Origin of the sequence: Vibrio sp. PID23_8, assembly GCF_003584965.1 — a bacterium.
In the GTDB taxonomy this organism is placed as follows: Bacteria; Pseudomonadota; Gammaproteobacteria; order Enterobacterales; family Vibrionaceae; genus Vibrio.
Genome location: NZ_LIXE01000020.1, coordinates 1 through 42158 on the forward strand (window position 1 = coordinate 1; position 42158 = coordinate 42158).

The window sequence follows — 42158 nt, forward strand, 5'->3', positions numbered from 1 at the left end:
GTAACAACCAAGTTTGACCTTTTGTTTTCACATCAATTGGAACTGGATTTGCTGGCATAGTTATCTCCTTAAAAATCTAGACGACAACTATGCTGACACAGGGGGGAAATGACTGATCGGAATGCTCCGAAATATGCAATAATTAGACATTGATACCCTCCCAACTCTGCTGGGGAGACTAGATTGGTTTGCCATACCCCTGATAATTCGTCAAAGCTAAATTAGCACAGCTAAATTAGCAAAGCCACTGACAAGGTTTTGCCCCTTTCTGTGGTAGCGTCGAACCCAATACACATTCTGCCAATGTGCGTTTGCCTTACTAAAATTTATCCGACGAAGTCTGAATGTTAGACTTTCTAAAATTATGTGCCATTTTGCAGTCTAATCTTCCATACTTCTAGCTAACGTGCTGATTATCAATTGAACTACGATAAGAAACACCGCATTATAGAACGATAAAAGACGGCTAAAAGCCGTATAGAAAGCGTTAGCTGGTAAGTGGAATATTCATCAGAAAAAGGATTGTCTATGTTTAAAGAACCGATAAAGTCATCATTTGCAACGGTACAAATAGGTGTGGCAAAGGCGGACGGTAAGCTGTCGTTGACGGATACAGAGGTTGTTTTTGTCCCATTTAACGAGCAGCTTGGCCTCGGTCCCTACCATATCAAGCGTGATGAAATAAAGTCAGTGATTCAAGATGTGGGTAAGGGTGGTGGAATCATTCCGATCACAACTGATGCAATTCGAATCACTTTATCAAATGATTCAACGTTTGTTTTTATCACGGCTAATCCGAAACAGTGGGTCGAAATTTTCAGTGAAATTACCAGCTAACAAACGACTAAGGTTTCAAGATACTTTTTCTTATCTGAAATGATGCTACTAAGTCATTTGAGCAAAGAAGCTTTTGTCCAAAAGTGAGTTTAAAATGCCGTCTTGCAGTTGCCGTCTTGCAGTTGTCTTGTGGCAATAAGAATAGGCTATGTGTGAAAGTGTAAGCAACAACCATCACCTATAGTGAAAATACAGCCAGCTACCACAATAAGTCAATATAAGTGGTTGGAGATTTTTTGTCGTCCCTGATACCTGTTCGAAACCTCGATACTCCTTATCGAGGTTCTAGGCTATCGGAAAGTTATTAATTATTTTGAGCTTTTTGAACTATATGCTTGGCGAGGTGTTTTGGGTGATTGTGGAAACGCTAGTTCTAGTTCGCCATCCTCTACCATCGTTTTCAAATAGTTTTGTCTGATGTTTTGGTTTGTTCTACCGAGTAAGGTAGCTAACTGAGCGATTTCTATAAAGTGGTCACGACATATATTGGTAATAATTGCTTTCATCTTCTCTTTTGATGTTCTAGGACTTTCTTTTATCGGAGCTGCTATTTTTTTTAATTGGTTGTGAAAGTCTGGTTGTAATAGTTCTAAATTATCAATAATAGGTTTAGATAGATGAGCAGACAGTAAACGACCGTACTGATCTCTGGGTACAGCACTCTTGCTATGCGTTATGTTGTTGTCGTTATGCGTTATGTTGTTGTCGTTATGCGTTATGTTGTTGTCGTTATGCGTTATGTTTGAATCTGTATGACTCAAGAGTTGCTCTGGCAGTGTAGAAGCAACAAAAACGTTATCTGGTGTAGGAATATTATTTACACCGGGTAAGGTGTAATATTTGTGTTTTCCTTCACCTGCGGCAATTAAAAAGTTTTTGCTTACAAGTCTAGGTAAGAGGAGCGTTACTTCGCGGGTGTGCTTTTCTGTAAGTTCACAAGCACGCTCATGATTAATCCACCCTTCTATAGCGGCACTAACCACTATTTTTGTCTCCAGTTCATCTAAATTGTAAAACTCGTCACCAAAAATAGAGTGTAGCCGTTCCATCGTTTCTTGTGGGATAAGACCAGCTGTACTGAGCTCTAATATGGTTTGATCTGGGGACTGTCTTTCAGTGAACTTGGGTTTTCTCCACTTAGCGTCATTCCAGCCACTATAGATTTTAGGTATTCCAGAGCCAGCTCGTTCACTTAAGCCAATTAATAGGAACATTTTCTGTAATGTCTGGTTACGGCAATCACTGAGACCACCAGCAATAACATCTTCTAGTGGTACTCGCATTAGTCCGGGATTACGAAAGCCAAACAGGTCAGGGCGTTTAACAACAAGAATCGGTAAACGGTCAGAGAAGTCTGCATGTACAAGACTATTAATCAAAGCCTCACGCAGGGCGATATGAACAGGGGTGTTGTTTTTTCTTTGTCCACCTTCGAGCTTAAAAGGAACCTTTAAATCCGCAGTTAACTTCTGATAAACCTTACGGTAGAAATCGAATAAATTTCCAGACCAAGTACCATCGTAGTGGATGCGGTCTACCCATCGAAGCTCTGTTTTTGCTTCAGGTCTTTCTTGGTAATCAACAAAGTAATTTGGACGTGCTGAGGTGATGGCGTCCCATGTGCCAAACATCAATACTCCAGCTAGGGTAATCCCTTGCTTACCCGTCTCTTTATCTTTGCGCCACCCGCCTATTTGCTTAAAGAAGCCAAATAGGTCAGAAGCTAGAAAAGGGTGGTCGGGGTTGTGGGATGCTAAAAGGTTTCGATAAGCATTAAGGGTAGTAAAATCGATATCCTCATCAAAAGTATAATGCTCAGATAGCACTTCATTGTCGCGAGAGTCATGAAGTTGCTCAGCGAGCATTCGCTTAACGGTTTCTTCATCACAAACTCTGTCACCTTCGTGAAGTCGAATATAGGCTTTGCCACCTAAAGGGTTCTTACCTAGATAAACAGGTTTTTGCTTACGGGTTGCTGGTGGAATATGAATAGCGAGAACTTCTTTACCTTCCATCGTGACAGTTTGAACGTCTTGCTCTGATAATAGGTTTACACTGACTTTGTCACGATCACTTAGTTGGTTAAACAGGTCGGTGCGTACTTTTTCAATATCAGTAACACCAACAGGCGTAAATTGGCGGTCTTGTTCTTTCACTCCAAGTATTACCCAACCACCACGACCATTCGCCATTGCAGAGTAGGTAGACCAGAAATCCTTCGGCAATTGACCTTTACCATTTTTACCCGCAGCAAGTTTAAATTCAATCTCCGAGGATTCAGCTAGTGTCTGTAGATCGATAATATCTTGAATGGTAAAGATCATTTTATTCCTTAAATCACGTTGGAGCTTATAGGGTTCTCTAATCTTTGATTGTATCTGAGATTGCTCAGTCAACAACAGTTAAAGGTAACATTGCCATTAATTGAGAGGTGGCCCCCAATTTTCGGACATGACTTTAAGTGATTGATCTGTTTGTATAGTACCTAAAAATACTGGAACAGATTATGACTAGAAAACGTAGAAACCACTCTCCCGAATTTAAAGCTAAGGTTGCCCTTGATGCTGCTAGAGGTGATAAAACTGTCGCTGAGTTAGCTCAGAAATACAACCTTCACGCTAACCAAATCTCTACATGGAAAAAAGAACTGCTCGAAAATGCAGCCATGATTTTTGCCTCTGAAAGCCAGTCAGGCAAAGACAGCTCTGAAGAAGTGGACAAACTGCACGCCAAGATTGATCAATTGACCATGGAAAATGATTTTTTGGCCAAAGTGCTCGGTCGTTAGACCGAGCCCAGCGAAAGAGCTCGCTGGTTAAATCCACCCAATTGCCAATAAAGCGCCAGTGTGAGCTTCTCAGTATTGCTCGTTCTACTGCTTACTATCAACCCATAGGACTCTCTGCTGAAGAGATTGAACTACGCCGCATGATTGACGAAATTCACCTTCAGTATCCGTTCATGGGGAGCAGACGCATTCGAAATGAGTTGGCTAAAAAAGGCCATAACGTTAATCGTAAACGTGTCGTTCGGCTCATGCGAGACATGGGTATTGGGGCTATTTACCCCAAGCCTCGAACAACTCTGGCGAACAAAGCACACAAGGTTTATCCCTACCTTTTGCGTGATATCGAAGTCACTTACCCGAACCAAGCTTGGGCGATTGACATAACGTATATCCCGATGGCTAAGGGATTCCTGTATTTAGTCGCCATTATCGACTGGTATAGCCGAAAGGTGCTGTCTTGGCGGCTATCCAACACGATGGACACGAGCTTTTGTATTGAAGCCCTTGAAGACGCGCTTAAACATTATGGGCCGCCAGATATCTTCAACTCAGATCAAGGCAGTCAGTTTACCAGCACCTAATTCACACAGAAGCTAATCGACCATGGAGTCAGGATAAGTATGGATGGGAAAGGACGCTGGGTCGACAATGTTTTCATCGAGCGATTATGGAGAAGCCTGAAATATGAGGAGGTTTACTTAAAAGCTTACACCACGCCCCGAGAAGCAGAGCTTGAAATCGGCCACTACATGGTGTTTTATAATGAGGAGCGTAACCATCAGGGACTCAATGACCTCACCCCTGATGAAGCCTACTTTGGTAGGCAGAGATATGCTGCATGAGCTGGATCAACCACTTAAGAAGTTAGCTTATGTGTCCAACCATTGGGGTCCACTTCTTTGTGGCGAAGCATCCACGTATCAGCAGTATAGTTTGTACAGTTAAAAAGTATCGAGATGCTACAAAGCACATCATTATTTTCAGTGCTCGATCTTGGCTTATAAGGCAAAGTTGTGGCATCTCTGATCCTTTATACTTGAGAATTACCTCTTGTAGCCACGCAATTAGCATCATATCAGCGGCTTGAGATACTTGTGGAACCTCTATACCTAATACCATGCTCTTTTTAATCCGAATTATCAGTACCTTTACTCCGATATTCTTTTTAATCTTTTCTCCAATTTTCGCATCTCTCTTCCAACAAAGTCTTTCTTATGCAGCCACTGATCTGCATATGTCGTCTGAGCTTTACTTTGATGTCTGTAATATTGTGGCGAGCTAATCAGAGGGTAGTAAACATGAAATCCTATGTGCGATGAATTTGTATCTTGATAGTAATGGTCTAAAGCCCCTTGAATGGTAATAAACATTTGAGTTCCGTGGATCTGTAGAATGGCATACTTCATCACTTCCAGAGCAACCTGGTGTTTCGCCACTAGCTGGTTTATTGCAGAGGAGTCTTGCTGGTGGCGTATTAGCTTATGACAGCAAAGTGTTGCTTCATCAAATAAAGGGTTATCGAGCCACTGCATTTTAAAAGGAGTCCAAAACCAATCCGGAACGCTTTGTCTGGCATTTAAACTCGAAGCTTTCTTTCCTTTAGCTGTTTTTGCTCCGGTAGATTTACCTCCATGCAGTTTGCAGCGCCCATTGTGCTTGTTTCCTTTCCGTTTACATGTGCCACCAGAGCGAGTTTTTGCTCCGCATAGTGGCAGTGTGTCTAAATTAAATCGTTTTGTTGTCATGTTGCTTCTTATTAATCATGTATGAGTGGTTAATGGATCAATGGATCACTATTTCCGGTAAATTGCGCAATTATGTAGCAGAAAGGTTAATAAACGGCTGATTTTGCGCAGTTTGAACCGAAAACATCCCAACCTTTTCTTCGCTTCATGGGCTTCATTTCAACAAATTTATCAATGAGCACGGATATACTCTCTTCATGACTTACAAGAGAATATGAGATGGGGGCCCATGTAACCTATTGTATTTATGAGATCTTGTTTTTAAAGGGTGAGTGGTTTGCTCAATAAGTGTACAAAAATACTTCCGGTTCGTGTGCAAAAGTGATCACTTTTCTATGTGAAATGCGCAGTTTTCCGAGCTATGGAGCCCTCGCAACCGAAGGAAAGAGCCATTTCTTTATCGGTTCATGGGGTTTGTTTATCAAAACTGCGCAGCTTTGGTGATCACAAATCTCGGTTGTGCGCGGTAAAGTTGGTTTGGTTAAAACCATTGTCGGCTCTGAGGCGCGACAAGTAAGTTCCAGCTCTGCGGTTAACCATTCTTCACCTAAATCCGCAAGGCTAGTCACGCAGTGCTCAGGGTTCCACGTTGAAGCTTTCGATGGTTTATGTTGACTAGAACCAAAATATCGAACGCCTTTAACAGTGTTTTTTCCGGCATTTTTCGCAAGATAGCTGAGTCGAAAAATGATGCGTTGGCGCTGCATCATATCTCGTGTATCTAGGTTGTAGTATGGATGAGGAATTTTAGGAACATTACCATTGGTTAACTTTGACCAAATAGTCTTTATCCATCCTAGTATTTTCGATGGATTGTTAAAAAGATGGCCGTCTAAGATCAGTGCGCAATGGTAGTGTTGTGCTTTGCTTGATAGTTGTTCTCTTGCCCAAATCAGTGCTTTACGCTTTTTAGCCGAGATGTAGTTTCTTGACCTTGAGCTAATGCTTTGGTCTATGTATTCAAAGAGTCTATCTCGTAGGTCACTGATATGGGTGTTTAACTCACTGTACTTTGGTAAGTGCAAATCAAATCGAAGAACAAATAACTTATTGGTTTGTTCTGACAGAGCGTGAAGAGTAGTGAAAATCTTATCAAGGTAAGCATTGTTTAGACCACCAGCACAATCATAAACATTCCAGAGAGTATTGAGATAACAATACTGCTGGGTGCTTTTATGTCTGAGTGCGGAGGTCATAGTATTAGTTATTACCTGTAAGTTTGGTGGTGTGATTTATGGCGAATACCGTTACTTCACCGTTGTTTGTTGTCGGCTTTGGCTTCCGGTAATTAACTTGAATTAAGTCATTACTAATAAAAAAGCGGCATTTTGCCGCTAGTGATTAGGTAAGATTGGTTTGTTTAAGCCAATCTTCATAGTCATCCCTTCTCCAGCCGAGAATGCGGTTCTTTTGAATGTGAGGGGCAGGGAAGCGTCCTTGCTTTACCCATGCCATTAACGTTCGTTTCTTTTTCGAAACTAGTAATTCCATTTCAGTTACAGGAATTAAGTCTGTTGGCGGTCTCTTACTGAATAAAAAGCGTAAAGGGTCTTTTGCTGGAGTTATCGGTTTTACAACACGATTTGAGCATGAAGAGCAGACTAAGCCTTTTGGTGACGAACTGTTTTTCATTGTCGGCTTTCTATCCATGCTACGAGCTCTGATAATTTCCATGCAATTGATCTTTGTGACAGGCGTACTGGAGCTGGAAACTTGCCTTGTTTAGATAGCTTGTAACACTGTGATCTTGAGATTTGTGTAAGGTGCGCGCGTTCGCGTTCTTTAACTAATCGATCTTGAAATGGTTGTTGATTCATAGTTCCTCTTGGTTTTGTTGGTTTCCTGAGGTGAGGAACTATATTTAGGGTGGTTTAGATAAGCTATGAGAGATAAGAAATGTTATTTCTCATGTTTAATTAGTGAGCGCATCGAGTAGGGTGGATGACATTAAGCTTTTGTCTTTTTTGATGTTTATGCTGACTTGTTGAAACCAGTTTTTGTCGAATAGTTTTTTTGAATAAAAATCACGCCGCCATGTGCTAACAGTTGTAGTATCGATATGCTCATCATGGTCACAGCTGATGGTGTTTAAAGCAGAGGCAATATCACCAAGGGATATGACCTCGTTAATAGATGCTAAATCACTAAGTTGATGTTTCTGGATAGCCCAAATTAGAATGTCGAGATAATCGATAGCACGGTACTTCTTGATGCTGCGAATAGCACCTATCATTTGGGTTCTTTGAGCTTCAAGTGTCGGCTCAGATATTGCTAATTGAGCCCTTATCTTTGGTAGGTTGTAAGTAAGATCCTGAATGATTTGGGCATCGGTTAGAGTTGATAATGGTAAATAAACAACCGCCCCCATTTCACCATTGAGCGTTTCAATGACAAACTCATCTTGTCGATGCCTATGAGCCAAGTTCGCCTCCATTTCAAGAAGCTCCCTCAATCCTGCCTTGTATTGAAGTTGGCAATGCTCACCGATAACAACGCTTTGGCTGAATTTTGGCAAATCTATCAAGTCTCTTTCATTCAGCTGTTTCCATTGGATTCGATTAGAAATTCGTCCCGAGTTGTTTAATGCGTGCTCAATAAATTCAAGGCGTATTTCAAGCTGCTCAAGTAATGTTGCAACAGTCCATTGTTGTTTGTGTTCTGATGAGTAAATGGTTGAGTAATCTTTGTTACTTACCCATTCGATTAGCTCTAGATTTTGTTTTTTATTTTTTGTCATTTCAGTGCCTTATCGATTGTTTTTAGTGCTGTTATTGATGTGGCAGGTGCTTACAAGTATGCGCCAATCAAATCGGAGAGTTGGTTCAACGCTTCTCTGCGCTCATCCAAATAACTATGGCGGTCATAAATACCCACCAGCCCTTGTACTTTGTGGTTTAAGCAACGTTCTGCGATGTGTTCTGGTGTTCCTAATTCTGCCAACAGGCTCCGGCATGTTCTGCGCAGGTCATGAACGGTAAAAGGTTCTATTTCGCTCAACATATTAGGGTAAGGCTTTTTGTTGCTATCGACTTTCATGCCAAACATTTTTGCTAACGCATGGTTTAGAGTGTCGTCCGAAATATAGGGTCTGCGCTTACTCTGTCTACGTGATGGGAATAAGTAGTCTGACCCCGCAGCACGAACTTTTAGCTCTTCAAGCCAGCTTATGACTAGTGGTGATAAGGGAATATCAACAGGCTCAGTTGATTGAGTCGATTTACGCTTGTTGGGGATGCAACTCCAAATGGCTCCTTCAAAGTCGAAGTGCTCCCATTTAGCTGAAATTAGCTCGCCTTTACGGCATCCAAGGCATAGTAATAAGCAGCAAGCCAAGTAGTTATCTCTGGTGAAAATATGGTGCTGTTCCCTGAAAGTTTTAAAAGCATACTCGATATCACTTAGTGACAGAGCTCGTGTTCGGCTACGTTCAGAGCCACCAGCATCTTTCGGTGTAAAAGCTTGAGCTGGGTTATAAGAGGTCAGGTTGAGCTTGATGGCATGGTTAAACATCTGTTTTGCGTAAAGTAGGGTCTTATTTGCAATGCTTAACCGATCAGAAGCAACAATATCATCAACGATTCTTCTTATATGTTGGGGGGTGACGTCTTTGATGGTCATCACTCCAATATGGCGTTTCATTTCCTTGTGATAGTAGCGAGCTGGAATTTGGGGGTTCTTGAAATGCTTTACTAGATAAGACTGATGCCAGTCTTCAAAAAGCTGATCGACGGTGCGAATTTCTGCTAACTCTGCTTTCTTACGTTCGGATTTTGGGTCGATACCTAGCTTGGCATTCTCTACGATCTCCAATGCTGCTCGTTTAGCATCTCGAATAGTCATTCTAGGGTAGGCTTTTGGCAAAGCTATCTGGGAGCGCTTACCTGCGATTGTGTACCTCACCACCCATGAAGGCGTTTTGCTCGCAATACGGAAATACAGCCCACCGCCCAATGCTTCTCTTACATCATTTCCAGCTCGGATTAGTGCGTCTAACTGTTTATTGTTCATATTCGAAATGGTCTTCTGCCTGTATCAATGGTTTTTGTCACCAATTTTCTCGCATTTGGTGACAAGGTGATTTTTGTCACCGATTTTGTCACCACTTGGAATGATACTATAGGAAACAAGGAAGAACATTAAAAAAACAATAAAGCCCCATTAAACGGGGCTTTATAGTCATCTCAAAATCTAGTGGAAACTATAGAAAACCTTATTCTATGTTCTGGATCTGTTCACGCATCTGTTCGATCAGAACCTTGAGTTCCACGCCAGAAGCCGTGATGTCGGTGCTGATTGATTTCGACGCCAGTGTGTTGGATTCTCGGTTGAACTCTTGCATCATGAAATCGAGACGGCGGCCTACTGAGCCTCCGTTCTTCAGAATGTTGGTGGTTTCTTTCACGTGAGAATCCAAGCGGTCGAGCTCTTCTGCTACGTCCGATTTCTGGGCTAACAGAATCAGTTCTTGTTCTACGCGAGATGGGTCCAGTTCAACTTTTGCATCTTCAAACTTAGAGAACAGGCGCTCACGCTGCCATTCTAGGATTTCAGGCATGCGAGCACGCACTTTCACGACTTCTGCCGTGATCGCTTCTAGACGTTGTTCGATCAACGCTTTCATGTTGTCGCCTTCACGACCACGCGCTTCAATGAACTCGTTGATGGCTTCATCAAACGCGCCTAAGAGGGCTTTGTTGACCGTATCCATGTCTTGCTCAGGGGTTTCCATCACGCCTGGCCATTGCATAACTTGGAATGGGTTAATGCGGCTGAGTTCACCAGTCATGTGCATGACTTGCTCAGCGGCTTTGATCACTTGCTTGGCTAACGTCTCGTTGATGCTGAGTTCTGCTTTTGCCGCTGGGTTGGCTTCAAAGCGCAGGCTGCACTCTACTTTACCGCGAGCGAGACGTTTACGGAAACGCTCGCGCAAAACGGGCTCTAGAGCGCGGAATTGCTCTGGCATACGAAAGTAGGTTTCTAGGTAACGCTGGTTAACACTGCGGATTTCCCACACTGCTGAGCCCCAATCGCCTTTTACTTCTTTGCGTGCATACGCTGTCATACTGTAAATCATCGAATTTTCCTGTCTTTAATTTTGCTGAAAATTACTCCGCAATAGTAGCACAGCAAGATGAGGGAGGCTTCGTCAATCTGTAACCCAATAGCTTTATTTAAACGATTCCGCTATAATCTACGCCCAATCAAATCGTCTTCTTCCCATTGTTAAAGGTAGATGCCCATGCGTCCAAACGATCGCAAGGCGGACCAAGTTCGCCCAATCAAAATTACTCGTAACTACACTGCTTACGCTGAAGGTTCAGTGTTGGTTGAGTTCGGCAACACAAAAGTTTTGTGTAATGCGACCGTAGAAGAATCTGTGCCTCGCTGGCTAAAAGGCCAAGGTAAAGGCTGGGTAACGGCAGAATACGGCATGCTACCGCGTGCGACTCACTCACGCACTCGTCGTGAAGCGGCGAACGGTAAGCAAGGTGGTCGTACGATGGAAATCCAACGCCTTATCGCGCGCAGCCTACGTGCTGTTGTGGATCTAAAGGCAATGGGTGAGTTTATGATCACGGTTGACTGTGACGTAATCCAAGCCGATGGTGGTACACGCACGGCATCTATTAGTGGCGCAAGCGTTGCACTGGCCGATGCATTTCAGCACCTAATTGATAGCGGCAAGCTAAAAGCAAACCCAATGAAAGGCCATGTTGCAGCGGTTTCGGTTGGTTTGCTCGGTGACGAAGTGCTATGTGATCTTGAATACGTAGAAGATTCAGCTGCAGACACCGACATGAACGTGGTTATGACGGAAGAAGGCAAGATGATTGAAGTTCAAGGCACCGCAGAAGGTGAACCGTTCAGTCAAGAACAGCTGATGGCCTTGCTCGAGTCGGCGAAAATCGGCATCAGCGAAATCGTCGCAGCGCAGAAGGCGGCGTTAGCCCATTAATTTTTAGATAGCTTCCCCACAAAGGAAGCTATTTTTTTACATATTGCTAGGTCCTCGGACCTAGGATTTAGAAAAAGATAATACCCACACGGAAAATTGAGAGAAAATAATGAAAGCATACCAGCGTGAATTTATTGAGTTTGCACTTGAGAAACAAGTTCTTAAGTTTGGTGAGTTTACTTTGAAATCAGGCCGTAAGAGCCCGTACTTCTTTAACGCTGGTCTTTTCAATACAGGCCGAGACCTTGCTCGCCTTGGCCGTTTTTACGCAGCTGCATTAGCAGACTCTGGCATCGAGTTTGATGTGCTATTTGGCCCTGCGTACAAAGGCATTCCAATTGCGACAACCACAGCAGTAGCACTGGCAGACCACCACGACATCGACACGCCTTACTGCTTCAACCGTAAAGAAGCAAAAGATCACGGTGAAGGTGGTAACCTTGTAGGATCTGCGCTAGAGGGGCGTATCATGCTGGTGGATGACGTAATCACGGCGGGCACAGCGATTCGTGAGTCGATGGAAATCATCCAAGCAAATGGTGCAGACCTTGCTGGTGTGTTGGTTGCTATCGACCGTCAAGAGAAAGGCAAAGGTGCGCTATCAGCGATTCAAGAAGTGGAGCGCGACTTTGGTTGTGCGGTGATTTCTATCGTAAGTCTCTCTGATTTGATCACGTACCTAGAAGAGAAAGGTGACGCAACAGAGCACCTTGATGCGGTGAAAGCATACCGCGCGGAATACGGGATTTAAGGAAAAGGTAGGTCCTAGGTTCAAAAGATGGGTCTAGGATCTAGGACCTAAAATATTGGATTACGGATTACGCACAATCGCTGTCTTTGAGTGATAAGGAAAATACTTGTCATTCTGAACCGTGAGGGACGAACGTGATTCAGGATCTACTAGTCGAACGCTCAATGGTTGACGTGGGCGTTTTGACCACGCGCTGGTTGATATTAGATTCCTAGTCTCGCTTGGGCTCGCTGGAATGACGGCTTTGATTTAGGTGAAGCCTTCAGTATTCCGTACGCGAAGCGCTCCGTATTCGGTATTCAAATGGCTTTCTCAAGAAGCAATGAAATGCACAAATTTCTAGTGCGCTTCACCTAGGATCCTAGGCCTACAACCTAGGACCTATGCTGCTCATTTATATCGAATCCCTTTTGGTGCACTTTCATCGGCCATGGTCTTATAACGCTTGTGTAGCCACATCCATTGTGCCGGCGCGCGCAGTATCACCTCTTCCACGTACTTGTTCATGTAAGCAGCGGCTGCCACTTCGTCTTTTTTCGGGTAATTTGCGTCAATGCATTTATCAGCAATGATCTCGTACTTTCCGTCATCATTGCGAAAGCCCGATCCAGGGATGATGGCGCACTTAGACGTGTAAGCCAGAATGCTGGTTCCGGTCGTGGTGCACGCATCTTCTACCGCGAAGAAAGGCACGAAGACCGATTTGTTACGTCCATAGTCGTGGTCTGGTAGGTAAAACAAGCGCTCACCACTGCGAAGGACGCGAATCATCTGCTTCACATCTTTACGATCAATCAGCTTATTGCCATCGTGGGTGCGGCCCCAGTATTGAATAAAGTTGTAGGCTGGGTTGTTGTGTGGACGATATGCGCCATAGCCAGCGACACCAAGCACCGCAAAAGCACGTGCAGTGATTTCTAAATTCAGAGCGTGCACGCAGCAAAGCAGTACCCCTTTGCCTTCCGCCGCTTTTTCACGCACCGCCATAAGGTCTTTCTCGACCAACAACGTTTTGAAGCGCCATGTTGGCCAGAACCATGTGATGCCGGTTTCAATGAGTGCCATACCGGTGTTTTTGAAGTTTTCTTCAACGATATGCTGAATCTCTTCTGCGGTTTTGTCAGGGAAAGCCAATTCAAGGTTACGTGTGGCGATATGAACTCGCTTTTTGCCGTAACGCATACCCAAATGGCCGAACGTACGGCCGAGTGGTAATAGCAAGCGATAAGGGAGGAGGTTGACCACGATGGCCAAAAGGCCAAACCCGAGCCAAACACCCCAGTTACGAGGGTGGAGAAGGGAAAGAGAAAACTCGGGTTGCGTGTATTTTTCTTTACTCATAATCTCTACTTTATTTGTGCACTGAGAAGTGCCCAGTACTCGTCAAAGTTCGCAGTTGGCTGATACTTAAAGTCACTGCGGACAAAGCGGTTTAGGCTACCTTCAACTTGTCCAAGAATTTGAGCGGCTAAGATACGTTCTTCAACTGGGAAAGATTTGCCTTCTCGGATCTTACGTTCACGCAAGATCTGGCGCAATTGAGTTTCAATGCGTTCAAACAGTTGGTTGATACGCTCACGTAGGCGCTCGTTTTCAAACATTAAAGCATGACCAGACAGGATGCGTGTCAGGCCAGGGTTACGCTCTGAGAATGCCAAAATCAGATGGATCACCATACGGATGCGCTCAAGGGTATCTTTTTCATCATCCAGAATGCGGTTGATGCGTGTCATGAGCGCTTCTTCAATAAATTCGATTAAGCCTTCAAACATGCGTGCTTTGCTTGGGAAATGACGATAAAGCGCGGCTTCCGATACGCCGACCTGCTTTGCCAGTTTTGCCGTAGTAATGCGTGAAGCGCCTTCCGTTGATTCAAGCATTTGTGCTAATGCTTGCAAGATCTCTTCACGACGATTGGATTTTCTACTGCCGGCCATTAATTACTTCCTTACAAAATACAAAGTTGGGCGGGGGGGGGAATTATAAGATGCTATTTGGCATCAAACTAGACTACGGAGGGTGGAATGGGAGCTTTAACACCCTCAGTTGTCATGTTTATCGCAATTTTTGGTCAAATTTTGATAAAAATGGAACGGCGATTACTTCTGTGCGAGCATGAGGGTGTGCATTTTTTCTAGGATCTTGAAGCTTAATGCTTCTTTTGATTCAAGAGTGAGTGCAAGTTCACCTTGTGGCCAAAACAGCGTAATCGCGTTGTCATTACTGTTGAAACCTTGACCGGTAACTGAGACATCATTAGCACAAATCATGTCGAGGTTCTTTTTCAAAAGCTTACCGCGAGCATAGGTTTCGACGTCATTGGTCTCAGCAGCAAAGCCTACCGTAAACGGGCGCTGCTTTGGCATTGCCGCTACCGCCGCCACAATGTCAGGGTTTTTCACCATGGTGATGGTCATTTGATCACTGTCATCGGTTTTCTTCAGCTTTTGAGTGGCCACTTCTTCTGGACGATAGTCTGCAACCGCCGCACAGCTGATGAAAGCATCGTGAGTGGCGGCGTGCGCCATGACCGCGTCGTGCATCTCTTGTGCACTAGACACGTTAATGCGCTCTACGCCTGTTGGCGTGTTCAAGTTAACAGGGCCGCTAACGAGGGTGACTTTCGCTCCCATTTGCGTTGCCGCATTCGCCAACGCATACCCCATCTTGCCCGAGCTGTGGTTGGTGATGTAACGCACCGGGTCGAGCGCCTCACGCGTTGGACCTGCCGTGATCAAAATAGATTGACCAGCCAGCACTTTTGGCTGAAAAAACTGCTCACACAAGTGCACTAGTTGCATCGGTTCTAACATTCGGCCAGGCCCCACGTCACCACACGCTTGTTCACCTGCAGCAGGTCCCCAAATGTGCATACCACGGCGTGTTAATGTCGCGATGTTCTCTTGAGTAGCCACATTGCGATACATCTGTTGGTTCATGGCAGGAGACACCGCGACTGGCGAATCGGTTGCCAGTACTAACGTACTGAGCAAATCGTTGCCCATACCCGCAGATATGCGAGCAATCAAATCGGCTGTTGCTGGAGCAAGAAGAACCAAATCGGCCCATTTCGCTAATTCAATGTGGCCCATTGACGCTTCTGCCGCTGGATCTAACAAGCTGTCAGAGACCGGGCGACCAGAAACGGCTTGCATGGTTAAAGGCGTAATGAACTCTTTCGCCGCCTTTGTCATCACAACTTGAACTTGCGCCCCTCTTTCTATGAGGCGACGGGTTAGCTCCGCACATTTATATGCGGCAATACCGCCACTGATGCCGAGTAGAATTTTCTTTCCTGCTAGTGTTTGCATGTGAGCTCTCCAATTTTTCTGGCGAGGATTCTAGCACAACTCAAACGCTTATCGCCTGCGCAAATCGGATGGGACATGCATCTACATCAAACAAAGTGTGACGAATGCTTACAATTTTTATTTCTCGCAGAGGCAAAAAGATTTGCCTAGCGTTCGGGCTAATTTGATCGAAATTCCTACCTCTTGATGATCCACACAATTACATAGAAACGCCGTTGGGAGCTAGGAAAGCGACATTGATACTCGACTTTTATTGGGGGTTTTGTGGAATAGGGATTCATTTATTGAGTGAGAAGCCTGATGCCCCTTAAAGCCCTACCTAATGACTCTATGCCGAGAGAGAAGTTACTCCAGCGAGGACCACAAGCCCTGACCGATGCCGAGCTACTGGCGATATTCTTGCGCACGGGCACACAAGGTATGAACGTCATCGAGCTGGCTGATTTCCTCATTCAAGACTTTGGGACGCTTAGGCAGTTGTTTTCTGCGTCTGAAAAATCCTTTTGCCAACACAAAGGCTTGGGGCAGGCTAAATATGTGCAATTACAGGCTGTTCTTGAGATGGCGCAGCGCTATCTTGCTGAAACGTTAAAGCGGGGGGATGCATTAACCAACCCTGAGCAGACCAAATTATATCTCTCTTCTATTTTAAGAGATCGCCAAAGAGAGGCGTTTTACATTCTTTTCCTAGATAACCAGCATCGAGTAATAAAAGATGAGATCCTATTTGAAGGTACGTTGGATACGGCGTCAGTTTATCCGAGAGAAGTGGTTAAGCGCGCTCTACACCATAACGCGGCAGCTTTGATTCTAGCACACAATCATCCATCCGGAGTGGCAGAGCCGAGTCAAGCGGATCGACGAATTACGCGCCGTTTAATTGATGCATTAGCATTGGTGGATATTCGTGTTTTGGACCATTTTGTCATTGGTGATGGAGAAAGTGTTTCTTTCGCAGAAAGAGGGTGGATATAACTGTGCATTTTTTAGGTTGTTAGTTGCTAAAAATCTGCTATCATCCTCGCCACTAAATTTTTAACTGAATTCAGCTTGAACTGCTAGAAAAACCCGCTGTTTAAAAAAAGATCACGAAAACCTGTAAAAAGGATCTGTTCGGGTCTTGAGCAATGCATATCAAGTTAGTATAATGCGCGACCTTTGATAGCCTTGTATGGATTTTCCATAGCGGTTCTTAACCTCAAACTTCTTTTCGAGAAATAGAGAGGTTCGGCCACCAAGGTTGATATCGAGCTGAAACGATTTTGGAGAAGACATTCATGTCACGAGTATGCCAAGTAACTGGTAAGCGTCCAGTAACGGGTAACAACCGTTCACACGCACGAAATGCTACTAAGCGTCGTTTTCTGCCGAACCTACAAACTCATCGTTTCTGGGTAGAGAGCGAAAAACGTTTTGTTAAACTACGCCTTACTGCAAAAGGTATGCGCATCATCGACAAGAAAGGTATTGATACCGTTCTTGCAGATATCCGTGCACGTGGCGAAAACGTTTAAGAGGAAATAGGCAATGGCAAAGAAAGGCGTTCGTGAGAAAATCCGTCTAGTATCTTCAGCAGGTACAGGCCACTTCTACACAACTGATAAGAACAAGCGTAACATGCCAGGCAAATTTGAGATCAAGAAATTTGATCCAGTTGTACGCCAGCACGTTATGTACAAAGAAGCTAAAATCAAGTAATTGGTTTTGTCTCTTTGACGATTTGAAAAACCCAACTCTCGAGTTGGGTTTTTTATTATCTGAAATTTGTCCCATCACTTCCTCCCTACCTTCACCACGTTTGCATACGGATGTTCTAGTCAAGATGGATGAGCTTTGATAGTTTGTCTCTAATCACATGAGATTAGGAACCACTATGCGCATTAGTCCGGCTCGTCGCCGTCGTTGGAACAACATTCTTATCTTGGGCATTATCGCCTTCATGGTGATCTTAAATGCGCCGACTTGGATCAAAACTTATCTACTTACTGAGGATGCGGATCCTTATCCTAATCTTCTGCGCTCAGATTACGAAGTGAGTGCGCTGTACTTCAGTGGCTGGGAGATGGAAAAGCAAAACGGTCAATGGCAATCGAACATTAAAGCCAATATTCCCGTACAAGAGATCATCACTCGTTGGCAATCTTTGGAAGGGACTGAACTTACCCCTGAGCAATATAGTCATCTTAAGCCAAGGCTGACCGCACCTGAAAGCATCGAGATTTGGTACCAGGGGTTAGATGAACCGCAGCGTGTCACTTTCTTTCGAATGGATGACTTTTGGCTGTTTCGTAATTGGCAAGATAAATGGATTGCCATCTCTGTCGATGGTAATTACATCATGCCCAAGTAAACGTCTTAGAGGAAAAACCTATGCCAGAGTTACCAGAAGTTGAAGTCAGCCGTATGGGCATCAGCCCACATCTGGTTGGGCAAACGATCAAGGCCTTTGTGTTCCGTACCCCTAAGTTGCGTTGGGAGATCCCCCAAGAGTTAAAGCAATTAGAAGGACAGGTTATCCGCCATATTCGCCGTCGAGCTAAGTATTTGCTGATTGAAACTGAGCAAGGCACGGCGATTGTTCATTTGGGCATGTCGGGATCGCTTCGTGTGTTGGATGCAGACTTCCCAGCAGCAAAGCACGATCATGTGGATCTCAAACTGACGAATGGCAAAGTGCTACGTTATAACGATCCGCGCCGCTTTGGTGCATGGCTTTGGTGCGCGCCAAATGAATCTCACGCAGTGTTAGCGCATATGGGACCAGAGCCTTTAACGGAAGAGTTCAATGCGGACTACGTCGCGGAGAAAGCCAAAGGTAAGCGCGTTGCGGTTAAGCAATTCATCATGGACAACAAAATCGTCGTCGGAGTCGGGAACATCTACGCCAACGAATCTTTGTTTAAATCACGGATTCATCCCACTCGTCCGGCAGGTAAGCTGACTAGGAAAGAATGGCAACTTTTGGTCGAGAACATTAAGGCCACGTTAGAAATTGCTATTCAACAAGGTGGCACGACGTTGAAAGACTTTGCCCAAGCGGATGGAAAACCAGGGTACTTTGCACAAGAGTTATTGGTATACGGAAAAGCCGGAGAGCCATGCCCTGAATGTGGCGAAACTCTCCAAGAGCAGAAGATCGGTCAGCGAAATACGTTTTTTTGTGATAAGTGCCAGAGTTAGTCATCAGATAAATGCACACGTATGCATTAATATCAGCGGTTGTAATCTAGCCGCTTTCCCTCAATAATTCATTCAATCTTGAATAATCTTGTAAATCTTATGAAAGTTATTTACCCAGGGACTTTTGATCCAGTGACTAATGGTCACTTAAATTTAATTGAACGTACACATGAATTGTTTGATGAAGTCGTTATCGGTGTGGCAGCGAGCCCATCCAAAAATACGATGTTCACATTGGAAGAGCGAGTGACACTGATGGAAGACGTTGTTGCTCACCTCCCGGGGGTAACGGTAAAGGGTTTTTCTGGATTATTAGTCGATTTTGCGAGAGAGGAACAAGCTAAAGTCTTGATTCGAGGTTTGAGAACGACCGTTGATTTTGAGTATGAATTTGGTTTAACCAATATGTACAGGAAGTTACTGCCAGGCCTTGAGAGTGTATTTTTGACACCGGAGGAAGAGTTTGCATTTCTCTCATCAACGATTGTTCGTGAAGTGGCCATTCATGGTGGTTGTATTGAACAATTTGTGCCAAGTGTCGTGGCCAACGCTATCGAGATAAAAGTGAATGAAAGACAGTAAATTTCCGTATTACTTTTTTAATGCTTTGTCTATTCTTCTTCCTCGTTTTATTTACAGAGCACAAGCTAAGCAGTTGCTGTCGACACTGACAGAATCTGAAAGGGCGAACTGTCTAGATCGAGTTAATTACTACAATAAGTGTGGTGCCCCGTTTCAGGTGGATAGTAACGAGCAAAGTTACGCGACGATCAGTGGGTATAAAAAGACAAAAGGGTGGACTTACTTTTTTGATATACGCCAAGTGGTGCGCTACTTTCCCTCTCGCTTCGCTTTTAACTATATTAATGGTGATGTTACCCATATTCCCAATGTGCCAAGTTTTATTAAGAGTCGGCCAATTGCGGGACAAAACCAAAATTCCGTTGTTTTAAAGCTTAACCAGATCCGTCATTTTAAATTTATTGATGATCCCGTTCGTTATCAAGATAAGAAAAACATGGTGGCATGGCGTGGCGTTGGTTTTCAACCACACCGTACAAAAGTGATTCATGCTTTTTACGATCATCCGCAATGCAACATTGGTCAGACTCGTCCTGTTGAGGGGCAGCCTTGGGAAAAAGGCTTTATGAGTATAGAGGAACAGCTTCAGTATAAGTTTTTACTGTGTATTGAAGGCAATGATGTTGCGACTAACTTGAAGTGGGCAATGTCTTCAAACTCGTTGGTTATCATGTCTAAACCAAAATACGAAACATGGTTTATGGAGGGGAAACTCCAAGCGGGCGTTCATTATGTGGAAGTGAATGATGACTATTCAGATCTACCTGAAAAGATGAATTATTATCTAGAGAACGAAGAAGAGGCACTAGCCATTATTGATAATGCACACCAATGGGTTGAGCAATTTAAAAATGATAAGCGTGAACGCTTAATTTCACTCATGGTGGCGGATAAGTACTTTACGCTATCAGGCCAGAAATAAAGAAAAGGGGCATCAGGGCCCTTTTCTTTATTCTCATGTTTCGTTGTTGCCTAGTCATCGATAAATTGGTTTACACCATTTTCACAACGCTTGAGTTTGTGATTAATGGTGTTTTCCAAAATCTCATCATTTTGGCCAAGTGACGCACGCGAGTTTTCTACGTGGTAAAGGTGGTAACCGACACCAGCGAACTTCAGGTAAAGGCGAGACTTTCCTGAGTTAAGCATGCGGTGAACAAATTCGCTGTCTTCTCGTCCCCAGCCAACAAAGTCTTGGTTGAAGCCATTAACTTCGACAACATCACTTTTCCAAAACGCCATATTACAGCCTCGGGTTGCTTTATCATTGTTGCGCTCGTAAGAGAACCACTTAGATAATAATGAGTTGGTAATACAGTTTTTACGGTTACGGATCCCTTTGCTAAATACAGAAGGAACCAATCCATTTTCCATGATTTCACGGCTGCATGCTTCATCAGTCAGAACTCGCCCACCTTGAACAAACCAATTTGGTTTTGCCACGCGCTTATGGGACTCGATAAAGTTTTGAGACAGTACCATGTCGCCATCTATCATGATCAGGTAGTCACCAGATGCTTTAGCAATTGCACGGTTACGGCTCATAGAAAGCTGGAAACCATTATCTTCATGCCAACTATGCAGTAATGGAACAGGAAACCCCTCTCGCATTTGGTCAATCATAGTTTTGGTGTCTTCGCGAGATCCATCATCGGCTACAATCACTTCGTCAGGCAAAACGGTTTGGCGTTTGACGCTTTCTAACACAGACTTTAGTGCTTCTTTCCAGTTATAAGTGGTAATAATTAACGTCGTTTTCATTATTTTTTTGCCTGTTCACGTAAGTATAAGTCGATGTATTTTACAAAGGTAGAGTGCATGCTTAACCACGCCAATATGAAGCCATGTTTACCATCCAAAAAGCCGCGTTTAAGAATGTACATTTTTAGAAAGCTTGCTAGCGCATGAATGATTGCTGTGCTTAGCCCTGACTTTTTCTTACCTTCTCGCTCGTCGGTCCAAGCTTTTAAGTAGCCCGTCGTCTTGTTGATGTAATGGTGCAGATGTTCATAGGTGTAGTGGTGCAATCTGCCATCAAGCTTTTTGATTGCAAAGCCTTTATCTTCTACTTTTTCATGCACGAGAGCATCATTGTATTGCGTGTAACGAGTGCGATATAAACGGACAATCCAATCTGGAGACCAACCGGAATGGTAAATAAACTTACCAAAGGCTGCGCTGAGACGGTTCACTTTATACAAGGTGTTTGGCGTATCTTCTGATACCGCTTGTAAGATGCTTTCTTTTAGCTCGGGCGTGACCTGCTCATCGGCATCCAACCAAAGCACAAAATCCGATGCCACATAGTTTTGAGCCAGTTGACGTTGTTTACCAAATCCCGGCCAGTCTAGGTTGGTATAAAACTTATCGGTGTACTGACGTGCAATTTCTTCGGTGCGGTCAGAGCTGCCCGAGTCTAAAATAACAATCTCATCGACCCAATCTTTTACGGTATCTAAGCAAGCTTTGAGGTGCTTCTCTTCATTTTTTACGATTAAGGCAACGGCTAAAGTGGGTTTAGACAAGGTGTTTTCCTTTTTAGGCAATCTATACAGATAAGGTTTATTGGTATTGTGGGTACAAATCTTCTACGACTTGATCAAACATGCTGATGACGCTTTCACTCGAGATTCGATCCATTGCTTTTTCATCTTTGGCTCGCGTGCGCCAGTTTAACTCTTGGCTTGTTTTGCCTGTTTCAGCAAAAATCGCTTCTTCGTATACCGATACCGCATACTTCAAATAGTGATATGGGCCGACACGAACGGGGTTATGGTGCGCATATAAACCAATAATCGGTGTATTCATCGCACTCGCCATGTGTGCTGGACCAGTATCTGGTGCTATCACCATTTCCACCTCATCGATGAGGGCTAACATCTGCAAGATTGAACTCTTTCCAACCAAGTTTAAGCAGGGTTTGCCGAGCTTGCTCTGAATGTCATCGGCTAAGTCGACTTCTACTTTCGCTGGACTACCAGCAAGAATGACATTCCACCCTTTTTCACGAGCATGATTGATGACTTCAACGTAGCCATCTGCGTTCCAGTTCTTGTATGCCTTACTTGCGCCAGGAACGAGAAGTAAGTTGGGTTTATTCGTGCCGAGCTCTTGCATTGCCCACGTTTTGTCTTGCTCTGAATAAGAAAGTGACCAAGTCAGCTCAGACTTAGGGACCCCAATTTGATGTGCGAATGCCATTAAGCCATCGGCAACATGGAGCGATGTGGGTGAGGGTACTTTGACATTGGTAAACAACGTTTGAAAATCTTGGCTGCGATCAGAGGAAAAACCAAGTTTGTATTTGGCTTTGATGCCTAATGTTGCCAAGCTTGCTCGAATGGCATATTGCATGTGTAACAAGGCATCAAACTCACGACCTTTCAATTGCTGCCATAACGCCTTATAGCCGTTTAAACCAGCTTTCTTATCAAAGACAATGACTTCGATGCCGTCAATGGCTTTGAGTAACTGAGCCTCTAGCTTTCCTGTGATCCACGTAATGTGAGCCTCAGGCCATTGTTTTTGGATCGCCTGCACAGTAGCGATGGTGTTACAAACATCACCAATGGCAGATAAACGCAATATACAGAGCGAAGATGGGGGAGAAGTGAGCATAGTTATTGTCTGATCGAGTAAATAGATGCAGCTAAATTATGCAGACATCCCCAATAAATGTAAAATACATCGCTTCTATACTTAGCAGTGACGGGCATAGTCGCAATGTCAAAGACGCAATCACATCATTCTCAAACTTCAGGTAAGCCAGGTAATACCGGTTTAACACGAATCATTAAGGCCACAGGTTATTCCTGGAAAGGGTTAAAAGCGGCATTTAAACATGAAGCGGCAATTAGGCAAGAACTGGTGTTGTTAGCGATTGCGATTGGCTTAGTGTGTTTTTTCGATGTGACTATCGTTGAGCGAATTTTGATGCTCGGAGTGGTGGTTTTGGTATTGATTGTGGAACTTATCAACTCGGCGATAGAAGCGGTTGTTGATAGAATAGGCACTGAGCATCACGAACTCAGCGGACGAGCGAAAGATATCGGTTCTGCAGCCGTTATGGTGGCCTTAGGTTTTGCTGCGTTTACCTGGTTGTATATTCTTGGTGGTATTTACCTGCGTTAAGTCAAGACGTTGAGGAACAATGTGATTACAATTTATCAAAATGATAACAGCGTCATTTGGTTTGACGATGAATGGATTAGCGACCCAACACCGGCGATTTTTGATGCTAATTATTGGCAATCTCAAAACCGAGTCGTGGGGAGCGCTAAGGGCCGAGGAACCACGTGGTTTGTGCAGCTCGAGAGTATGCAAGTCGAGGGTATACAAATTGATGGTATGCAGGCGGCGTTGCGTCATTATCGTCGAGGTGGCTTGTTTGGCAAACTCGTTAACGATCACTATTGGTTTGCGGGATGGGAACAAACGCGCAGTGCGCAAGAGTTCCGTTTACTTCAACGTCTAATTGATGCTGGTGTTAATGTACCGCGACCAATTGCAGCAAGAGCGGTTAAATCAGGGTTAACATACCAAGCGGATTTGTTGAGCGAACGGATCCCCAATGCCAGAGACTTGGTCAGTATCTTACAAAAAAAACCGTTGCCAAGTGCTATGTATCAGAAAATAGGGCAAGAGATTGCCAAGATGCATAAGGCGAACGTTAACCACACGGATTTAAACATCCATAACATTCTAATTGATGACCAAGATAAAGTGTGGATCATCGATTTTGATAAGTGTCGCCAGGAAACGTCTGGTGATTGGAAGCAAAGTAACTTAAATAGGTTAAAACGGTCTTTTCAAAAAGAATTATTAAATAAGAAAATCCATTGGAAAGACACTGATTTTTTGCAAATTGAGCGGCAAGGTTAAGTATATCTTAGAGAGAGTAAGAGATGGTTATTGAGAAAATTCATGCTGTTTGGCTAGGTAATAGGTTGAGTGCTCTTGCCCTTGCTTGTATTGATGATTGGAATAAGCAGGGGTTTGAGTACAAGGTTTGGACTGAAGAAGACAGCCTCATTAAAAAATGGATAAATGAATGTGAATTTGCTAAAGAATGTTATGACAGAAAACTCTATGCTTTCGTTAGTGACTACCTGCGTTTAAAGGTACTACAGCACGAAGGAGGTTTGTACCTAGATACAGATGTTACTATCAGAAAAAAACCTTTTCATTTGTTTGAAGGTCAGCAGTTTGTCATAGGTTTTGCCTCAGAAAATCATGTTGGTATATCAACTATATATTCAATGCCAGATTCGGATGTATTAAATGATGTAATTTGTTTCTATGAAAATGAAATCATGCAATCTCCTCTTTTTATGGGGCCAAAGATAATGAGCAAATTTGTTTTAGAAGGAAATTATAAAGGTATTAAGATTCTGCCAATTGATTATTTTCATGGATATAAAGGGAAAGGAAAAGAGCATATTCCATGTAGTGATAACTATGTTATTCATTGGGGGGAATTCAGCTGGAAAAACCCTAAAAAAGTATCATATTTGAAATCTAAGCATATGGGATTTTGGGGTAAGCTATATACAAGTCAAAAGTATTTGTTTAGGAAATGAGAGGTCGTCCTAGGTGACCTCTCGCCTAGTTATTTTAAGGATTGGCGCAAGTTTTTTATGAGATTTGCGGTTTCTTCCATTACTTCTATGACATCATCAATGTGGGATAGCTTGTTAGAAATAATAGCTTTTCTGACGTCAGTAGTAGAAATGTTTTGTGTTCTACTCAAATACTTAACTTCACATAGTTCTGAGAGGTCATCAAACTTACCTTGCCAGTCATCCCCCATAGCGAAGACATCGATGTTATGTTGAATTACATCATTTCTCTTTTGCTCCCAGCTTGATTCTGGAATCACTAAATCAACATATTTGCAAGCTTCAACAATGGTTTTTCTCTCTTCGTAAGAAAAAATAGACTTTTTACCTTTCTCTTCATTAAATTCATCCGTAGATACCCCTACGATGAGAAAGCAGTTCTCTTCTTTTAATCGTTTAAATAAGCGAACATGCCCAGCATGAAATAAATCATATGTTCCATATGTAATAATTCTTTTCAATTTTTAGCTCTCCAACATAGCCTTTTTAAAGTAGCGTTTTAGGTTTTTGCTACTACCTGATATGGTTGATGACTCGAACTCTATAAATGTGTAATATTTAAAATCTATAAAGTTAGTTAGTTTAGGGGTTGCCCAATCTAAGCCGTAATGGCGCTCAAAAATTGAGACAGGATCATTTGGTATGGAAATATTAAAGTTTTTATCTATTTTAAGTGCTATTTTAGGATACTTAACTTCAAAGTATGATTTGTAAATATTAAATTTTAGACCGCCTTTAAATAATTTTTTAGGTTTGCTTTTGTTTGTTCTAAAGTTTGGGCAGCGATGTATTGAGTAATTGTCATCGTTATCAATGTAGAATAAGTCAACCTTTGCACCTTTGAAATTAAAAGATAGTTCAACAATATCAAGGTGATTGTTTACAGTTGAAATTGATGTAAGTTTAGCACCATGACTTTCGAACTTATCTATCAAATCATGACTAAACAAAGACTTATCATTGACTGCGAAATCAAAATCATCAGCAAACTTAAACTCAGAATCTCTATAGATAGACAATAGTGTACCGAACATCGGATAGATATTAGGCTCTATATCCCTAACTAAGCAGAGTACCTCATCTGCTAGGTGCGCCTGATTTTTAGGGAGTTCGTTGTTCTTTTTTGTTTTCTTACGCTTAGATCTCAATTTTTTTACAAGAGCAAGGTTCTTCAAAAAATGCTCAATTCTTTTTAATAACATTCTACTGCTCTCTTTGAATTAAATGATATATCGTAGCTTGTATCGGTGAGTTTGTTATTTTTATTGCTGAAAGTGAAGTATTGGTCTGTCGATTTAAAAGACGAAGTACTTCTGTTTCCAACGTTTCCTTTTGAACTATGGTAACAAAACCTTGTTCAATATAGGTATCTACTATTTCTTGGAAGTTATAGTAACTTGGTCCCGACAGAACAGGAATAGATAGTGCTAATGGCTCTATTATATTATGTCCACCAACTTTATTACCAACTAAGCTACCGCCCATAAAACAAACATCCGCGGCACCAATAAGAGTGAGCATTTCTCCCATTGTGTCCCCAAGGTAAACTTGAGTCGATTCCGTTATTTCAGTTTGGTTTGTTCGACGAACGGTATTGAATCCTTGCTTTTGGCAAAGCTCAAATACGTTGTCGAATCGTTCTGGATGACGAGGCACAAGGATTAGAAGCGCATTCGGTTGAGACTCTAAGATTTTTTTGTGAGCTTCTAGCACTTGCTCATCTTCACCTTTATGAGTACTGGCTGCAATCCAAATTGGTCGCTTTATCCCAAGTTCAGTCCGTAGCGCTTTTCCTTTCTCTTTTACTTCCTCGGATATCTGAATATCAAACTTTATCGAGCCAGTAACAAAAAGTTTGTTTTTTTCTACGCCTAAACGCTCGAAACGCTCGGCATCCGACTGTGTTTGACACAGCACTTTATCTATACAAGGAATTAAAAGGTTAAACAGGGGCTGCACTTTAGCGTAGTTATTACATGACTTTTCAGAAAGGCGAGCATTAACCACGTTAATCGGAATATTGGCTTTGTGAACAGCGTTGAGTGTATTTGGCCAAAGCTCAGTTTCTATAATCAACATTTGCTTTGGTTTTGTTGCTTTAAGAAAGCCTTTAACTGCAAAAGCGAAGTCTATCGGCATATATCGATGCTCAACTAAATCGCCTAATTTGGCAATTTGTTCTGCACCAGTACTTGTCGTCGTCGTGACGAGAATCGGTTGCTCTGGTTTTTGCTTTTCCAAGGCTTTGATCAGAGGTATTGCAGCAATACTCTCACCGACCGAGACTGCATGAATCCAAATTGGTCGCTCAATCGATTCTAACTTCGGCGTAAAGCCAAAGTGCTCTTTCCAGCGTTTGCCAAACCTAGGCTTGTTTGGTTTGCTTTTGTACAAACCAAACAACAAGATTGGCGAAGCAAGTGCTAACAGTAATGTATAGATAATACGAATTAACATGGGCTTACGGTAATCGCTTCAAGTTTTTGGATACTGTTAAGAACTTGCTGTGGCGATAACTCTGTCAAACATTTCAGATGTTTAAACTGACACTCGCGTTTAAAGCATGGACGGCAGTCAATGTCGGTATGAACAATCTCGACTTTTTCTGCAAGTGGCGGTGTGTATTTTGGCGACGTGGACCCGTATACCGCCACAACATTGCAACCTACCGCGGCAGCTACGTGCATCAAACCAGAGTCATTTGCTACGACCGTTTTGCATGCAGCAAGCAGATCAACGGCTTCAATCAGGCTAGTTTGTCCTGCAAGAACATGGACTTTTTGCTGAAGCTCTGTAGGTACTAGATTCTTAATATTGTTACAGGTATCAAGATCTTTTTGAGAGCCAAATAGCCACACTTGATGGCCAGAATTCGCCATTTGAGTTGCGACTTCTGCGTAATGCGTTTCTGGCCATTTTTTAGCCGGACCAAATTCAGCCCCAGGGCACAAACCAACAATCGGGGATTCTTGGTCTAGCTTAAACTTATCGATAGTCGCGCTTTGTTCTTTTTTATCAATAAACAGACTTGGGCGAGGCAGGGTCTCTAGACCACCTAAAGAAGAAGAATCGATCATCTCCGTTTGCGAATAAGCCAACGCAACATAGCGCTCAACCATGAATTGGAAAGATTTCATGTTCGGACGAATGTCGTTGAGCAGGCCATAGCGCATTTCGCCTTTCCAGCCAGTTCGAAGTGGAATGTTCGCAAACCATGGTATCAGTGCGGACTTTGCGGACTTTGGCAGAATGTAGGCGTGATCGTATTGCTTCTCGCGTAGCGATTTACCGATTTCTCTACGGCCAAGCAAGTTGAATTCACCATGCCCAATTGGCATTTCAATAGCTTGGTTAATTTCTGGCATTCGCTCAAGAATGGGTTTACACCAACTAGGGGCAATCACATCAATTTGGCTTTCTGGATGAAGTTGCTTTAATACGATGTAGAGTGATTGTGACATCACCATATCGCCAACCCAGGAAGGGCCGATAATGAGTATTTTCATGCTTTATTCTTCCAGTACAAAAATTTAAGAACAGATTCGTAGGTTCTAAAAAATTCTGCGTAAATCTTGTTAGCTAACGTCATTTTTGACTTATCTTTTCGTTTGCTACCAATTGTCGAAGCTATCTGTGCTCTTGTGAATAAATCCGGAGCGACGCTATAGGTTTGGACGTTATGACGCCATGGCTTTTCCATGTAGTCATCTACAGGTTCAATAAACTCTTGAGCATGCTTGATAAATTTAGTGGCAGCAGTCGGAGTCACAATGTAGGCCGTTGTGCCACAGGTTCCACCAGAGTAGCCACCTAAAAAATGCTCACTGTCGATAGAGACAATTGGGGTAAATTTACGTTTTTGAGTCGCAGAAAGTTTAATGTAGTCATATTTTTTTGTTAGAGGGAAAGTGCTTTGAAGGATGGTTTTCAACCCTTCAATAGGATCCACGTTATCCTCTAAAATAACGATAGGCTCATCAAGATTAACGCAGCGCATCCACAATTCATAATGGCTTGAGAAGCAGGCAATTTCACTTGTTTTGAGCTGATAGCCCTTACGTTGTTGAGTTATTGTTGGGCGGCATTTTTCTGAATGTAAAAATCCGTCCACAGAGCCATCGATGGCATCAAAAAATTCAAACTCGATATTTTCTTGTTTTAATTTTTTTTCAATACGTTCTCGGCGATCGATCGATCGAGCCAAGCTCACGACAAATACTTTCACTACACTTTCCAATCACTTTTATATCTTGGTTTAAACAAATTGTAATAGTTACTACCATCTTCTTGAGAGTGCAACAGTTGTAGTACCCACATGTATTGTTCAGGCTTAGTTCCTACAAAATACTCAATGGCTTGATTACACGTGCGAGCGTCCTGCTCTTCGCCTTGGTCTAGCTCAAATGCAGGTAGGATCTCAATATCAAATGACCCATCTTCGGTATTCATTGAAGCGAACATAGGTAACACTTTCGCGCGTGATAACTTAGCGATTTTACCTAAACCTGGCAGCGTTGCTTTTCTTGTCGCGAAAAAGTCGACAAACACACTGTGCTCTGGGCCGTGATCTTGGTCGGGCAGATAGTAACCGATGTAGCCATCTCGAATGGATTTCAAAAATGGTTTGATACCACCGGAGCGCTCATAGACGCGGCCACCGTATTGCACACGCTGTTTGTGCATCAACCAGTCAGCCACTTCATTTTTCTGTTTTTTTGCCATTGCAGAGACAGGCATGCCCATCGAAGCCAGCAAAATTGCAGGAATGTCGATTGCCCAAGAATGGGGCACCATTAGGATGACGTTTTCATTGTTGTCGATGTGTTGTTGCAAAATATCAAGGCCACGGATCTGACAACGTTGCTGCAACCACTTTGGAGAACGTAAGCTGAGTAAACTAAAGCGGAAAAAGAATAGGGCTGCAGTATAAAGGGTCTTCTCAATAAGGGCTTCACGTTCTTGAAAGGTTTTTTCAGGGAAGCACAATTCAAAGTTCACACGAGTACGATGAGCAGGCCCCTTGTGTGATTTCGCCAGCTTTTTTGCGATGGTTTTTGCAAGCCATTGTTGAGCCCCTAAAGGCAACATCGCAAGTGGTAAAGAAAGCACGACACCTAACCATGTTCCCCAATATTTTGGCGCAAGAAAGTGACGCTCAAACTTGGGGTTATAAGCTTTAGGATCGAAGTCATTACGTTCAGTTGTCATTACAGTAATTTACAACCTTTATTGTTCAAAATTATGGTGCTCATTGCTATCTAGCCAAATGGTTATGTATTCTAGCGTAAGAGTCAATGATATCCGTAGGTAGTTATTGCTCGAGAATTTACTTCATTGCAAAGTACAAGAGTATAAATTATCCATGTTAATTAGAATGATACTTTGTGAGCAAATACAGTTTTCTTCTTAACTGTTCATAGAATCGAAAGGCTTCGATGTATAACTTGTTTGTCAAACCCAATTTGGCTTTACATTTTCGTGTATGCCCAATGGTCGAGGGTATCGCTGCACGGAATACTACGTCAGGAAAGATACTCATAATATCAATGTCATGAATCCAGACCTTTTCCATGTAGTCATCGACAGGAAAGAGTATTTCCTTGGCATGATTCACAAGTTGTGAAGCAGTTTCTGGGCGTATTAAATACCCCATAGCCCCCGTTGTGGGGCTAGCATAATCACCGAGAGCAAACGTTTCTGTTATCGCTTCTACTGTTTTAAATGGAATGCCTCGCTTGGATGCGGCTAACTTAACAAGCGCGCGAGGAGTGAATTTGGTATCTGCATCTTTCAATACCGTTACTAAAGATGCGATCTCTGGATGAATATCGACATTGTCCTCCAACACTAGTACGTCTTGTTGATGTTTGACACACCATTGCCATATGGCCATATGACTAAAAAAGCAGGCCACTTCCCCCTCTGTTAGTTGGTAGCCTTTTAAGCGGTATGTTTTAGCCGGTTTTACCTGTTCTCTTTGTGCATCTGTTAAATCCTGAGGAGATAGAGCATCAAAGAATTCGAACTCAACATTGGCAGCATTGAGCATTGCGCTAATTCGCTCTCGGCGTTCAATGGACTTCTTAAGACTTAAGACGAAGATTTTCATCACGGCACTCATTTGAATAATATAAAAGCAAACAACATAAATAGAAGCTTAGTGTACTCGCGTTACTTAAAGGTACATCGGTTAAACCTGAGACAGTATATACACAACATACCAGTAGCATGGCATCGGTACGGGGCATGAAATGTCGCACGTAATGAACAACCGGAACAATCAAAAAACCGATGACGATGACGACGCCAATTAAGCCATCACGAACCCAACTTGAAATGACTTGATTGTGGTAGTGATACAGGACGGTCAAGTCTAGTCCACCATGTTTTTCAAAGCGCTCTTGTAGTAAAGGCTTATCCTCATAGCCATGTCCAAGTAGTGGTGCTGATGGAATAATCGATAATCCAGCCTTCCATAGCTCTAGTCTAGAGTGAATACTGTAGTCTTTATTTGACGTATTTTCATTGTACTCGCTCACTTGATTTAACTTGTGGCTTAGAAAAGAGTTGGATAGCACCTGAGGTGTTAGAACACTAATACTCAGAAAAAAAATGATAAGAGCGTTTTTAGGTTTCTTCTCAAAAAGGGCTTGCAAGATTAATACACTGATAGCCACAGTTAAGGCGAGTAGCGGCCCTCGAGAAGACGCGCCAATAAACGGAAAGCTAACTAGGATGAAAGAGGTGATACCCGTTAGTTTAAAATACAGGGGTGTCTGGGCGACCAAGTAAAGGCTCAAAACCGCAATGGTAGCCGTGTATGTCGCAAAGTTTATGCGATTTAAATGCCAGATATTGTCACTGCCCAGCAGCACATAGTATAGACATGCCGATACTGCTGATAACGCAACAAGTCCTGCCAGCATACTTTTTGAAAGCTTAGGTCGTGCGAGAAAAAGCGAGCATAAAGTTATTGAAATGACAACTCGAAGCGTGCTTGAGCTAAAACCATGATATTCTTTGCTAAAAATATAGTAAATAGAAATGATAACAAGGGCTTTGCTTATCCAGTCCCAGTGAAAATGGAATTGATGGTGAGCTCGAAAATAGACAATTTGATAGATTGCGATCGAAGCTAAAGTAATGAGTATGATATCTTTGGTCGCATCGACGTACCAAAACATCGCGGTAAAAACAAACAGAACCGGCAAGAGTGCGACTGAGCGAAGTGCGTTATTCATTCTAAAATATCTCAGGAAGGAGCGGAGTCAAAGGCCGCTCCTTTTTTTAAGAGAGTGAAACTGTACGGCGTTCCAAAATAGTTGTAACAGGCGTAATCGATAGTATTAGCGATTTTGAATGGCTAGGTATTCAGCCACACCTTCGGCAACCGTCTTAAACTCTACGTCACAACCAGCGGCGCGCAGCTTAGTTAGATCGGCTTGTGTGAATTCTTGGTAAGCGCCTTTTAGATGCTCTGGGAATGGAATGGTTTGGATTTCGCCTTTGCCGTGATGGGTGATGACGGCTTTTGCGACTTCGTCGAAAGTCTCAGCGCGACCAGTGCCACAGTTAAAGATGCCTGATACACCATTCTCTAGGAACCAAAGATTTACTTTAGCGACGTCGCCAACGTAGACGAAATCACGTTTGAATGTTTCGCTACCTGCAAACAGTTTTGGGTTCTCACCTGCGTTGATTTGGTTGTTCAGGTGGAATGCTACCGATGCCATGCTGCCTTTGTGATCTTCACGTGGGCCATACACGTTGAAGTAACGGAAGCCAGTAATTTGTGACAGTTTCTCACCGTGCTCTTCTGCATCTTGGCTTAGGCGACGTACGTAGTTATCAAACTGCTGTTTTGAGTAACCATATACGTTGAGTGCCCCTTCGTATTCACGCTCTTCAACAAACGTATCGGTTTCACCGTAAGTCGCAGCAGATGAAGCGTATAGGAACGGAATTTCACGATCTAAACAGTAGTGAAGTAGCTCTTTTGAGTACTCATAGTTGTTCAGCATCATGTACTTGCCGTCCCACTCAGTGGTTGCTGAGCAAGCTCCTTCATGGAACACCGCTTCGATCGGGCCAAAATCATCACCAGCCATGATTTGGGTAAGGAAGTCGTCACGATCCATGTAATCAGTGATATCAAGATCAACTAAGTTTTTAAACTTCTTGCCATTTTTTAGGTTGTCGACAACCAGAATATCGTTAATACCTGCTTCATTTAGCGCTTTAACAATGTTGCTGCCGATCATGCCAGCACCACCAGTTACGATGATCATAAGACTTCCACCATAGATTAAAATTTTCTCAGGAATTTTAGCAAGAAACGAAAAATAGCGCTATGGATGGGGAAAGAAAGGTTTGAGGGTAAAAGAAAGGTCCTAGGATCCTAGGGCCTAATGTTTTGGATTACGGATTATGCGCAATCGTTGTCTTTGAGTTATAAGGAAGATACTTGTCATTCTGAACCGTGAGGGACGAAGGTGATTCAGAATTTACTGACCGATTGTGCGGTAGTGAGATGGTTCTATTTGGTTGGGGAGCTTGCTGAGGTTAGATTCTTAGTCTCGCTTGAGCTCGCTAGAATGACGAACCTTCTCGGTTGAGAGCGCGTTAAAGTAACTGTCATTATGAACAGTGAGGGACGAAGGTGATTCAGAATTTACTGACCGAGCTTGATATTACTAAGGAGATATTCCGAAACCCAATAGTGCGCTGATAATAGATTCCGGATGCTCGCTTGAGCTCGCCCGGAATGACGCCGTTAGTTCAGTGCGAGTGTTTCCGTAAGCGCAGCGCTCCGTATTCGGTATTCCAGTCACTTTCTCAAAAGGTAATGAAATCCACAAACTTCTAGCACGCTCCCCTTAGGACCTAGGATCTAAAACCTAGGCCCTAAAATCTAGGATCTTTAAAAAACAAAAAGGGAGCCGAAGCCCCCTAATCGATTTACTATTTTACTTCCGAACGGTTTGGTCTTTGTAACCAAGGATTACGTTCATCCGTTAATTCAATCAAGCTGTACTTACGCCCTAGCTTCTGGCCACCATCACGAGTGAGTGGTTGCCAAGAGAAGTTCGCACGGTTATTACTTGGTTTCACGGTCATGATGTCGAATGGGATCGAAATGTAGAAGCCTTTAGTAAAGCTACCTTCACCAAAGTCATCCGCAGACAAGTCGGAAATTGAGGCAAAAGCACCAGCAATAACACCACTCTTAAACTGCTTGGATACATTCACCTGAGTACCGACATCTCCCGCAAGGAACTGACCAACATCGACCTGAATCATCAAATCAGACAGGAACGCCCATTGTGGGTAGTAGTAACCCGATACAAAGCCAGTAAAGCCTTTGTCAATGACTTGGAAGTCTCTACCGTATTTAGGAATACTCTGCCACTTCTCATCGTAAACACCAAAGTAGCTTTCTGGGTCACGCTGAGAGATCAAGTTGACATCTGCACCAATTGCCCAGTTCGCGCCTTGAGGTCGGTATAAAAATTCCGTACCGACACCAGCAAACATGCTTTCCAAGTAACCCGCGTAGAACTGTTGATCCATGGTATCCGAGTACTCTTGGAACCAAGTTAACTGCAAGTTCGACATCGTGACCGCATGTTCATTTTGATACGCGCGGAACATAGTACGCACGCGAGGGATCGTGGTGCCATCTGGTGGCGTCACGAAGTTAAACTTGTCGTAGTTGTTGTACCAATCCCAGTAGAGAGATCCACCAATCTCAAGGTTGTCTGTCAACCAGTAAGAAGCACTGCCACTTAAGCCCACACTGAACAAATAAAACTCTTCTGGGTTACCTAAGGTTTGAGCCAATTTCGGTGAAAAGCCCCAATCAAAACGCTCAAAACCATCGTAAGCGGGTTTGCCCTGAGGCTTATTGCTCGATGTAGATGTTGCATCTTCAATGGTTGGGTTGATGTAGTTCACCTCGGCAAAGTCACGGTACTTCTGTTTCGAGATCACCGTTTGATCGCCAATCAAGCCACGTGTCCGTTCATTGATGGTAAAGGTATCGACGCTATCGGGTACTTGGTTGTACAACACCGCTGCGGCTTTTTCGTGTGCTTCGTTGCGATCACGATACTTCTTCTGCTCACCGACAATCGAAACCGTGTCCTCTTCGACGTAGATTTGCGTGTTTTGGTAGCCAGCGATTTTATCGAGCTCTTCGGTAACGCGCTGCCAATCCACATCAGGCAGTTGATCCGGTTGTTGATCGCCTACTTCAGGTGTTGGAGTATCTCGCCAGAACGAAGGCATATCGTTGAAGTTGGTATAGAGGTTGACCCCCGCCACGAAGGTATCGCCACGCTCATAGCTGACGCGCAGATCCGCCATATGACCTAAACGATACAGCACACCCACGTTCCAAGGCGTATGTGGTGTCATATCGATGCCGCCACGTTTAACTGGGAAATCTTCACTGTAATCGTTGCTGTCGTATTCGAGCTTAAAGCGCAGTGGCGCATGTAGGGTTTGGTATTCCACACCACCAAACAGCGCCGCAGGGCCTTTAAACCAGCGCTCAAAATCGACACTGCCGCCGTTACCCTTGTAGTCCAAAGGGCGCTCACAGTACTTGTCTGATAGTTTGCAAGCGGGGTTACTGATGTTGTCACGCGTACCTAGGTAGCCCCAGCCCATGCCCAGCGTAAAATCGAAGGTGCCTACGTTCGGGTTAGAGTAGCGCTTGGTTGCTGCAACAAATTCGCCATCAAACAGGCCTGTACCGGCAAAGTCGCGGATACCGACCGATAATTCTGGCAGGTATTGGGATTCTTCTAACAAGCGAATTTTAAAATCGATGCCTTTATCGGTGTATTTGGTGTCACCAGAAAAGCTTGGATCACTACTATAAAACAGGTCATTGACCATGGTGTAGCGCAAGGTGGTTTCTAGCCAAGGCATCACTTGCAGCGTGACATTGTAGAAAAGGTATTCATCACTGCCGGTTAAAGCAAAGTTGAATTCACCTTCTGGCGCCATGCGTCCGGTTGGCATTTGCATTAAGCCCACGCCGCCAAAGTCCATCTGTGATGGTTGCAAAGGTGGTGCTTCAAAAGGCATTTCTTGAGCCCAAACGAGTACCGGGCCCATTAAGGAGAGGGTTAAACTGGTTCTAATTAGCGTCATAGTGGCGTCTTCGAAGGCATTGGCTTAAGTTGAGTCAGTAGCTTGATGATATTTTGATCCATTTCTGATTCTTTTAGTGACTCGAAAGGGATGTACACCATGGTGAGTGGTGGCAAGTAATATTGCGTGTTTAGCCAAGCGCCATGGTGTGGTTGCACCACATTACCATCAGGGTAGATCAGCACAGGGGGCTGAGAAAGTTCACCGATTCGAGACGCTAAATTATCAAGCTGTTGTTGCATTGGAATGCCCGCTTGTGAACTGACCGCAAAGACATTGTCTAGATTGCCAAGATAGCGAACCTGCTCATCACGCGTCGCGGCTGCCAAGGACAATTTGCCACGCAGGAGTGGGTTATCAAATTTATCAAGGCGGACTTGGTCAATATCGACAGCAGACAACACTCGCGGTGCAAACGGTTGGTGCTGGATGAACGTATACAAAGGATGCGCAGCTAAGTTGTACTGAATCATCTGATTCAATACGGTGTTTTTTAGCGCCGTGGTCTCTTGCTTTGCGTGTTCTGACTCATCAAACAATGTGGTGCCGAGTGGGTATTGCAGCACCATTTGCTGCGCTTGTGCCAGTTTTAGCACATCTTCTAAGCGCACCGGTTGCTCTGATTGCAATTGCTTGCCTGTGCCCAATAACGCCACCTGGAGTGAATCAGGGGTCTTTACTGATGATTGAGCGAAGCTTGTGCTGGCAAACAGGGATAGTGTTAAAAGGGCGGAAAGTCGTTTGCTCATGATTTGCTGTACCCTTGCAAAATGGTTAGCTCAATCGGCACCATGTTTGGCCCAAGGTGTTGCAAGGTTTTGATGACTTGCCCTTGGTTATCGACCCAATAAACGTTGTCGACACTTTGCGATAAGGTCGGAAAGTGAACCGATTCACGGTAGACATCGGTCTGAGTGGTAGAGATTGGCGTATTGACCGGCTCTGTGCCTTGATAAGTGCGCGTTACCTTCGCCGGAAAACCGTAGCGGTATTGTTCACGCCAATCGTAAGAGAGAGGGTACTCGATTTGACTCGGTGTATAAGCCGGCACGTTGCCGTACACACCCGCTAAATTATTCTTCTGTAAGCCAATCGTTTTTACGATATGGCCGTTTTCTGTCACCACCATCGCCTTGTCTGCGCTGACCCATTTTAGTTGGGTTTTACCGGTTAACGGGTTTTGCTCGGCAAAGGCGAGAACAACAAAGACTTGTTTTTGGTCGCCGATTTTTAAATAGGCGCTGGCGTAAGGAACGGCTTTAATTTCTTCTGCAGTGAGTTCTACATCGATGTAGTTACTGTAAGCTTCTTGTGCTGTTGCAGAAACATCGTTGAATTTTTGGGTACAACCGAAAATCAGGCTTAATGCGGGCAGGGCAACGAGCAGCTGCATCCACGTTCGTGGTCGAAAGGTAGTCATTATTCCCTCTTACAAATAAAATCGCCCTGAATTAATCAGGGCGATAAGCATCTATTTACTAAACTAAAATTATTTAGTTACAGAAGTAGAAGTAGAAGTAGAAGTAGAAGTAGAGTCGTTGTCTGACGCTGCTACTGCAATTACTGTTACTGCTGCTGCCGCACCGATTGCTACTGCTGTTGTACCTGATGCAGATGCTGCTGCTGTACCAGTTGTGCCTGTTTCAGTTGCTGCGAACGCCGTTGATGCGCTTAGCGCCATAAGAATAGCTAGAGCTGTGTTTTTCATTATTAATCCTTGTATTTCTAATTTTAAAACATCGATGTTTGATGCACTTATGGTGCACCATTGATTATTTTAGTTAAAAAACAACCAGCATGTAAACAGTTTCTTATAAGGAATACAGGTTCTGGGGTTAAAAGAAAGGGCCTAGGAACTAATGTCACGGATTACGGATTACGCTTAAATTTTGTCTCTGAGCTATTAAGGAAAATACTTGTCATTCTGAACCGTGAGGGACGAACGTGATTCAGGATCTACTATCCGATTTTGCGGTAGTGAGATGGCTCTATTTGGTTGGGGAGCTTGCTGAGGTTAGATTCTTAGTCTCGCTTGAGCTCGCTAGAATGACGAACCTTCTCGGTTGAGAGCGCGTTAAAGTAACTGTCATTCTGAACCGTGAGGAACGAACGTGATTCAGAATCTACTGACCGAGTTTGATAGCACTAAGGAGATATACCGAAACCAAATAGTGCGCTGATAATAGATCCCGGATGCTCGCTTGAGCTCGTCCGGAATGACGCCGTTAGTTCAGTGAGTGTGTTTCCGTAAGCGCAGCGCTCCGTGTACTGTATTCCAACCACTTTCTCAAAAAGCAATGGTATGCACAAACTCACATAGCGCTCCACCTAGGCCCCTAGGACCGAAATAATTACGGCCTAATATTTTTGAGCACCAAACCGCACAAATACTCCTCTCCAATCCGATACCCTTGCCGTTTTACGCCGATCCATGCATAATTTGCCAGTTTTTTGAGTTGGCATTAAAAACGATGTTTTATTATGTTTAGCGCTCGAAAATTGCACGAAATAAAAATAAATCAATAAAAAATAGACTCTTGCGAACAGTGGCTTACGCGTAATGCCGCAGGGCGGTAGCGTAGAAACGCCCAATGAATTAACTAGAAATTTGGCGCTTATGCAGAAACGCGTGGTGGCAAGTTAATACCCAGGGACCTCTTAAGTGATTAACAAACGACCATGGTTAGGTGTGTTGAGTGCAGCCAGTTTGGGCTTGTGCTCATTTTCTGCGTCTGCTGATTTTTATGCAGGCGCATTAGTTAGTTACTCTAACGCGGAATACCACCAATCTTCCTCTTCTCAAGTAACGCAACCTCTTGTTACTGAAGGTAGTCCTTTCCTTCTGCAAGCGCAAGTTGGTTACTTCTTCAATGATTATCTCGCCCTAGAAGCCCGTTATGGTACTTCTGTTCAACGAGACAGTGGCCTGGCCGTTGATAGCCTGGCAAGTGGCTTTATTAAGCTAAATATGCCGGTTGCAGAGCGCATCGCGATTTACGGGTTAGCGGGTTATTCTCGCGTTGAGATCGACAAACAAGGTGTTGGCTCACAAAACGATAAAGGCGTAAGTTTCGGTCTGGGCATGCACTATGCGCTTGATAAACACAATGCCGTCGTGTTTGAGTTTGTGGACAACGCCTCAGAAGATCAAGTACGCCTAAATGCCATCACTCTTGGCTTTCAGCACCGATTCTAAATAAAGACCTAGGCCCTAGGACCGACGGACTAGGATTTTTAACCCGATTTTCATAGCGAACTACCATGCTTAAAGGAACTCTCTCCATTGCCATGTGCGCATTGGCAAGCTTGTTTGCCTCGCATTCCTTGGCGCAAAACCCAACCCCAGAACAAATCCAAATGTTTAAAAGCTTACCTGCCGATCAGCAACAAGCGTTGGCAAGTCAGTATGGTTTCTCACTTCCTTCTGGTGCTGCTTCATCGAGTCATTACGAAAACCCACAAGTTATCGAGCCTCGACCACCGCAGAATACGACAGCACAAAACGACCCGTTTAACTTGCAACCGCAGCAGGATGAAAAGCTGAAACGCTTTGGTTTGGATCTGTTTGCCGGCTCTCCTACCACCTTTGCACCAATCAGTGATGTGCCTGTGCCTGCCGATTATTCCGTAGGCGCGGGTGACGAGATTGTGATCCAGCTGTTTGGTAAGGAAAACACCACTCACCGTTTACGTGTAAATCGTGCTGGCCTTATCAACTTCCCAGCACTTGGCCCCGTTCAAGTCGCAGGCATGAGCTTCTCAGAAGTGCGTGACTCGCTGAACCAACGTGTCAAAGAGCAAATGATCGGCGTTCGCAGCGATATCTCACTAGGTGAAATGCGCACGATGCAAGTCTTCGTGATGGGCGATGCTTACAAGCCGGGTTCTTACACTGTGAGTGCATTAACCACGATTTCTCAAGCGATCTACTACAGCGGCGGCTTTGGTGAAAGTGGCGCACTGCGTAATGTGCAGCTAAAGCGTAATGGCCAAGTGATTCGTAAGCTGGATATGTACAACCTGCTGCTAAAAGGCGATGCACGTAACGATGTGCGTCTATTGCCGGGCGATGTGGTGTTCATTGGCCCTGTGGGTGACACGATTGCCATCGATGGTGAAGTGAATCGTCCTGCTATTTATGAAATCAAAGCGGGAGAGACCTACAAGCAAGCGATTCAAATGGCGGGTGGTTTTACGGCTAACGCTTACCGAGATCAAGTGGAGATCAAACGTTATGCTGCGAAGGGGGCGCGTGATGCACTGACGCTCGATTTTTCTCAAACCAACGCCCGATACACCAAAGTCAAAGACGGCGATGCCGTTAAGGTATTAAAGAAGAGTGAAGAGCTCACCCGCTACGTGCAAATCGAAGGTGATGTTCGCCACCCGGGCTTTATGGAATGGAAAGCGGGCCTGCGTATCGCAGACTTGTTTAAATCGGTGGATTCCTCTTTTAACTCGACCGCCGATGTGAACTACGCCGTTGTGGTGCGTGAAATCAACGCCCAGCGCGATGTTGAAGTATTTCAGGTTAACTTAGCTAAAGCGATTTTAGCGCCGAGCAGTAAAGATAACTTGCAACTGCAATCTCGTGACCGAGTGTTGGTATTTAACCGCTTTAATAACGAAGACTTAGACACACTAGCAGAGCAAGAGACGGTCACCAAAGCCAAAACCTTAGAGCAAGCGCAAGCGAAAGCGGAAATAGAGCAACAAAAAGAACAGCAAGTGATGAGCTCTTCTGTTGCTGTCACTTCGCCATTAAATGCTACTCCAGCGATCTCTAGCAGTGCTCAAGGTGTCTCTACCGGGGTAAACAATCCATCGTTCGCTCTGGAGCAAGCGCAACAGCCTAAGATCATCTTCCGTGGTAAAGAGATCACTCAAGAAGATTTCGAAGCATTGAAGCAAAACACCCGTCGCACGCTATTAGCACCAGTACTGATGCAGTTGCAGCAACAGTCTCGACTAGGCTTAGCACCACAAATTGCAGAAGTCTTCGGTGAAGTAAAACACCCAGGTCGTTACCCGATTACCCCACGTATGACGGTATCAACACTGTTAGAAGCGGCTGGTGGCTTAACGTACAACGCGTTTACCATCAATGCAGAACTTGCGCGCACGGTGATCAACAATGTAGACGAACGTGCCTTTATTGATGTTGAACGCATTGATCTACGCAAAGCCATTCAAGGTAGCGCTGTAGATGATGCGATCATTGTCGGCCGTGACCGTTTGAACATTCTTGAAAAGCCAAATGTGAAGCTGCAAAGTACGGTGACGCTACAAGGTGAAGTTGTTTTCCCGGGTACTTACACGGTACGCCAAGGTGAAACGTTAGGTGAGCTTCTTGAGCGTGCGGGTGGCTTAACCGAGTTTGCTCACCCACAAGGCGCGATCTTCACTCGTGAGGCGCTGCGCCTCCAAGAGCAAAAGCTACTAAACCAATACGCCGCAGACATGCGAGCAGAAACCGCGAAGAAGACCTTCCGTGCCGACAGCAATATTGGCTCGGTGATTTCTGATCCGGATAAAACCCTCGCGTTTGTGGAAGAAGCAAGCCGCAGCCAAGCACTTGGCCGCATGGTGGTGCAGCTTAACCGCATTTTGAAAGACGAACGCTCTGCCGACTTTATGTTAGAAGATGGCGACTTCCTGTTTGTTCCAACCTTCCGTAACACGGTATCCATCATGGGTGAGGTACAGGTACCGATCACATACTTGCTGGATAACAAGTTAGATGTGGATGATTACCTAAACAAAGCGGGCGGTGCGAAGAAGCAAGCAGATGAAGATCGTATCTTCGTTGTGCGCGCAGATGGCTCGGTTTACAAACCAACCTCTGGCTATTGGTTCGGTAACAACAATCAAGAACTTCAAGCAGGCGACACGATTGTTGTGCCAATCGACACCGATTACCGCGATGCATTAAGCACCTGGACTGCGGCGACGCAGATCCTGTACCAAACTGGTGTAGCGATTAACGCGTTGAAATAAAGGGAAAGAAGGTCCTAGGAATAAAAAATCCTAGGGCCTAGAATTTTGGGAATACGGGTTCTTACACGTCATTCCAGCGAGTCGAAGCGAGACTAGGAATCTACTTTCGGTGAGTACTCGTTAAATAGGGAATACCGAGCGCTTTGCTTACGGAAACGCGTTCACTGAACCTAACAGCGTCATTCCGGACGAGCTCAGGCGAGCATCCGGAATCTATTATCAGCGCACTG

At 44.0% G+C, this 42158-nt stretch carries 41 protein-coding genes and 2 pseudogenes; 16 read left to right on the top strand and 27 right to left on the bottom strand.

The window, feature by feature from the left end; translation table 11 throughout:
* The first annotated feature begins 528 nt into the window (after positions 1-528).
* Positions 529-837 (top strand): hypothetical protein, encoded by a 309-nt coding sequence (locus tag AK966_RS18750; protein WP_017420768.1) that lies wholly within the window; start codon positions 529-531, stop codon positions 835-837.
* A 308-nt stretch (positions 838-1145) separates the two neighbouring features.
* Here AK966_RS18750 and AK966_RS18755 read toward each other — a convergent pair whose 3' ends face one another.
* Complete coding sequence (locus AK966_RS18755; RefSeq protein WP_119464695.1) at positions 1146-3161, bottom strand: RNA-binding domain-containing protein; 2016 nt, start codon at positions 3159-3161, stop codon at positions 1146-1148.
* Between the two features lie 182 nt (positions 3162-3343).
* On the opposite strand from AK966_RS18755, the pseudogene AK966_RS18760 reads away from it, so the two are divergent.
* Positions 3344-4467: pseudogene (locus AK966_RS18760) on the top strand (IS3 family transposase).
* A gap of 306 nt (positions 4468-4773) precedes the next feature.
* On the opposite strand, the gene AK966_RS18765 reads toward AK966_RS18760, so the two are convergent.
* The 7 genes from AK966_RS18765 to AK966_RS18795 all read right to left on the bottom strand — a co-directional run bounded on the left by AK966_RS18765 (position 4774) and on the right by AK966_RS18795 (position 10447).
* Positions 4774-5370, bottom strand: coding sequence for an HGGxSTG domain-containing protein (locus AK966_RS18765; protein ID WP_119464696.1), 597 nt, complete (start codon positions 5368-5370; stop codon positions 4774-4776).
* Between the two features lie 359 nt (positions 5371-5729).
* Positions 5730-6566 (bottom strand): inovirus-type Gp2 protein, encoded by an 837-nt coding sequence (locus tag AK966_RS18770; RefSeq protein ID WP_119464697.1) that lies wholly within the window; start codon positions 6564-6566, stop codon positions 5730-5732.
* Between the two features lie 145 nt (positions 6567-6711).
* Positions 6712-7044: an AlpA family transcriptional regulator gene (locus tag AK966_RS18775; RefSeq protein ID WP_182852758.1), complete on the bottom strand. Its 333-nt coding sequence runs from the start codon at positions 7042-7044 to the stop codon at positions 6712-6714.
* Complete coding sequence (locus AK966_RS18780; protein WP_119464699.1) at positions 6999-7187, bottom strand: AlpA family transcriptional regulator; 189 nt, start codon at positions 7185-7187, stop codon at positions 6999-7001. Before AK966_RS18780 ends, AK966_RS18775 begins: the two co-directional genes overlap by 46 nt.
* A 95-nt stretch (positions 7188-7282) precedes the next feature.
* Positions 7283-8107: a DUF6387 family protein gene (locus AK966_RS18785; protein ID WP_119464700.1), complete on the bottom strand. Its 825-nt coding sequence runs from the start codon at positions 8105-8107 to the stop codon at positions 7283-7285.
* A gap of 50 nt (positions 8108-8157) precedes the next feature.
* Entirely contained in the window at positions 8158-9378 is a 1221-nt protein-coding gene (locus AK966_RS18790) for a site-specific integrase (RefSeq protein ID WP_119464701.1), read from the bottom strand.
* Between the two features lie 202 nt (positions 9379-9580).
* Positions 9581-10447, bottom strand: a complete 867-nt coding sequence (locus AK966_RS18795; protein WP_099079201.1) for a YicC/YloC family endoribonuclease — start codon at positions 10445-10447, stop codon at positions 9581-9583.
* A gap of 165 nt (positions 10448-10612) precedes the next feature.
* On the opposite strand from AK966_RS18795, the gene rph reads away from it, so the two are divergent.
* Together rph and pyrE are read left to right on the top strand one after the other, a co-directional pair.
* Complete coding sequence (gene rph, locus AK966_RS18800; RefSeq protein WP_099079202.1) at positions 10613-11329, top strand: ribonuclease PH; 717 nt, start codon at positions 10613-10615, stop codon at positions 11327-11329.
* Between the two features lie 109 nt (positions 11330-11438).
* Positions 11439-12080 (top strand): orotate phosphoribosyltransferase, encoded by a 642-nt coding sequence (pyrE, locus tag AK966_RS18805; protein WP_119464702.1) that lies wholly within the window; start codon positions 11439-11441, stop codon positions 12078-12080.
* Between the two features lie 390 nt (positions 12081-12470).
* Here the strand turns inward: pyrE and AK966_RS18810 are convergent, their stop codons facing one another.
* From AK966_RS18810 to coaBC, 3 genes are all read right to left on the bottom strand, one after another.
* On the bottom strand, positions 12471-13421 hold the full coding sequence (locus AK966_RS18810; RefSeq protein WP_099079204.1) for a Kdo(2)-lipid IV(A) acyltransferase: 951 nt from the start codon (positions 13419-13421) through the stop codon (positions 12471-12473).
* 5 nt (positions 13422-13426) lie between these two features.
* The gene (gene slmA, locus AK966_RS18815) at positions 13427-14017 is read right to left on the bottom strand and encodes a nucleoid occlusion factor SlmA (protein ID WP_099079205.1); all 591 of its coding nucleotides are present in this window, start codon (positions 14015-14017) and stop codon (positions 13427-13429) included.
* A 162-nt stretch (positions 14018-14179) separates the two neighbouring features.
* Positions 14180-15391: a bifunctional phosphopantothenoylcysteine decarboxylase/phosphopantothenate--cysteine ligase CoaBC gene (coaBC, locus tag AK966_RS18820; RefSeq protein ID WP_119464703.1), complete on the bottom strand. Its 1212-nt coding sequence runs from the start codon at positions 15389-15391 to the stop codon at positions 14180-14182.
* Between the two features lie 300 nt (positions 15392-15691).
* On the opposite strand from coaBC, the gene radC reads away from it, so the two are divergent.
* The 7 genes from radC (at position 15692) to AK966_RS18855 (ending at position 20075) form a co-directional block, all read left to right on the top strand.
* Positions 15692-16366, top strand: coding sequence for a RadC family protein (radC, locus tag AK966_RS18825; protein ID WP_099079207.1), 675 nt, complete (start codon positions 15692-15694; stop codon positions 16364-16366).
* Between the two features lie 302 nt (positions 16367-16668).
* Complete coding sequence (gene rpmB, locus AK966_RS18830) at positions 16669-16905, top strand: 50S ribosomal protein L28 (protein WP_005467944.1); 237 nt, start codon at positions 16669-16671, stop codon at positions 16903-16905.
* 13 nt (positions 16906-16918) lie between these two features.
* Complete coding sequence (gene rpmG, locus AK966_RS18835) at positions 16919-17089, top strand: 50S ribosomal protein L33 (protein ID WP_004410866.1); 171 nt, start codon at positions 16919-16921, stop codon at positions 17087-17089.
* A 175-nt stretch (positions 17090-17264) separates the two neighbouring features.
* Positions 17265-17741 carry a hypothetical protein gene (locus AK966_RS18840; RefSeq protein ID WP_099079208.1) on the top strand — a complete coding sequence of 159 codons (477 nt, stop codon included), beginning with the start codon at positions 17265-17267 and terminating at the stop codon, positions 17739-17741.
* Positions 17742-17761: 20 nt separating this feature from the next.
* Positions 17762-18571 (top strand): bifunctional DNA-formamidopyrimidine glycosylase/DNA-(apurinic or apyrimidinic site) lyase, encoded by an 810-nt coding sequence (gene mutM / locus AK966_RS18845; RefSeq protein ID WP_119464704.1) that lies wholly within the window; start codon positions 17762-17764, stop codon positions 18569-18571.
* A 99-nt stretch (positions 18572-18670) separates the two neighbouring features.
* On the top strand, positions 18671-19153 hold the full coding sequence (gene coaD, locus AK966_RS18850; protein ID WP_182852756.1) for a pantetheine-phosphate adenylyltransferase: 483 nt from the start codon (positions 18671-18673) through the stop codon (positions 19151-19153).
* Positions 19140-20075 (top strand): glycosyl transferase family 90, encoded by a 936-nt coding sequence (locus AK966_RS18855; RefSeq protein ID WP_099079212.1) that lies wholly within the window; start codon positions 19140-19142, stop codon positions 20073-20075. Before coaD ends, AK966_RS18855 begins: the two co-directional genes overlap by 14 nt.
* Before the next feature lie 50 nt (positions 20076-20125).
* On the opposite strand, the gene AK966_RS18860 is transcribed toward AK966_RS18855, so the two are convergent.
* Genes AK966_RS18860 through AK966_RS18870 form a run of 3 tightly spaced genes read right to left on the bottom strand, consistent with a single transcriptional unit; the run spans position 20126 to position 22771 of the window.
* Complete coding sequence (locus tag AK966_RS18860) at positions 20126-20914, bottom strand: glycosyltransferase family 2 protein (protein ID WP_119464706.1); 789 nt, start codon at positions 20912-20914, stop codon at positions 20126-20128.
* Positions 20914-21678, bottom strand: coding sequence for a glycosyltransferase family 2 protein (locus tag AK966_RS18865; protein WP_099079214.1), 765 nt, complete (start codon positions 21676-21678; stop codon positions 20914-20916). The genes AK966_RS18860 and AK966_RS18865 overlap by 1 nt, the downstream gene beginning before the upstream one ends.
* Before the next feature lie 37 nt (positions 21679-21715).
* On the bottom strand, positions 21716-22771 hold the full coding sequence (locus AK966_RS18870) for a glycosyltransferase family 9 protein (RefSeq protein ID WP_119464707.1): 1056 nt from the start codon (positions 22769-22771) through the stop codon (positions 21716-21718).
* A 105-nt stretch (positions 22772-22876) separates the two neighbouring features.
* Here AK966_RS18870 and AK966_RS18875 point away from each other — a divergent pair, with 105 nt between their 5' ends.
* From AK966_RS18875 to AK966_RS18885, 3 genes are read left to right on the top strand one after another with little or no spacing between them, the layout of a single operon-like run.
* On the top strand, positions 22877-23284 hold the full coding sequence (locus AK966_RS18875) for a diacylglycerol kinase (RefSeq protein ID WP_119464708.1): 408 nt from the start codon (positions 22877-22879) through the stop codon (positions 23282-23284).
* Positions 23285-23305: 21 nt separating this feature from the next.
* Positions 23306-24034: a 3-deoxy-D-manno-octulosonic acid kinase gene (locus AK966_RS18880; protein ID WP_119464709.1), complete on the top strand. Its 729-nt coding sequence runs from the start codon at positions 23306-23308 to the stop codon at positions 24032-24034.
* A 23-nt stretch (positions 24035-24057) separates the two neighbouring features.
* A complete protein-coding gene (locus AK966_RS18885; protein WP_119464710.1) occupies positions 24058-24732 on the top strand; it encodes a glycosyltransferase family 32 protein in 675 nt (224 codons plus the stop codon).
* 29 nt (positions 24733-24761) lie between these two features.
* Here AK966_RS18885 and tagD read toward each other — a convergent pair whose 3' ends face one another.
* The 13 genes from tagD to AK966_RS18950 all read right to left on the bottom strand — a co-directional run bounded on the left by tagD (position 24762) and on the right by AK966_RS18950 (position 37639).
* The gene (tagD, locus tag AK966_RS18890; protein WP_099079218.1) at positions 24762-25232 is read right to left on the bottom strand and encodes a glycerol-3-phosphate cytidylyltransferase; all 471 of its coding nucleotides are present in this window, start codon (positions 25230-25232) and stop codon (positions 24762-24764) included.
* Positions 25233-25235: 3 nt separating this feature from the next.
* Positions 25236-25973, bottom strand: a complete 738-nt coding sequence (locus AK966_RS18895; RefSeq protein WP_119464711.1) for a hypothetical protein — start codon at positions 25971-25973, stop codon at positions 25236-25238.
* Between the two features lies 1 nt (position 25974).
* Positions 25975-27228, bottom strand: a complete 1254-nt coding sequence (gene waaA / locus AK966_RS18900; protein ID WP_119464712.1) for a lipid IV(A) 3-deoxy-D-manno-octulosonic acid transferase — start codon at positions 27226-27228, stop codon at positions 25975-25977.
* Positions 27222-28277, bottom strand: coding sequence for a lipopolysaccharide heptosyltransferase II (waaF, locus tag AK966_RS18905; protein ID WP_119464713.1), 1056 nt, complete (start codon positions 28275-28277; stop codon positions 27222-27224). Before waaF ends, waaA begins: the two co-directional genes overlap by 7 nt.
* Positions 28274-28996 (bottom strand): glycosyltransferase family 25 protein, encoded by a 723-nt coding sequence (locus AK966_RS18910; protein ID WP_119464714.1) that lies wholly within the window; start codon positions 28994-28996, stop codon positions 28274-28276. Before AK966_RS18910 ends, waaF begins: the two co-directional genes overlap by 4 nt.
* Positions 28996-29979, bottom strand: a complete 984-nt coding sequence (gene lpxM, locus AK966_RS18915) for a lauroyl-Kdo(2)-lipid IV(A) myristoyltransferase (RefSeq protein WP_119464715.1) — start codon at positions 29977-29979, stop codon at positions 28996-28998. Before lpxM ends, AK966_RS18910 begins: the two co-directional genes overlap by 1 nt.
* Before the next feature lie 157 nt (positions 29980-30136).
* Positions 30137-30880, bottom strand: a complete 744-nt coding sequence (locus AK966_RS18920) for a glycosyltransferase family 25 protein (protein WP_172438112.1) — start codon at positions 30878-30880, stop codon at positions 30137-30139.
* Positions 30855-32012 carry an O-antigen ligase gene (locus AK966_RS18925; protein ID WP_119464716.1) on the bottom strand — a complete coding sequence of 386 codons (1158 nt, stop codon included), beginning with the start codon at positions 32010-32012 and terminating at the stop codon, positions 30855-30857. Before AK966_RS18925 ends, AK966_RS18920 begins: the two co-directional genes overlap by 26 nt.
* Positions 32013-32117: 105 nt before the next feature.
* The gene (gene rfaD, locus AK966_RS18930) at positions 32118-33059 is read right to left on the bottom strand and encodes an ADP-glyceromanno-heptose 6-epimerase (protein ID WP_119464717.1); all 942 of its coding nucleotides are present in this window, start codon (positions 33057-33059) and stop codon (positions 32118-32120) included.
* A gap of 673 nt (positions 33060-33732) precedes the next feature.
* A complete protein-coding gene (locus AK966_RS18935) occupies positions 33733-35931 on the bottom strand; it encodes a YjbH domain-containing protein (protein ID WP_119464718.1) in 2199 nt (732 codons plus the stop codon).
* The gene (locus AK966_RS18940) at positions 35928-36680 is read right to left on the bottom strand and encodes a capsule biosynthesis GfcC family protein (protein WP_119464719.1); all 753 of its coding nucleotides are present in this window, start codon (positions 36678-36680) and stop codon (positions 35928-35930) included. The genes AK966_RS18935 and AK966_RS18940 overlap by 4 nt, the downstream gene beginning before the upstream one ends.
* A complete protein-coding gene (locus AK966_RS18945; protein WP_119464720.1) occupies positions 36677-37351 on the bottom strand; it encodes a YjbF family lipoprotein in 675 nt (224 codons plus the stop codon). The genes AK966_RS18940 and AK966_RS18945 overlap by 4 nt, the downstream gene beginning before the upstream one ends.
* A gap of 69 nt (positions 37352-37420) precedes the next feature.
* Positions 37421-37639, bottom strand: coding sequence for a hypothetical protein (locus tag AK966_RS18950; RefSeq protein ID WP_119464721.1), 219 nt, complete (start codon positions 37637-37639; stop codon positions 37421-37423).
* Positions 37640-38593: 954 nt separating this feature from the next.
* Here AK966_RS18950 and AK966_RS18955 point away from each other — a divergent pair.
* Together AK966_RS18955 and AK966_RS18960 are read left to right on the top strand one after the other, a co-directional pair.
* Complete coding sequence (locus tag AK966_RS18955) at positions 38594-39127, top strand: porin family protein (RefSeq protein ID WP_099081229.1); 534 nt, start codon at positions 38594-38596, stop codon at positions 39125-39127.
* Between the two features lie 341 nt (positions 39128-39468).
* Positions 39469-41928 (top strand): annotated as a pseudogene (locus tag AK966_RS18960) (SLBB domain-containing protein); the annotation flags it as partial.
* Between the last annotated feature and the right edge of the window lie 230 nt (positions 41929-42158).

Excerpts from the sequence above, each read along its gene's own strand:
- AK966_RS18750 (WP_017420768.1), top strand. The coding sequence starts at position 529 with ATGTTTAAAGAACCGATAAAGTCATCATTTGCAACGGTACAAATAGGT.
- AK966_RS18755 (WP_119464695.1), bottom strand. The coding sequence starts at position 3,161 with ATGATCTTTACCATTCAAGATATTATCGATCTACAGACACTAGCTGAA.
- AK966_RS18765 (WP_119464696.1), bottom strand. The coding sequence starts at position 5,370 with ATGACAACAAAACGATTTAATTTAGACACACTGCCACTATGCGGAGCA.
- AK966_RS18770 (WP_119464697.1), bottom strand. The coding sequence starts at position 6,566 with ATGACCTCCGCACTCAGACATAAAAGCACCCAGCAGTATTGTTATCTC.
- AK966_RS18775 (WP_182852758.1), bottom strand. The coding sequence starts at position 7,044 with ATGGAAATTATCAGAGCTCGTAGCATGGATAGAAAGCCGACAATGAAA.
- AK966_RS18780 (WP_119464699.1), bottom strand. The coding sequence starts at position 7,187 with ATGAATCAACAACCATTTCAAGATCGATTAGTTAAAGAACGCGAACGC.
- AK966_RS18785 (WP_119464700.1), bottom strand. The coding sequence starts at position 8,107 with ATGACAAAAAATAAAAAACAAAATCTAGAGCTAATCGAATGGGTAAGT.
- AK966_RS18790 (WP_119464701.1), bottom strand. The coding sequence starts at position 9,378 with ATGAACAATAAACAGTTAGACGCACTAATCCGAGCTGGAAATGATGTA.
- AK966_RS18795 (WP_099079201.1), bottom strand. The coding sequence starts at position 10,447 with ATGATTTACAGTATGACAGCGTATGCACGCAAAGAAGTAAAAGGCGAT.
- rph (WP_099079202.1), top strand. The coding sequence starts at position 10,613 with ATGCGTCCAAACGATCGCAAGGCGGACCAAGTTCGCCCAATCAAAATT.
- pyrE (WP_119464702.1), top strand. The coding sequence starts at position 11,439 with ATGAAAGCATACCAGCGTGAATTTATTGAGTTTGCACTTGAGAAACAA.
- AK966_RS18810 (WP_099079204.1), bottom strand. The coding sequence starts at position 13,421 with ATGAGTAAAGAAAAATACACGCAACCCGAGTTTTCTCTTTCCCTTCTC.
- slmA (WP_099079205.1), bottom strand. The coding sequence starts at position 14,017 with ATGGCCGGCAGTAGAAAATCCAATCGTCGTGAAGAGATCTTGCAAGCA.
- coaBC (WP_119464703.1), bottom strand. The coding sequence starts at position 15,391 with ATGCAAACACTAGCAGGAAAGAAAATTCTACTCGGCATCAGTGGCGGT.
- radC (WP_099079207.1), top strand. The coding sequence starts at position 15,692 with ATGCCCCTTAAAGCCCTACCTAATGACTCTATGCCGAGAGAGAAGTTA.
- rpmB (WP_005467944.1), top strand. The coding sequence starts at position 16,669 with ATGTCACGAGTATGCCAAGTAACTGGTAAGCGTCCAGTAACGGGTAAC.
- rpmG (WP_004410866.1), top strand. The coding sequence starts at position 16,919 with ATGGCAAAGAAAGGCGTTCGTGAGAAAATCCGTCTAGTATCTTCAGCA.
- AK966_RS18840 (WP_099079208.1), top strand. The coding sequence starts at position 17,265 with ATGCGCATTAGTCCGGCTCGTCGCCGTCGTTGGAACAACATTCTTATC.
- mutM (WP_119464704.1), top strand. The coding sequence starts at position 17,762 with ATGCCAGAGTTACCAGAAGTTGAAGTCAGCCGTATGGGCATCAGCCCA.
- coaD (WP_182852756.1), top strand. The coding sequence starts at position 18,671 with ATGAAAGTTATTTACCCAGGGACTTTTGATCCAGTGACTAATGGTCAC.
- AK966_RS18855 (WP_099079212.1), top strand. The coding sequence starts at position 19,140 with ATGAAAGACAGTAAATTTCCGTATTACTTTTTTAATGCTTTGTCTATT.
- AK966_RS18860 (WP_119464706.1), bottom strand. The coding sequence starts at position 20,914 with ATGAAAACGACGTTAATTATTACCACTTATAACTGGAAAGAAGCACTA.
- AK966_RS18870 (WP_119464707.1), bottom strand. The coding sequence starts at position 22,771 with ATGCTCACTTCTCCCCCATCTTCGCTCTGTATATTGCGTTTATCTGCC.
- AK966_RS18875 (WP_119464708.1), top strand. The coding sequence starts at position 22,877 with ATGTCAAAGACGCAATCACATCATTCTCAAACTTCAGGTAAGCCAGGT.
- AK966_RS18885 (WP_119464710.1), top strand. The coding sequence starts at position 24,058 with ATGGTTATTGAGAAAATTCATGCTGTTTGGCTAGGTAATAGGTTGAGT.
- AK966_RS18895 (WP_119464711.1), bottom strand. The coding sequence starts at position 25,973 with ATGTTATTAAAAAGAATTGAGCATTTTTTGAAGAACCTTGCTCTTGTA.
- waaA (WP_119464712.1), bottom strand. The coding sequence starts at position 27,228 with ATGTTAATTCGTATTATCTATACATTACTGTTAGCACTTGCTTCGCCA.
- waaF (WP_119464713.1), bottom strand. The coding sequence starts at position 28,277 with ATGAAAATACTCATTATCGGCCCTTCCTGGGTTGGCGATATGGTGATG.
- lpxM (WP_119464715.1), bottom strand. The coding sequence starts at position 29,979 with ATGACAACTGAACGTAATGACTTCGATCCTAAAGCTTATAACCCCAAG.
- AK966_RS18920 (WP_172438112.1), bottom strand. The coding sequence starts at position 30,880 with ATGAAAATCTTCGTCTTAAGTCTTAAGAAGTCCATTGAACGCCGAGAG.
- AK966_RS18925 (WP_119464716.1), bottom strand. The coding sequence starts at position 32,012 with ATGAATAACGCACTTCGCTCAGTCGCACTCTTGCCGGTTCTGTTTGTT.
- rfaD (WP_119464717.1), bottom strand. The coding sequence starts at position 33,059 with ATGATCATCGTAACTGGTGGTGCTGGCATGATCGGCAGCAACATTGTT.
- AK966_RS18935 (WP_119464718.1), bottom strand. The coding sequence starts at position 35,931 with ATGACGCTAATTAGAACCAGTTTAACCCTCTCCTTAATGGGCCCGGTA.
- AK966_RS18940 (WP_119464719.1), bottom strand. The coding sequence starts at position 36,680 with ATGAGCAAACGACTTTCCGCCCTTTTAACACTATCCCTGTTTGCCAGC.
- AK966_RS18945 (WP_119464720.1), bottom strand. The coding sequence starts at position 37,351 with ATGACTACCTTTCGACCACGAACGTGGATGCAGCTGCTCGTTGCCCTG.
- AK966_RS18950 (WP_119464721.1), bottom strand. The coding sequence starts at position 37,639 with ATGAAAAACACAGCTCTAGCTATTCTTATGGCGCTAAGCGCATCAACG.